This is a genomic window from Cytobacillus sp. FSL W8-0315, from assembly GCF_038002905.1.
In the GTDB taxonomy this organism is placed as follows: Bacteria; Bacillota; Bacilli; order Bacillales; family Cytobacillaceae; genus Cytobacillus; species Cytobacillus pseudoceanisediminis.
Genome location: NZ_JBBOOC010000002.1, coordinates 288,358 through 346,028 on the forward strand (window position 1 = coordinate 288,358; position 57,671 = coordinate 346,028).

General features: G+C 35.4%; 55 protein-coding genes and 10 pseudogenes (2 of these 65 only partly in view). 47 read left to right on the forward strand and 18 right to left on the reverse strand.

Going from position 1 to position 57,671, the window contains the following annotated elements:
* Together MKY20_RS25215 and MKY20_RS25220 are read left to right on the forward strand one after the other, a co-directional pair.
* Window positions 1-98 carry the 3' portion of a hypothetical protein gene (locus MKY20_RS25215; protein ID WP_157380305.1) on the forward strand. It extends 58 nt beyond the left edge of the window, so the window shows 98 of its 156 coding nt (coding positions 59-156); its start codon lies beyond the left edge, outside the window; the stop codon is at window positions 96-98.
* Between the two features lie 21 nt (window positions 99-119).
* Window positions 120-368: a hypothetical protein gene (locus MKY20_RS25220; protein ID WP_341003665.1), complete on the forward strand. Its 249-nt coding sequence runs from the start codon at window positions 120-122 to the stop codon at window positions 366-368.
* 288 nt (window positions 369-656) lie between these two features.
* On the opposite strand, the gene MKY20_RS25225 is transcribed toward MKY20_RS25220, so the two are convergent.
* The 7 genes from MKY20_RS25225 to MKY20_RS25255 form a co-directional block, all read right to left on the reverse strand.
* Complete coding sequence (locus MKY20_RS25225) at window positions 657-1,340, reverse strand: DUF421 domain-containing protein (RefSeq protein ID WP_009336499.1); 684 nt, start codon at window positions 1,338-1,340, stop codon at window positions 657-659.
* A 23-nt stretch (window positions 1,341-1,363) separates the two neighbouring features.
* On the reverse strand, window positions 1,364-1,942 hold the full coding sequence (locus MKY20_RS25230; RefSeq protein WP_341003667.1) for a CBO0543 family protein: 579 nt from the start codon (window positions 1,940-1,942) through the stop codon (window positions 1,364-1,366).
* A 233-nt stretch (window positions 1,943-2,175) separates the two neighbouring features.
* Window positions 2,176-3,693, reverse strand: a complete 1,518-nt coding sequence (locus MKY20_RS25235; RefSeq protein WP_341003670.1) for a phospholipase D-like domain-containing protein — start codon at window positions 3,691-3,693, stop codon at window positions 2,176-2,178.
* Between the two features lie 97 nt (window positions 3,694-3,790).
* Complete coding sequence (locus tag MKY20_RS25240; RefSeq protein WP_197198573.1) at window positions 3,791-5,176, reverse strand: S8 family peptidase; 1,386 nt, start codon at window positions 5,174-5,176, stop codon at window positions 3,791-3,793.
* Between the two features lie 119 nt (window positions 5,177-5,295).
* On the reverse strand, window positions 5,296-5,622 hold the full coding sequence (locus MKY20_RS25245) for a hypothetical protein (RefSeq protein WP_009336493.1): 327 nt from the start codon (window positions 5,620-5,622) through the stop codon (window positions 5,296-5,298).
* A gap of 131 nt (window positions 5,623-5,753) precedes the next feature.
* Complete coding sequence (locus MKY20_RS25250; protein ID WP_341003672.1) at window positions 5,754-6,101, reverse strand: spore coat protein; 348 nt, start codon at window positions 6,099-6,101, stop codon at window positions 5,754-5,756.
* 13 nt (window positions 6,102-6,114) lie between these two features.
* Window positions 6,115-6,396: a hypothetical protein gene (locus MKY20_RS25255; protein WP_445293105.1), complete on the reverse strand. Its 282-nt coding sequence runs from the start codon at window positions 6,394-6,396 to the stop codon at window positions 6,115-6,117.
* A 663-nt stretch (window positions 6,397-7,059) separates the two neighbouring features.
* Here MKY20_RS25255 and MKY20_RS25260 point away from each other — a divergent pair.
* The 3 genes and pseudogenes from MKY20_RS25260 to MKY20_RS25270 all read left to right on the forward strand — a co-directional run.
* The gene (locus tag MKY20_RS25260; RefSeq protein WP_009336490.1) at window positions 7,060-7,380 is read left to right on the forward strand and encodes a DUF1657 domain-containing protein; all 321 of its coding nucleotides are present in this window, start codon (window positions 7,060-7,062) and stop codon (window positions 7,378-7,380) included.
* Window positions 7,381-7,885: 505 nt separating this feature from the next.
* A complete protein-coding gene (locus tag MKY20_RS25265) occupies window positions 7,886-8,092 on the forward strand; it encodes a DUF1657 domain-containing protein (RefSeq protein ID WP_341003676.1) in 207 nt (68 codons plus the stop codon).
* 621 nt (window positions 8,093-8,713) lie between these two features.
* A pseudogene (locus MKY20_RS25270) lies at window positions 8,714-8,875 on the forward strand (tyrosine-type recombinase/integrase); the annotation flags it as partial.
* A 629-nt stretch (window positions 8,876-9,504) separates the two neighbouring features.
* Here MKY20_RS25270 and MKY20_RS25280 read toward each other — a convergent pair.
* Window positions 9,505-9,654, reverse strand: coding sequence for a hypothetical protein (locus MKY20_RS25280; RefSeq protein ID WP_341004182.1), 150 nt, complete (start codon window positions 9,652-9,654; stop codon window positions 9,505-9,507).
* 481 nt (window positions 9,655-10,135) lie between these two features.
* Here MKY20_RS25280 and MKY20_RS25285 point away from each other — a divergent pair, with 481 nt between their 5' ends.
* From MKY20_RS25285 to MKY20_RS25340, 12 genes and pseudogenes are all read left to right on the forward strand, one after another.
* Complete coding sequence (locus tag MKY20_RS25285; protein WP_009336488.1) at window positions 10,136-10,342, forward strand: DUF1657 domain-containing protein; 207 nt, start codon at window positions 10,136-10,138, stop codon at window positions 10,340-10,342.
* Window positions 10,343-10,424: 82 nt separating this feature from the next.
* Complete coding sequence (locus MKY20_RS25290) at window positions 10,425-10,898, forward strand: YhcN/YlaJ family sporulation lipoprotein (protein ID WP_341003680.1); 474 nt, start codon at window positions 10,425-10,427, stop codon at window positions 10,896-10,898.
* Window positions 10,899-10,915: 17 nt separating this feature from the next.
* Entirely contained in the window at window positions 10,916-11,395 is a 480-nt protein-coding gene (gene spoVAC / locus MKY20_RS25295; RefSeq protein ID WP_009336486.1) for a stage V sporulation protein AC, read from the forward strand.
* Complete coding sequence (spoVAD, locus tag MKY20_RS25300) at window positions 11,395-12,414, forward strand: stage V sporulation protein AD (protein WP_009336485.1); 1,020 nt, start codon at window positions 11,395-11,397, stop codon at window positions 12,412-12,414. Before spoVAC ends, spoVAD begins: the two co-directional genes overlap by 1 nt.
* Window positions 12,411-12,761, forward strand: a complete 351-nt coding sequence (gene spoVAE, locus MKY20_RS25305; protein WP_009336484.1) for a stage V sporulation protein AE — start codon at window positions 12,411-12,413, stop codon at window positions 12,759-12,761. Before spoVAD ends, spoVAE begins: the two co-directional genes overlap by 4 nt.
* 11 nt (window positions 12,762-12,772) lie before the next feature.
* Entirely contained in the window at window positions 12,773-12,979 is a 207-nt protein-coding gene (locus MKY20_RS25310) for a DUF1657 domain-containing protein (protein ID WP_009336483.1), read from the forward strand.
* 29 nt (window positions 12,980-13,008) lie between these two features.
* Window positions 13,009-13,869, forward strand: coding sequence for a DUF421 domain-containing protein (locus MKY20_RS25315; protein WP_009336482.1), 861 nt, complete (start codon window positions 13,009-13,011; stop codon window positions 13,867-13,869).
* A 115-nt stretch (window positions 13,870-13,984) separates the two neighbouring features.
* Window positions 13,985-14,492: pseudogene (locus tag MKY20_RS25320) on the forward strand (DUF421 domain-containing protein).
* A 352-nt stretch (window positions 14,493-14,844) separates the two neighbouring features.
* Complete coding sequence (locus MKY20_RS25325; RefSeq protein ID WP_341003686.1) at window positions 14,845-16,338, forward strand: phospholipase D-like domain-containing protein; 1,494 nt, start codon at window positions 14,845-14,847, stop codon at window positions 16,336-16,338.
* 214 nt (window positions 16,339-16,552) lie between these two features.
* The gene (locus MKY20_RS25330) at window positions 16,553-16,780 is read left to right on the forward strand and encodes a hypothetical protein (protein WP_341004157.1); all 228 of its coding nucleotides are present in this window, start codon (window positions 16,553-16,555) and stop codon (window positions 16,778-16,780) included.
* 21 nt (window positions 16,781-16,801) lie between these two features.
* Complete coding sequence (locus tag MKY20_RS25335; protein WP_341003687.1) at window positions 16,802-16,993, forward strand: YetF domain-containing protein; 192 nt, start codon at window positions 16,802-16,804, stop codon at window positions 16,991-16,993.
* A pseudogene (locus MKY20_RS25340) lies at window positions 16,975-17,289 on the forward strand (Tn3 family transposase); the annotation flags it as partial. The gene MKY20_RS25335 and the pseudogene MKY20_RS25340, both read left to right, overlap by 19 nt.
* 909 nt (window positions 17,290-18,198) lie before the next feature.
* Here MKY20_RS25340 and MKY20_RS25345 read toward each other — a convergent pair.
* Window positions 18,199-18,657: a hypothetical protein gene (locus MKY20_RS25345; RefSeq protein WP_341003690.1), complete on the reverse strand. Its 459-nt coding sequence runs from the start codon at window positions 18,655-18,657 to the stop codon at window positions 18,199-18,201.
* A gap of 206 nt (window positions 18,658-18,863) precedes the next feature.
* Between MKY20_RS25345 and MKY20_RS25350 the strand changes: the two are divergent.
* Window positions 18,864-19,032, forward strand: a pseudogene (locus tag MKY20_RS25350) (DUF1657 domain-containing protein).
* A 789-nt stretch (window positions 19,033-19,821) separates the two neighbouring features.
* Here the strand turns inward: MKY20_RS25350 and MKY20_RS25355 are convergent.
* The 4 genes and pseudogenes from MKY20_RS25355 to MKY20_RS25370 all read right to left on the reverse strand — a co-directional run.
* Complete coding sequence (locus MKY20_RS25355; RefSeq protein WP_445293106.1) at window positions 19,822-20,262, reverse strand: hypothetical protein; 441 nt, start codon at window positions 20,260-20,262, stop codon at window positions 19,822-19,824.
* Window positions 20,263-20,368: 106 nt separating this feature from the next.
* Window positions 20,369-20,884 (reverse strand): hypothetical protein, encoded by a 516-nt coding sequence (locus MKY20_RS25360; RefSeq protein ID WP_341003692.1) that lies wholly within the window; start codon window positions 20,882-20,884, stop codon window positions 20,369-20,371.
* Window positions 20,885-21,392: 508 nt separating this feature from the next.
* A complete protein-coding gene (locus MKY20_RS25365; protein ID WP_071158518.1) occupies window positions 21,393-21,632 on the reverse strand; it encodes a Ger(x)C family spore germination C-terminal domain-containing protein in 240 nt (79 codons plus the stop codon).
* Between the two features lie 146 nt (window positions 21,633-21,778).
* A pseudogene (locus MKY20_RS25370) lies at window positions 21,779-22,467 on the reverse strand (Tn3 family transposase); the annotation flags it as partial.
* A gap of 151 nt (window positions 22,468-22,618) precedes the next feature.
* On the opposite strand from MKY20_RS25370, the gene MKY20_RS25375 reads away from it, so the two are divergent.
* The 6 genes from MKY20_RS25375 to MKY20_RS25400 all read left to right on the forward strand — a co-directional run bounded on the left by MKY20_RS25375 (window position 22,619) and on the right by MKY20_RS25400 (window position 27,705).
* A complete protein-coding gene (locus MKY20_RS25375) occupies window positions 22,619-23,707 on the forward strand; it encodes a tyrosine-type recombinase/integrase (protein ID WP_019379926.1) in 1,089 nt (362 codons plus the stop codon).
* Window positions 23,707-25,743 (forward strand): tyrosine-type recombinase/integrase, encoded by a 2,037-nt coding sequence (locus MKY20_RS25380; protein WP_019379927.1) that lies wholly within the window; start codon window positions 23,707-23,709, stop codon window positions 25,741-25,743. The genes MKY20_RS25375 and MKY20_RS25380 overlap by 1 nt, the downstream gene beginning before the upstream one ends.
* A complete protein-coding gene (locus tag MKY20_RS25385) occupies window positions 25,736-26,119 on the forward strand; it encodes a DUF6262 family protein (protein ID WP_019379928.1) in 384 nt (127 codons plus the stop codon). Before MKY20_RS25380 ends, MKY20_RS25385 begins: the two co-directional genes overlap by 8 nt.
* A 207-nt stretch (window positions 26,120-26,326) precedes the next feature.
* On the forward strand, window positions 26,327-26,722 hold the full coding sequence (gene merR1, locus MKY20_RS25390) for a mercury resistance transcriptional regulator MerR1 (RefSeq protein ID WP_019379929.1): 396 nt from the start codon (window positions 26,327-26,329) through the stop codon (window positions 26,720-26,722).
* A 56-nt stretch (window positions 26,723-26,778) separates the two neighbouring features.
* Window positions 26,779-27,237 (forward strand): putative iron-sulfur cluster-binding metallochaperone, encoded by a 459-nt coding sequence (locus MKY20_RS25395; protein ID WP_019379930.1) that lies wholly within the window; start codon window positions 26,779-26,781, stop codon window positions 27,235-27,237.
* Between the two features lie 9 nt (window positions 27,238-27,246).
* On the forward strand, window positions 27,247-27,705 hold the full coding sequence (locus MKY20_RS25400; RefSeq protein ID WP_019379931.1) for an NUDIX domain-containing protein: 459 nt from the start codon (window positions 27,247-27,249) through the stop codon (window positions 27,703-27,705).
* Between the two features lie 275 nt (window positions 27,706-27,980).
* Here the strand turns inward: MKY20_RS25400 and MKY20_RS25405 are convergent.
* Window positions 27,981-29,831, reverse strand: a pseudogene (locus MKY20_RS25405) (Tn3 family transposase); the annotation flags it as partial.
* Between the two features lie 237 nt (window positions 29,832-30,068).
* On the opposite strand from MKY20_RS25405, the gene MKY20_RS25410 reads away from it, so the two are divergent.
* Entirely contained in the window at window positions 30,069-30,857 is a 789-nt protein-coding gene (locus MKY20_RS25410; protein ID WP_159868069.1) for a cupin domain-containing protein, read from the forward strand.
* Between the two features lie 340 nt (window positions 30,858-31,197).
* Window positions 31,198-31,326, forward strand: a pseudogene (locus MKY20_RS25415) (DUF421 domain-containing protein); the annotation flags it as partial.
* An 85-nt stretch (window positions 31,327-31,411) separates the two neighbouring features.
* Here MKY20_RS25415 and MKY20_RS25420 read toward each other — a convergent pair.
* Window positions 31,412-32,328: pseudogene (locus MKY20_RS25420) on the reverse strand (ferritin family protein).
* Window positions 32,329-32,684: 356 nt separating this feature from the next.
* On the opposite strand from MKY20_RS25420, the gene MKY20_RS25425 reads away from it, so the two are divergent.
* The gene (locus tag MKY20_RS25425; protein WP_341003697.1) at window positions 32,685-33,479 is read left to right on the forward strand and encodes a DNA cytosine methyltransferase; all 795 of its coding nucleotides are present in this window, start codon (window positions 32,685-32,687) and stop codon (window positions 33,477-33,479) included.
* A gap of 647 nt (window positions 33,480-34,126) precedes the next feature.
* Here the strand turns inward: MKY20_RS25425 and MKY20_RS25430 are convergent.
* Both MKY20_RS25430 and MKY20_RS25435 read right to left on the reverse strand, forming a co-directional pair.
* Window positions 34,127-34,354: pseudogene (locus MKY20_RS25430) on the reverse strand (LOG family protein); the annotation flags it as partial.
* A gap of 649 nt (window positions 34,355-35,003) precedes the next feature.
* Complete coding sequence (locus MKY20_RS25435; protein ID WP_341003699.1) at window positions 35,004-35,600, reverse strand: TetR/AcrR family transcriptional regulator; 597 nt, start codon at window positions 35,598-35,600, stop codon at window positions 35,004-35,006.
* Between the two features lie 96 nt (window positions 35,601-35,696).
* Between MKY20_RS25435 and MKY20_RS25440 the strand changes: the two genes are divergently transcribed.
* From MKY20_RS25440 to MKY20_RS25480, 9 genes are all read left to right on the forward strand, one after another.
* Window positions 35,697-36,410 carry a GAP family protein gene (locus tag MKY20_RS25440; RefSeq protein ID WP_341003700.1) on the forward strand — a complete coding sequence of 238 codons (714 nt, stop codon included), beginning with the start codon at window positions 35,697-35,699 and terminating at the stop codon, window positions 36,408-36,410.
* A 24-nt stretch (window positions 36,411-36,434) separates the two neighbouring features.
* The gene (locus MKY20_RS25445; protein ID WP_341003702.1) at window positions 36,435-36,656 is read left to right on the forward strand and encodes a hypothetical protein; all 222 of its coding nucleotides are present in this window, start codon (window positions 36,435-36,437) and stop codon (window positions 36,654-36,656) included.
* Between the two features lie 102 nt (window positions 36,657-36,758).
* Window positions 36,759-37,910: an acyltransferase family protein gene (locus MKY20_RS25450; RefSeq protein ID WP_341003705.1), complete on the forward strand. Its 1,152-nt coding sequence runs from the start codon at window positions 36,759-36,761 to the stop codon at window positions 37,908-37,910.
* A gap of 459 nt (window positions 37,911-38,369) precedes the next feature.
* The gene (locus MKY20_RS25455; protein ID WP_341003706.1) at window positions 38,370-38,807 is read left to right on the forward strand and encodes an RNA polymerase sigma factor; all 438 of its coding nucleotides are present in this window, start codon (window positions 38,370-38,372) and stop codon (window positions 38,805-38,807) included.
* Window positions 38,791-39,045: a helix-turn-helix domain-containing protein gene (locus tag MKY20_RS25460; RefSeq protein WP_341003710.1), complete on the forward strand. Its 255-nt coding sequence runs from the start codon at window positions 38,791-38,793 to the stop codon at window positions 39,043-39,045. The genes MKY20_RS25455 and MKY20_RS25460 overlap by 17 nt, the downstream gene beginning before the upstream one ends.
* A gap of 520 nt (window positions 39,046-39,565) precedes the next feature.
* A complete protein-coding gene (locus MKY20_RS25465; protein ID WP_018709270.1) occupies window positions 39,566-39,751 on the forward strand; it encodes a DUF3173 domain-containing protein in 186 nt (61 codons plus the stop codon).
* Between the two features lie 38 nt (window positions 39,752-39,789).
* On the forward strand, window positions 39,790-41,001 hold the full coding sequence (locus tag MKY20_RS25470) for a tyrosine-type recombinase/integrase (protein ID WP_341003732.1): 1,212 nt from the start codon (window positions 39,790-39,792) through the stop codon (window positions 40,999-41,001).
* Window positions 41,002-41,322: 321 nt separating this feature from the next.
* Window positions 41,323-41,574 (forward strand): hypothetical protein, encoded by a 252-nt coding sequence (locus MKY20_RS25475; protein ID WP_009336464.1) that lies wholly within the window; start codon window positions 41,323-41,325, stop codon window positions 41,572-41,574.
* Between the two features lie 495 nt (window positions 41,575-42,069).
* Window positions 42,070-42,636 carry a hypothetical protein gene (locus MKY20_RS25480; protein WP_341003743.1) on the forward strand — a complete coding sequence of 189 codons (567 nt, stop codon included), beginning with the start codon at window positions 42,070-42,072 and terminating at the stop codon, window positions 42,634-42,636.
* A gap of 286 nt (window positions 42,637-42,922) precedes the next feature.
* Here MKY20_RS25480 and MKY20_RS25485 read toward each other — a convergent pair whose 3' ends face one another.
* A complete protein-coding gene (locus MKY20_RS25485; protein ID WP_341003751.1) occupies window positions 42,923-43,354 on the reverse strand; it encodes a hypothetical protein in 432 nt (143 codons plus the stop codon).
* 178 nt (window positions 43,355-43,532) lie between these two features.
* Between MKY20_RS25485 and MKY20_RS25490 the strand changes: the two genes are divergently transcribed.
* The 11 genes and pseudogenes from MKY20_RS25490 to MKY20_RS25535 all read left to right on the forward strand — a co-directional run.
* Window positions 43,533-44,066 (forward strand): RsfA family transcriptional regulator, encoded by a 534-nt coding sequence (locus MKY20_RS25490; RefSeq protein WP_341003760.1) that lies wholly within the window; start codon window positions 43,533-43,535, stop codon window positions 44,064-44,066.
* Window positions 44,067-44,503: 437 nt separating this feature from the next.
* Window positions 44,504-45,520, forward strand: a complete 1,017-nt coding sequence (locus tag MKY20_RS25495) for a DnaA N-terminal domain-containing protein (protein ID WP_341003765.1) — start codon at window positions 44,504-44,506, stop codon at window positions 45,518-45,520.
* Between the two features lie 623 nt (window positions 45,521-46,143).
* Window positions 46,144-47,037 (forward strand): ArdC-like ssDNA-binding domain-containing protein, encoded by an 894-nt coding sequence (locus MKY20_RS25500; protein WP_159866686.1) that lies wholly within the window; start codon window positions 46,144-46,146, stop codon window positions 47,035-47,037.
* Between the two features lie 29 nt (window positions 47,038-47,066).
* On the forward strand, window positions 47,067-47,306 hold the full coding sequence (locus MKY20_RS25505) for a hypothetical protein (protein WP_159866689.1): 240 nt from the start codon (window positions 47,067-47,069) through the stop codon (window positions 47,304-47,306).
* 267 nt (window positions 47,307-47,573) lie between these two features.
* Window positions 47,574-50,144, forward strand: a complete 2,571-nt coding sequence (locus tag MKY20_RS25510) for a helicase (protein ID WP_341003790.1) — start codon at window positions 47,574-47,576, stop codon at window positions 50,142-50,144.
* A 698-nt stretch (window positions 50,145-50,842) separates the two neighbouring features.
* Window positions 50,843-52,642, forward strand: a complete 1,800-nt coding sequence (gene ltrA, locus MKY20_RS25515; protein WP_341003799.1) for a group II intron reverse transcriptase/maturase — start codon at window positions 50,843-50,845, stop codon at window positions 52,640-52,642.
* Between the two features lie 111 nt (window positions 52,643-52,753).
* A pseudogene (locus MKY20_RS28765) lies at window positions 52,754-52,915 on the forward strand (helicase); the annotation flags it as partial.
* Window positions 52,916-53,475: 560 nt separating this feature from the next.
* The gene (gene ltrA / locus MKY20_RS25520; protein WP_341003805.1) at window positions 53,476-55,281 is read left to right on the forward strand and encodes a group II intron reverse transcriptase/maturase; all 1,806 of its coding nucleotides are present in this window, start codon (window positions 53,476-53,478) and stop codon (window positions 55,279-55,281) included.
* 139 nt (window positions 55,282-55,420) lie between these two features.
* Complete coding sequence (locus MKY20_RS25525) at window positions 55,421-56,005, forward strand: hypothetical protein (RefSeq protein WP_341003814.1); 585 nt, start codon at window positions 55,421-55,423, stop codon at window positions 56,003-56,005.
* Window positions 56,006-56,017: 12 nt separating this feature from the next.
* The gene (locus tag MKY20_RS25530; RefSeq protein ID WP_341003822.1) at window positions 56,018-56,782 is read left to right on the forward strand and encodes a hypothetical protein; all 765 of its coding nucleotides are present in this window, start codon (window positions 56,018-56,020) and stop codon (window positions 56,780-56,782) included.
* Window positions 56,783-57,100: 318 nt separating this feature from the next.
* Window positions 57,101-57,671: the 5' portion of a hypothetical protein gene (locus tag MKY20_RS25535; protein WP_341003828.1), read on the forward strand. The gene runs 119 nt beyond the window's last position; the window shows 571 of its 690 coding nt (coding positions 1-571); its start codon is at window positions 57,101-57,103; the stop codon falls past the right edge of the window.

Genomic DNA, 57,671 nt, shown 5'->3' on the forward strand with positions numbered 1-57,671 from the left:
GGAAGCATTCAAGTGATGATGCATTAAAAATCATATTTAATGGCTATGTACTTGATGATCCGATCATGGAGGAAGAATATCGTAAATTCTCCAAGTAGTAATCTTTAGGGGGAAAAAGTATGTTAAAAAATAGTGCTAACCAATTACCTTCTAACACAGAAAAAGTTGTAAAAGAATTAATAGATATTTACTGGTCAGATATCTATAACTCTCAAGTGATTGAGAAAACTATTGAGGCCGCTGCCAACTTACCTATACCGCAAACCATAAAGAAATTTATAAACTCTATGGATTGTATAGTTAAGTCAGAAATTAAGGTATCTCCTATGTACGTTATTGAACCGTATGGAGAGGCATTAAAAAAATAAACCCTGGTTATTATTCTGAAAAACGTAGAGTTTTTTATCAAGAGGATATGGACTTTATCATTTAAATACAGGAAAAAAGGCAAGGTTCTTTTGTTGGAACCTTGCTTTTTTATTACAGGGGTAGCGTCAGGAAAATGCGGATTTACAACGTTAAGGAAACCAAAATATAAAAACCTCGGTGTTATAAGTGAAAAATTAGGCTTTAGTTACTTCATTAAAGCGCCTGATTGTTGAAGACTAAAGTTTATATTCACCAAGAAAATTGATGTGCTCTTATCCTAACAAATTTTATTTAGGACTTACATGTATGCCTTCACTCTCTCGCCAATCTGCGTAAAGTATACGCTTTAAATTATCATATCCATTGGTAGTTAATTGGTTATCTAACCACTGTTGATCAAATCCGAGTTTATGTAAATTATCCCATAAAATTTCCCCATCTATAATTAATGATGTTGGGAGGTCTACTGGACTTTCTGGAAGATTGAGATCTTGCTTGTCTGGTTTTTGATACTTGGATTTTAATAATAAACTTATTTGCCCATTAGCTTCCAATATACCGTATTTGACTTCGCGAACTGAAAAGACATTATTTTGACGGAGTATACTCAATACTTGATTTACATCCAATTTGTTCTTTGTAAGTAACTTTCTGTCCATAACACCATCTCGAATGATGATGTTAGGATTGCCTAATAAGAGAGAACGTGTCGATTTATTTTTTAGAGTCATAAACTCTATTCCCAACATAAGAAACGTCCACAATCCGATGGCATATAAAAAATGAAAAATCCCTACCTTATCTTCATAAATGGTATTTCCTAAAAAATCTCCAAGTACTAACACAAAAACTAAGTGAAACGGGGTTAACTGATAGATGGATGTTCTGCCTGTTATGATAATGATAAAAAATAAAGTTGCAAAACCAACGATGACTTTGATCGTCAGTAAACCAATATTAACTTCTTCCAAAGTTTTTTCCTCCAATTTAAATTTTACTTAGTTGTAAGATCTTGAGGTTTAGATAAAGAGGCTAGTTTTAGTATTAAAGCTCGAGTTACAATTCCAACAATGATGTAATATATGAATGAATATCTATATCTCCACTCTAAATAATTAACAAGTTTGACCCACTCGCAAAAGGGTTCACCTATATAGGCATATGTTAGTGCCATAATGATCTGGGCTAAAATAAAAGATTTCCATGTTCTAAAATATTGATATAACAACATGTAAGCTACAGGTACCATTGAAAAATCAAAAGGAAAGGCCCTGGGAATAAAAGGTAGGAATGCAATGGGGTAATCCCAAAAACTGTATTGTGCACCAACTACATCTAATAAGGTTGGTGTCAAGATAATTATGGTACCAAATAACAAAATTTCTAAAATAATGTCTCTTTTAACAAGTTTAGCCCATATAACCCAAGGCACAACTAAAAAAACGACTAGTATCCACCATTCCCAAGTTAAAAACTCATTTTTTAGCCAACCATTTAATTCTAAATGATAGAGCTTATCTTCTAATAAACGTATTTCCTTAAGATTTTCAAATATATTATCTATTGATATCACCTCTATATTTAAATGAAAAGGTAACAGATATTTTTGAATTCAAACTCTTTGAGCTGCCTTTTTAGTATTACCGTTTTTTAGTAATGAATTTCCATCGTAAATAAGAAAAAACCCATGTTGGAAGTTCTTATAATATACGGGTTTTCGACTTTTTTTCAAATAAGTCAGAAATATATTAAAAACAAAGTTAAATCTAGATTTAAGATAGAACAATAAAAACAGGATACATCAACTTATAATAATGGAGAAAGCAGACGAGCACCTTGTTCAACAATGCGCTCGGTCAGGGATCGTTGCAACAAGTCTTCAATTCTTAATGGTACAGAATCAGTAAGATCCCTCTCGAACTGCTCTGTGAGTTCCCTTTCCACATCAGCACTGTACACGACTTGACACACCTCATAATTCAGGCGAAAACTTCTCATATCATAGTTTGCTGCGCCTACTTCTGCAATTTCCTCATCAATGATCATCAGTTTCGCATGTAACATTCCTTTATTGTACTGGTACATTTGGACCCCAGCTTCTATAAGTTCCCCGTAATAGGTACGACTTGCATAGCGCACGCTTTTTTGATCAATGTGGCGAGGAACCAGCAATCTTACGTGCACACCACGAGCCACAGCTGTCTTTAATGCCATGATAATATCTGTTTCTGGTACAAAGTAGGGTGTTGTTATATCAATAGTTTTGGTCGCCTGTGTTATACATATAAAGTAAGCTTGACGAATAACTGGGGTAGGAATTCCAGGGTTTCCTTCCAACGTATGGATGTACGCTTTTTGCAATTCTCCTGTCTTTGTTTGGGTATTGTCTGTTTTACCTTCTATAGGCCATAACTCAGATCCTAATTCGGCAGACCATCTTGAAAGATCTATGCTGCCGGTTGGATTGATTTCCTTTGATTTATATTTTGGGATTTTAGTGGCCTTTTTCGTTGCCTCAGATTTTGTTTTTGACTTTATCCGTTCTGGTACAGCGATATTCCAATGAACGTCGAAGATAGTCTGCAAGTCGCCTGTTGCTTCCCCTATAATTTGCAAATGAGTGTCCCTCCGTAATCCTACGTCTGGCTTTAATCCTGTATATTCATACCCAACGTTCATACCGCCAGTAAAGGATTCCTTTCTGTCAATCGTCACAATCTTACAATGATCCCGATAATTCCAATTGGACAAAATCAAGGGAAAACTTAAAGGAAATATTGTCCGACATTCTATCCCTGCTTCCACCATCTGAAGAATTTTTTGACGCGGAAATTTTTTACTCCCCCAACCATCTCTAATAAAACGAACCCGCACTCCATATACTGCTTTTTCGACCAGCAGTTCTGTGATGCGATTACCAATTTGGTCGTTCCGAAAGATGAAATATTCCAGATCAATGGTTTTTTGGGCTTTTTGTAGGGATTCGATAAGTTGTTCATATTTTGCTATTCCATTGTTTAGTACTTGGACTTTGCCGACTCGAAGCCCGCCTACAGTAAAATACCTTAAAGCATCGGCGATGATCGATGCTGAATCACTATATGTATCAGGTAACATATCAGACTCATTATGAGAAGAGGTCAATCTTTTACGATGAATAAGCTTGGGATTTGATATGCTAAGATATAGTAAGAAACCAATGACAGGCAAAACAATGACGATTACTATCCAATTCAAAGCTTTGGCTGGCCGACGAACTTCCCAAATTGCTATGAATAACATAAAGAACGTATTTAACAGGTATAGATAAAAAATCCACTCCAACTAAAATTCCCTCCTTAGTTTTTCCATTATCATGTACAAACAATGTACATCATGTAGAAGTTTTATAACAACGAAAAGCAACGGTTTCAAAAAGGGATTATTGCCTTTTGCTTTGGGCATCTTCCAATCCATTCTTTACATTAATTAAGCCACTACCAAATTCGTGATCAGTTCCAGGGATTCCTAAATCATAAGTAGAATTCTTAATAATGTCTATTACTTCTTGGTTCGTTAAATTAGGGTTTACTGAAAGCAAGAGGCCAGCAAGTCCTGCCACATGAGGCGAAGCCATAGAAGTACCTGATAAAGCTGCATACTGCTGGTTAAAATAGGTGCTCGGAATTTGAACTCCGGGAGCTGCAACATCGATATAATCTCCATAATTTGAGAAAGGGGCACGTTGTCCGGTGTAACTTACGGCGGCGACACTTAGAACCTTAGAAAAAGCAGCTGGATAGCTCGGCTGCATAGTATTTTCATTTCCTGCTGCAGCAATCAAGACAACATTTTTACTGTATGCATAATCGATTGCCCCTTTTAAAAGGGAAGAATGCTGATAATTGCCTAAACTCATATTAATGACATCGGCTCCATGATCCACTGCCCAAAAAATCCCTTTTGCTATATCAAAAGTCGTCCCATGCCCTTCGGCACCCATTGCTTTTATAGGCATTATTTTGTTATACCAAGTGATGCCTGCAACACCTTCATGGTTGTTTGTTTCCGATGCAATGATTCCTGCTACATGGGTGCCATGCCCGTTGTCATCATCAGGGAAATTATTATTCAACAGTACATTATAACCATTTGTAATTCGTCTTCTCAAATCAGGATGGTCCAGATCAACGCCAGTGTCTATAACAGCAATAATGATATGTTCATCCCCTTTGGTGATATCCCAGCCTGCTTCTGCTTGAATTGCCGATAAGTTCCATTGGTATTGTTCTCTATATAGCAAATCATTAGGAAGTCCAATTTGATTTTGCAGATAAAGATAATTGGGTTCAGCAAATTCAACCATAGCCTGTCTGTTAAAATATTCAATAAGTTCCTTGGTCGAAAGCGTATTAGAACGAAAAACAATCGTAGAATTTAGCTTTTTAATGATAGTGCCATTTATCTCCTGTGTTATCCTTTTTATTTCCTTTGTTGAGGGAAGAGTCTTGAATGTAACGTTTACTTCTTTCTTAATATAATGACTCTCAGTTTTTTCATTGTGTTTAATTAGAAAAACGGAAGGATCATTTTTTAATTGATTCTTGATGGTTTGACCCATGGAAAGGCTGTTTATTTGAAGAACATTTTTTTCGTTTTCAACATTTTGGACATTGGTTATAGTGGGATTAAATTTGTTTTCGACAGCAACTGTTTTATTTTCGGGATTCTCTTTGTTTCTTGTATTTGGTACTATGAATAATAACCCTATGGATAGAAGAATAAGTACGGAAACAGTAACCAATAAGGACTTTCGTAATTTTGTCATGAGACACCTCTATAAGTTTATTATTAGAAAATGTTGCAATATAAGTATTAAATTTCTTATTAACATCCTTGAATCTTGATACATAAAGAACACCGTTTGAGAACAAACGGTGTATAAGCTTATTCATCAATAGTATCTGGATCTGTTGCGTCTTCAGGATCTTCAATTGATTCTTCTGTATCAGGGGTGACATTATGTTCATCAATAGTATCTGGATCTGTTGCGTCGATTGGATCTTCAATTGGTTCTTCTGTATCAGGGGTGACATTATGTTGATCAATAGTATCTGAATCTGTTGCGTCGATAGGATCTTCAATTGGTTCCTCTGTCCCTGGAGTTACATCCTCCGGTGGTGGATTATTATCGTCATCTCCATTATTACACCCTAATAACAAGAAAATTGAAAGAAAAACCGTTGATAAAAGTTTCATCCACTTAAGATTCATCTTACCGCCGCCCTTTCGATTGTTGTAAATTCTAAATTATTTTCTAGGTTGGTTAACAACTAACCAACCTTTTGTCTCGCATAACTATTGTTGTTTTACCTTGAGTTTATTATTCTTGAACACGTGTTCTTTTATTGTATTACATTACCTCTATATGGATCTTGACTTTGCATGTAGTTAGAAAATTGCTGAACCGATTGTTGAATAGTTTGTGGAGTTTCTTTTTCCAAACCGTACCATCCGTTTTTAAACATTAAGTTATATAGATTGCGGTGACAGTCGTCTGTTTCTTGGGAAACAGACGCTATTGTACTATACAACGATTCATGGCTAGCTTCTTTTAATGCAGTCGAGTATGAGGAAGATATATATTTTTCCGTAGTTAAGGCATCGTTTAGAAAATCTCTATCGTTCATTTGCGGCGTCTTAGGGACTGGTGTTTCAGGATTTTTAATCCTGTTTGGAGTATTATTTTCCACTATAGTTTCCTCCTTATTGATTCATATTTTGTGAAGGTTGAGTTACATACTGTTGCATCTGTTGAAGCAGCTGTTGATAGTGTCGATCATGCATTTGTCCAGCTTGTTCAAGTGCTGCTCTTACTTCGGGATTTTGACATTGTTGAGCGAAAAAATGCATTTTCTTCATCGTAAGTAAATTCCAGCTTAACATATCGTTTACATAGAGATGATCCTTTGTTGACATTATTTCAGGCGGTTGTGTCATTAAAGCTTGTGCTTGTTGATTATTCATACCCGTCTGCATTTGTTGCATGATGTTTCCTCCTTGTTAACAATGTTGTAATCACTTGGGTAGATTGCCACACAGCGGTCAAAAATATGCAGGTATTTTAGATTAGTTTTAAAGACCCCCCCACCTTTAGATAGCATTAAATACTCCCCACCTTTACGCAGGTGGGGAGTATTGTGGCTAAACTAAATATTAATTTATCCTATTCCAGATTCTGTCTAGGTCCAAGGCAACATATATTTTATCACCATTAATTTCCTTATGTATAATAGGATTGGAAAAATACTGATTTATATTTTTATTAAATTGCTTACACCTTGCTCGTGGTTTTGTTCCATATAAATCGTTTCAGGATAGTCCTTATACATACTCCGTCTACCACTTTTTTAATTTTATGAAAAATACAAACTGCATCAATACTCCATTTCTAAATAAGCATACCAGTCTTGCTTCTCGAAAAGGAAAATCCCCCTCGAATTGTAAAACAATTGTACTTTAATCAGCTTTTACAAAAGTACAACCGTCAAATTTACCCTATTCTCTCTTCCTTGATTTTTTTTGCCAAGAGTATTTTTTCCGAAAATAATAAAAATATAATTCGAATTTTAAAAACTTTGTATGAATAAATATTTCTATCTTCAAACATTCTAAGAAAGGTTTCAAAAAAAATAATAGGAGGTGTTATTCATGACAGTCATAAATGACGTTAAAACAGCTTTAGCCGGATTAAAAAGCGCTCAAGCTAGCTTTGAAACATTTGCTCTTAGTACAGATAATGAACAAGCGAAGCAGCTTTACCAAGATGCTGCTAAACAAACCCAATCTGTTTTACAAAGCGTTGAACCACGCGTTCAACAAATCGGACAAGAAGAACCACAATATGCTCATGACGGAAACCAAGCTTCCCAAGGCAGTACGCAAGTGTCACAAGGTCAATACGGTACTGAGTTCGCAAGCCAAAATAATGCACAACAAGTAAGACAAAAAAACCAACATGCCCAGTCTTAAAAAATAAATAACTGAATCACACGTTTGTACAATTCTGAAGCTTTATGTCGCCAAAAATTTTTATGTGTTGATTCATTTGTTACCAATAAAAACATCCTTAGATAGATTAGAGGGGAGTTAAGACTCGCTCCCTTACTAAAATTTTTTTAAAAAATAAAAAGGAGCAATTGTTATGCGATTACCCGAAGACTTCAAAAGAGCTAGGCATAAAAAAGAAGAAGGGTTAAGTTTAGATCAATGCTTTTCACATCCCATTATACATAGGGAGATACGTGGGGATAAAGTATATTAGATTTAAAGAGAATTTGGAATCAAATATAGCAACCGTTTAGATTAAACGGATATTTTATTTATTAAGAGAAAAAGGATATTAATTTAGTTTTCAAACCTTACTTCATAATATTATTTTTAGGTAAAAAATATGGATTACATTTGAACTATAAAGAAAACCATTTTTCATCATTCTAACAAAGGTTATTAAAAACATTAAAGGAGTCGTTATTCAATGACAGTAATAAATGATGTTAAGACAGCTGTAGCGGGATTGAAAAGTGGGCAGGCTAGCTTTGAAACATTTGCTCTTGGTACGGAAAATGAACAAGCTAAGCAGCTTTACCAAGATGCTGCTAAACAAACCCAATCCGTTCTAAAAAGCCTTGAACCTCGCGTTAAACAAATCGAACAAGAAGAACCTCAATACAAACAACAATAATTAAAAGACAAAAAAAGGTTGGTCGAGTAAACCAACCTTTTTACTCTCTCAATAATGGATGAAACACAGAGGTGATTATTCATGATATATAAAATAAAACAATTAAAGATCGGTCTTTTAGTATTAACGGTTATCGGAATAGGATCAGGATGTAACGAAAGCCAGAATCAGTTGGGTGAAAATAATAACGATTTGAGTATTTCACAGGTACATACAAGCTTTCTTTTTCGATTCTTAACACGTTTTTTCATTGACATCAACAAACTTTATAAACACATATAAACACAATGAGACCCCTCACAACATCGTGGGTGGTTTTTTTGCCTTCATTTTTAATTCTCTTGGGTGTATTGTGTCAAAAAGGTGAAGGTTGGATTGGTAGGGGTGAATTAGCAAACAGCGAACCCGATGGATATACGCTTGGTTATATGGTCTCTCCAAATATCTTTACTGGTTAATAAATCCTACTGCCAATAGAAAAGAAAATTTGGACAGTTTTTAATTTAATATCAGTTACCATGAAGATTCCGAACTTATTGTCGTAAAACGGGATGACCCCCGGTTTGACAATATTAAAGAGTTCATTGGATACGCAAAGGAAACGAGTTAGCTGTGTAGATTTATAAGGTAACAACTAACATACGAGATTGACTGCTTATTAAACGGCTATTTAAAAAGGTTTGAGAATTGTAGAAGCACTATCGCTCTTTATAGAGGACTTTATTTTTGATCATAAAAATGGACACCAATTCAGTTGAAATAGATAGAGGGGAGTTAATCAACTAGGTTTTGTTTGATGATAACCTTTATGAATTCTCAGATAAGCCTTTACAAATAGGATTTGTAAGGTACCCCGAATCAAGTGCAGCCGCCTCGACTTTCAGGTTACATCTCTCTATTTGCCGATCAAGTCTAGAAAAGGATTAATATAGGGAGGGGAAATCGTTTTAAGATTAGTCGCTAATATCAAATGTGTTAATGTTTAGTGAATGGTCGGTATCTCTAACAGAAGCGTAAAATATATCTTTAATTTGATGATATCCCTTTGCCTTTTGTGATAAGAGCCATAATTTAATATTTGATTAAAACACGATTTTAAAAACCTATCCAAAAAAGAAACTGGCTTACAGTGAATCTTTGGTGCAAAGTTTGCCAATTCCTTCTTTATCATACCTTCTAATGAGTATTATAAACAATTTTTCCCTGTATTCTTATGTAGAGATATTGATTCTTTTTAGTTTGAAACAATTATGTATCCAATTTTTTTTATCAATTCTATTAGATAGCATACTAATATTTACTTTCTGTTTTTTGTTGTCTTGCCTTCCAGAATATAAAAGAATTTTTCCCTTTCACATCTCCAACTTTTAATTTGACAATGTCACCTACCTGTAATTCTGTATTAATCCCCATCAAATATAGCTATACATCTCTTTCGCCCAATCTCGGATTTTTGGTTTCCTTTTGTCTCCCAGTTTAATCCCAAGTTTTATTTCTTCAATGTCCTTTTTTGGTTTTAACGTTAAACGTAGAAAGGATTTCCTTTTTTGTTTTGTTTTCATTTTTTCACCTTCTAAAATGTATGAAAAATTTGATGTTTAATAACAAAACAGTTCCTTTTTATGTATTAGACAAACCTTAATACGGCGACAAATGCATGCGTTTATCTTTGTTATTACATTTTCAATGTTAAATACCCATAAATAGGATGATTAAGAGGGAGAAACTCTTAAAACTTTGGGATAATATCCGAAAAATGGGAAAAATATTAGTCCTTTCAGGAAATACAATCATCTTATTTTATAAAGGTAGGGGTGTAAAAGAAATTGAAGTTGAGAAAAGAAAAAATGAAAAGTTATAAGAGCTATTGCTGTCAACGAGAAATAGAAGAAATGATGGGGATATGGAAAAGGGGTTATTATCGAAAAAATGGAGCTATACGTCAAAAATAATTTAGATTTAAATTTCCCAAAAATCATTGAATAAAAAATTCTCCATAAAGCAAAATAAAAGAGTAAAAAAAAATTCAAGGAGGAAATTATCATGACAGTAATAAATGACGTTAAAACAGCTCTAGCAGGATTGAAAAGTGCTCAAGCAAGTTTTGAAACATTTGCTCTTGGTACAGATAATCAACAAGCTAAGCAACTTTACCAAGATGCAGCTAAGCAAACCCAATCCGTTGTAGACAGCATTGAACCACGTGTTCAACAAATCGAACAAGAAGAACCTCAATACAAACAACAGTAATTAGTAAGGCGAAAAAAGGTTGGCCTCTTAACCAACCTTTTTTCAGCTGTTCAAATAATGGAAAAACATGGAGGTGATTTTTTTGAAAGATAAAATAACCACATTGAAAAACCTACTTTTTATTATAATGGTCATTGGTTTCGCATCAGGATGTAATGGTAATCAAAATGAATTTATTCAAGGTAATAGTACTTTGGGTATTTCACAAGTACATACAAGTAAGCCAATTGATCAATCCGTTGCCAATCATGCGAAAGAAAAGATAATTGCCAAGGAAGATATTACAGACGTAAAAGCTGTGAATACTGATAAAGAGCTTATGGCAGCGATTAAAGTTGAGAATTTTGATCGATTTCGATTAAAGAGTATCGAGAAGTCAGTAAAATCCGACTTAGAAAAAAAATATCCCGACTATAAAGTTTTTGTTTCGACTGATAAAAAAATATTCTGGGAGCTTGAAAAGGTCGAGCAAAGACTGAAAAAAAACGATATGAATAAGAAGAACTTAAAAAATGATTTGAACAAACTGAAAAGTCTTATGAAGGAACAAACCTAAAGAGGAAGGATCGAGTTATGTCTAACAATCAAAAGAAACAACTTACTCCTGTGCAACAGGAATATCAAAAATTGCAAAAACAACGAGAGATCAAAAGACCGGTTGTTAAAAATTGTATTAAGGCCTTTTTAACCGGTGGACTTATTTGTTTGATTGGTCAGCTTATTTCAGACTTTTACATTTATTATTTCGATTTTACTGAGCAAACGGCCGGAAATCCGACGGTGGGTACGTTAATTTTTATTACAATGCTTCTTACTGGTTTTGGCGTATATGATCGAATGGCCCAATTTGGTGGGGCTGGAACAGCTGTACCTGTAACAGGTTTTGGCAATGCGGTTATATCGCCTGCCATTGAGCATCGAACCGAAGGATTTGTACTGGGCGTAGGTGGCAACATGTTTAAATTAGCGGGGGCGGTTATTTTATTTGGTGTTTTTTCTGCTTTTGTCATTGCCTTAATTAAAACCACTTTAATCCAGTGGGGTGGTTTATAATGCTAGCAGGTCAGCGTACATGGATCTTCGAACAAAAGCCTGTCATTATCTCCACTGGAACCGTTGGTGGACCATTTGAAGCCAATGGTGCTATCCCAGATGATTTCGATACTCTTCATGCTGATTTATGGCTTGGGCAGGATTCCTATGAGAAAGCACATAAAATCCTTTTTGAAGAGGCTTGCCAAAAAGCCATGGAAAAAGGGGGCATACAAAAGGATCAAGTTCAATTTATCCTAGCTGGGGACTTAATCAACCAAATCACCCCAACAAGTTTCGCTAGCAGAACGATTGGAGCGCCTTATTTTGGCTTATTCGGTGCTTGCTCTACCTCGATGGAAGGACTGGCTCTAGGTGCTTATATTGTAAATACAAAAGGAGCGAAATATTTGTTAACAGGAGCTTCCAGTCATGATACAGCTGTTGAAAAACAATTTCGGTATCCAACTGAGTATGGTGGACAAAAGCCACCTACGGCACAATGGACGGTTACTGGTGCAGGTGCAGCCCTATTAAGTGATTCTGGGGAAGGACCTCATGTCACATCTGCCACAATTGGTCGTGTAATCGATATGGGATTGACAGATCCATTTAACATGGGAGGAGCTATGGCGCCAGCTGCGGTTGATACCATTGAAGCCCATTTAAAGGAACGAAATGTTGAGCCATCTTATTACGATTTAATTGTAACCGGTGACCTTGGCCAAATCGGACAGGAAGTGTCCATGGATCTATTTAAAAAGCATGGAACTCCTATTAGTGAAGAACAATACCAAGATTGTGGCCTTATGATTTATCGGGAAGGACAACCCGTTCTTGCAGGGGCAAGCGGTGCAGGCTGTTCAGCAACGGTAGTTTATGGGCATTTATTAAACCGCATGAAAAATGGTGAATTTAAACGAATGTTAGTTGTGGCTACAGGTGCTTTGCTTTCACCGTTGTCCTTTCAGCAAAATGAAACAATTCCTTGTATCGCCCATGCAGTGTCAATTGAATACGGAGGTGAACAATTAACATGATCTATTTTTGGGCTTTTGTCGTAGGCGGTTTAATTTGTATCATTGGGCAAATTATGTTTGATGTATTTAAATTGACACCAGGTCATACCTTAAGTGCTCTTGTAGTGATTGGGGCGCTTTTAGATGGATTTGGACTATACGAGCCTTTGATTGATTTTGCTGGGGCAGGGGCTACCGTTCCGATTACTAGTTTTGGGAATTCGCTTGTTCATGGTGCGATGCAGGAAGCAGAAAAACATGGGTTAGTTGGTGTACTGACAGGAATGTTTGAAGTAACTAGTTCTGGTATTTCAGCTTCCATTGTTTTCGGCATGATAGGAGCTTTAATTTTTAAGCCAAAAGGATAAGGAGAATTAGGATGACAGTAGGATCAGATGTTAAACAGTGTTTTGCCAGTCTAAAAGGGGTAGAAGCAAGTCTCTCAAGTTTAGCATTACGGACTCTTGATGATGAATCGAAGCGAACTTTGCATGAGGCTATGATGGTAGTACACGAAGTAACAAAAGATTTAAAAAAAAGAGTAGGAGAACTAGAAGGAGAGGAACTTCAGTACAAAGGTTTCTAGAAAAACTATATTTACAGGGGGTGTAAGCAGTGCCTGAATGGTTAGATATAGCTGTACGCTCAGCATTATTTGTTGCTGTTTTATTTTTCATTACAAAATGGTTAGGGAAAAAGCAAATTTCCGAACTATCTTTCTTTGAATATGTCACCGGTATTTCTATTGGGAGTATTGGTGCAGAAGTGGCTATGGGACTTGAACGGAACATTTTTCACGGAATTGTTGGAATTATCATTTTTGCGGCTATTCCCTTTTTCGCTGGTTTAATTTCATTAAAAAGTAAACGTTTTCGCAATTTTATAGAAGGAAAAGCAACTGTATTTATCAAAGATGGGAAGATTATGGAAGATAATTTAAAAAAGGAAAGATATACGACAGATGAACTGTTAGATCTCCTTCGCAGGAAGGATGTCTTTCAAGTCTCTGATGTAGAATTTGCTGTTTTAGAGGCAACAGGTGATTTATCTGTGATGCTAAAGAAAGAAAATCAACCTTTAACAGCAAAGGATATAAACTTGAAGGTTGCTTCAATCAAGGAGCCTCAGACCATTATTATGGATGGTACAATAATGGATGAACCACTAGCCACGATTGGACGAAGTCGGGCTTGGCTACAAACTGAATTAGAAAAACTAGGGGTAACGATTGAAAATGTATTTCTGGGACAGGTTAATTCTTACGGAGAGTTAACGATTGATCTGTTTGACGATAAATTACAAGTCGCACCCCCACAAGAAAGACCCTTAATTCTTTCAACCTTGAAAAAATGTCAAGCAGACTTAGAACTATTTGCTCTTGGAACGGAATCAAAAGAGGCCAAACAAATGTATAGGTTAAACAGTGAAAAATTACAAGAAGCCATTGATAAAGTGACTCCTATTTTAAAAGGATAAGGATTTAGCTTAGATTCATACATGACGAAAAAAAGATACCATTTTTAATTGAAATAAGTTTAAAAACCTTAGTCCAATTTCGGACTAAGGTGAATTTTTTTACGAGGTGTTAGAAGTGTCTATTTTTTTAGTTAAAGTTATTTTTATCTATATTGCGTTTATTGTAGCAGTAAATATTTTAGGGAAATCAGCTCTAGCCCAACTTACCCCTCATGATTTTGGAGCGATTCTTTTTTTATCTTAATCGAAATTTAAAGGAAAGTAAATATCCTTTACCTGAGCTGTTGTCTAATTTAAGAACATCAAGATATCCGGATATTCACGATATTGAATATGCGATTTTGGAAGCAACAGGTGAAATTAGCATTTTTCCAAGAAAAGAATTAGTTCCTATTACTCCAAAAGATTTACATATGAAAGTGGAATACCGCGGATTACCCATAGCCGTTGTCATTGAAGGGAAAGTGCAAAAGCGTAAATTAAAATTTATCAACAAAAATGAAAAGTGGTTAAAGGAAGAACTAAAGGCAAAGGGATATCTTCAAACCAAAGATATTTTTTATGCTGCTGTTAGAGATACCGATCATTCATTAACCATTTACAAAAAAGATGTTAACGACTAATTTTAAGACGATTTCCTCCCAATATAAATTAATGTTTTCTCTTATTTACTCCTTATTGCATTTACCACTTTCATTTTCCAAATTTATAAAAAATTATACCTATATTTAGGAATTTACCAGATGGTAATTTTCAAAATCACTAAGTCTCTAGTTAGGACAGTGCCCAGATCATTACGCCTTTCGTGATGTCAGAACTTTCCCAACCTTAATTCTCTTTTTTTCGTTCTTAATATCTTATACAAGTTCTTATAAAGGTAGTCCATAATATATAACAGACAATCCCTTCATATTCCATACGTATACTGGTTACATAGTTTGTACATGTTAAGAGAAACAGAAGGAGGGATTCCAGTTGGAGTGGATTTTTTATCTATACCTGTTAAATATGTTCTTTATCTTATTCATAGCAATTTGGGAAGTTCGTCGGCCTGCCAAGGCTTTGAATTGGATAATAATCGTCCTTATTTTACCTGTCATTGGTTTCTGGCTATATCTTAGCATATCAAACCCTAAGTTTATTCATCGAAAAAGATTGACCTGTTCTAAAAATGAAACTAACAAATTACCTGAGACATTCGGTGCTTCAGCATCGGTAATTGCCAATGCTTTACGGCATTTCACTGTGAATGGGCTTCGAATGGGCCAAGTCCAAGTGTTTAACAATGGAATAGCAAAATATGAACAACTCCTTGTATCCCTGCAAAAAGCCCAAAAAACAATTGATCTGGAATATTTCATATATCGGAATGACCAAATTGGTAATCGAATCACAGAACTGCTAATCGAAAAAGCATTAAATGGAGTGCAGGTTCGTTTTATGAGAGATAGCTTGGGGAGTTATAAATTCCCGCGTCAAAAAATCCGGCAGATGGTTGAAGCAGGGATAGAATGCAGGACAATATTTCCTTTACGATTTCCCTGGATTTTGTCCAATTGGAATTATCGGGATCATTGTAAGATGGCCATAATAGACGGAAAGGTAGCTTTTAATGGTGGCATTAACATAGGATATGAATATACAGGATTGAAGCCTGACGTTGGCTTCTGGCGGGATACTCATTTGCAAGTCGTAGGAGAAGCATCAGCCGATTTGCAGACTGTCTTTGATGTTCATTGGGAAATCGCTGTGCCGGAAAGGATAAAATCAAAAACAAATTTGAAAACAAAATCAGAGGTAACGAAAATCAATTCGATCGGCAGAGTAGATCATTCCAAATGGTCAGCCGAATTGGGATCAGAGTTGAGCACCCTTGATGATAAAGAAATGGACATATCCGCAAAAACTAGGATATTGCATAAAGCGTATATCCAGACGTTGGAAGGAAACCCTGGAATTCCTACCCCAGTCATTCGGCAAGCTTACTTTATATGTATAACACAGGCGACCAAGACTATTGATTTAACAACACCCTATTTTGTACCAGAAACGGATATTATCATGGCATTAAAGACAGCAGTGGCTCGTGGTGTCCGTGTAAGATTGCTGGTTCCTCGCCATAATAATCAAAAAATCGTGGGCCTTGCAAGCCGTACTTATTACGGAGAACTTATAGAAGCTGGAGTCGAAATCTACCAGTACGATAAAGGAATGATACATGCAAAGGTGTTGATTATCGATGAGGAAATTGCAGAAGTAGGCTCAGCAAACTATGATATGAGAAGTTTTCGCCTGCATTATGAGGTGTGTCAAGTTTTATACAGTACTGATGTGGCGAGGGAACTCACAAAGCAGTTCCAACGAGATCTTACTGATTCTGTACCATTAAAAATTGAAGACTTGCTGCAACGATCCCTGACTGAGCGCATAGTTGAACAGGGTGCTCGCGTGCTTTCTCCATTATTATAAGTTGAAAAAACCCGTATTTTTTATCTTTCTGATTTTAATTTAGCTTACATGTTGTAATATAAATATTTTAAAACATGAGGGATTTTTGAAATCGAGTGAAATATAAAATGGAGGAATAAACTTTGGGTGATGTTTTTTTGGGTTTACTGACAATCAAGTCATAGTAGGTTTTGTCACCTTATTTTTTATCATTATCATAACAGGCAGAACATCCATCTATCAGTTAACCCCGTTTCACTTAGTTTTTGTATTAGTGCTTGGAGATTTTTTAGGAAATACCATTTATGAAAATAAGGTAGGGATTTTTCACTTTTTATATGCCATCGGATTGTGGACGCTTCTCATGTTGGGGATAGAGTTCTTGACTCTAAAAAATAAATCGACACGTTCTCTCTTATTGGGCGATCCTAACATCATTATTCGGGATGGTATAATGGATTGAAAGTTACTTAAAAAGAACAAATTGGTTGTAAATCAAGTATTAAGAATACTTCGACAAAATCAGGTTTTTTCTGTTCGCGAAGTCAAATACGGTATATTGGAAGCTAATGGGCAAATCAGTATATTATTACAATCGAAGTATCAAAAACCAGACATGGAAGATCTCAGTCTTCTAGAAAGTCCAGTATACCTCCCAATAAGGGAGAATCCATGAATGCCTTGGCACGAGCTATTTTCTTCGGAAAACAGGGAGAACTTAGAGAAAGAGCATTACAAGATCATTTACAGCGTGCCAGCTCATTAAATCTAATTATTAATGCCATCAGCATTTGGAATACCGTGTATTTATCACAAGCAATTGAACATTTTAAAAATATAGGAAAATATCAAGAGGAATTGCTTCCTCACATATCACCATTGGGATGGGAACACATAAACTTTCTCGGAGAATATTCATTTATACCTGAGATTTTGAACTCGATATATGCCCTGCGTCCACTTAGGATATAAAAAAGCCTGGTTTTTCTGCTTAACGTAGAAAAATCAGGCTTTTACCTTCTAAAAAATTCCTTAGCGTATTATATCTGCGTTTAGTCGGCAGTACCCCTTTATGGTTTCATCCATGGCAATGCTGTTTATTTGAAGAACATTTTTTTCGCTTTCAACATTTTGGACTCTGGTTATAGGGGTATTAAATCTGTTTTTGACAGCTACAGTTTCATTTTCGTGATTCTCTGTGTTTCTTGTATTTTGTACTAAAAATAGTAACCCTATGGATAAAAGAATAAGTATGGAAACGGTAACCAATAAGGCCCTTGGTATTTTTCTAATGAGACACCTCTAAATAGTTTTGTTATTAGCTTGTTTAGTCACAGGGATTTTAACGATGAAATAAATGGAAAATAAAAAAAGGAGTTTCGTTTACGTTGCTATTAAAGAAAGGAAAGATGATTAACTTTTGCTATTACTTATTTCTTTATTTGTTTTTTCAAATTAGGGTATGTAGGCAAATGTCTAGTCCTAGGATAATTAGGAAAATAAGATAAAACTAAATATATTCAATTTAAGAAAGGGGAGTTATAAAAATTATACAATATCATAATTACATGTCTTATTATCATCCTCAATATTCCAGCCAGTTTTCGCAATACCCTGAGCTGAAGGAAGTGCTGCAATAACCTATTTAATTGGCATAGACCGTTTATTTAACGGTTGAATCTTAGGGAATTAATAAAATGTTTTAAAAATAGTTGATATGTTCCATGCTTATAAAGGAAAACTAGTAGAGTTGAAATGTTTAAATGTATTTTTGTACTATTGGTTAAAAAAACAACAATTGAGCTTTATCATAACAGTTAAATTTGGAGCAATAAGGCACACCGTTTGAAAACAAACGGTGTGCCTTATTGCTGTTAATATTTATTCATCTATATTATCTGGATCGTTTACATCTTTAGGATCTTCAATGGGTTCTTCTGCATCAGGGACTAAATCAGCTTCATCATCTTTATTTTCATCTATATTATCTGGGTCATTTACATCTTTAGGATCTTCAATTGGCTCTTCTGTATCTGGGTCCACATCATTTTCATCTATATTATCTGTGTCATTTGCATCTTCAGAATCTTCAATGGGTTCTTCTGTGTCAGGATCTACATCCACTTCAGGTGGTGGTGGATCCTTATCCTCTTCTACATTATTACACCCCAATAACATGATGGCAGATAGAAAAACTGCTGTTAATAGCTTTAACCACTTTAGATTCATTTTTATCGTCCTCTCTATTGGTTGTTTACTTTCAATATTATCTTCTCCTTCCACTTTTTTATACGAACATTTTAACTTAACATCAATAAAATTAAGGTCCTTAATCACCAAACAGTAGCGGCCTAGGTGTCAGGAATTGAAGATAAAAATGTAGTACAGAGGAAAAGAGGCTTCTATCAAAAAAATGGTGCCATTTATCAAATGTAATTACATAACTGTGGGTTTTTGGTCATTTAAAATCAGGATAAAATTGGAAGTTATAAAAAATATTCTTATACATCATTCTAATAAAGTAAAAATTAAAGGCGGCGTTATTTATAACAGTAAAAAATGACGTAAAGACAGCTCTACCAGGATTTGCAGGCTAGCTTCGAAACATTTGCAATCAACAAGCTAAGCAGCTTTACCAAGAGGCTACAAACTCAATCCGTTCTACACAGCGTTGAACCACGCGTTCAACAAATCGAACAAGAAGAACCGCAATAAGCCCAAGATGGAAGCCAAGCTTCCCAAGGCAGTACGCAAGGAGCACAAAATCAATAAGGAAATGAGTTTACAAGCAAAAATAATGAACAACAAGTAAGACAACAAAACAAACAAGCCCAGTCTCATAAAAAAAATAACTGAAGCACACGTTCGTAAAAATTACAATTCTAAGCTTTATGTCGCAACATTCTTGGTATATTACAGAGAGCGAATAAAAACTAAGCTTTCTTACCAAGAGTTGTTTTATAAAAAATATAAAAGGAGCAAGTGTTATGCGATTACCCGAAGACTTTATAAGAGCTAGGCATAAAAAAGAAGGGTTAAGTTTAGATCAATGCTTTTCAAATCCTATCATACATAGGGAGATACATGGGAATAAGGTATTCGTTCCATTGGATTTAAAGAGAATTTGGAATCAATAAAAGTTTTTAGCAATGAAATATAGCAACCGTTTTGATTATAAGGCTATTTTATATAAGGGATCCCACCAACAAAAAGCGCTTAAAACATACGCTAAGCATAATTCGTCATGAATAAAGCCGATTTTTCCTCAACTTACGAGAAATAATCGGCTTTATGGATAAGGGAACAATCGATTGTCAAAATGAATCCATTCCTAAATACTATTTAAAAACCGGTTGATGTGAAACCATTACCATAATCTAAAAAAAGAGTATTATTCGGGGTGACACAAAAATAATTTATTCAAGTGGATTAACGGACTAGTGCGCCTAATATATGTGATATATATAAAGATAGCTTACCATAGTGTAACGGGAGGGTAGTGATTTAGTACAGGATATCTGATGTTAAAAAGACTCCGGCAGGAGGAACGCCGTTCTGATATATAGGAGGTTCAGTGAGTGCTGTATCAGTTGTAGCAATCCAAGTTCCGTACTCACCTGCAAGCAAAGAGGGAGGTTTCATAATAAACTGTCCACTTAAAACGAAATGACGAATTCTAATCGAGGGATCATCAAATATAGTTAAGTTACCAAAAAATGAGGCATATGGTGAATCAAAACTTATTTGTTTGGTGTTTTCTTCCCAATACCCATTAATTTGAATAGGTGTACCACGAAAATTAATTGTACCAGATACTTTATTATTACCTGTAATAGAATTAATGATGAGTACTCCCCAAATAATGGGTCGACCGGCTATAGAAGCCGAAATACCCCATTTTGATGGAAAAGGTATACTAACCATGAGTTTCTGTGCAGTTTGCAAAAGTTGATTCCTCGTTTCGTAATAATCATAAATACAAGAGTTTAAAGTTTAATTTCTATCTATACATCAGAGTGTTAAAAAAAGAAAGAAAGTCTAATAAATTATTTTAATATTTATTCATTTTGAATCTTCCATATTCGGTTTCGAACATTTCATTTACTTCCCAAGATTCAACGGTTTTATAAGCTGTTTGTTGATCAAAGCCTTTTCCCAGAAGGTAGGCCATTGCGGCAATTTCAGTTAGCGCATGTTCATAGGAAGTAAGAGCAACTTCTTTTAGACCATAATCAACAAAAGGCTTTATTGCCATTAATGTTTCACTTTTCAAATCCTGAGCCGAATTTTCTCTCTCATCGGATTCATTACCCTCTAGATTTGGATGTGCTTCTTTGTATAGCACCTCCCACTGTTCATAAAGACTTGTAGCTGTCTCAAAGTCCTCAGAGTCTACTGTTAAATTTTTTTGTAATTTACTCATTAAATTACGCCATGTCTCTTCCCATTCCTCTAAAGTTCTTAAGTCAAAGAGTTTTGAGAACTTCGGTTTCACACTTTCCCAATGAACATAAATGTCGGTACACCATCCCAATAAATATTTATAGTTTTCCGTTTGGGCTTCCATTTTTTTATCACCCTTTTTAAATTTTTTCACTTCTAAAAAAAGAAGCAATATCGCGTGTGAAATGAGGTTAAATACCTTTTAAAACCAATTTACAATTCTATGGTATGTTTCACTTATGTCCCTAGACTAGGCATTTGTCTCATTTAACAAAATAAATTTTGTTTTCTTTCCAAACGGATAAATATGTTGCATTCTGCAAGTATAATTTTCCTTTGCAAACAAGGCCGGTGTTAAAAGTATAAATGCATTTTTAAAACGGTCTTAACAAACAGATAAAGAGCAGGTAAGCTGAGGAACTTGATAAAAACCTGAAGGAAAGCCAACTCAATCGATTATGAAGTATATATAGGGGTCCTGCCGACAAAACGCGAATATTATACGCTAAGCAGATGTATTAGAATAAAAAGTCAATTCCATACATTAAGAATTGACTTATGTGTAATTAATGAAGCTCCTTCTATGTAATTTCGCTACTTAATATAGTTCCAGAATTACTCTTTTATCGTTCTTAATAATGTCCGTCTTGGTATTTCAATTTTCCTGAGTTCACTAAATTAACTTGAATGTTGATTTGCTCGATACTATCCTTATTTAAGAAAAATCGCTTTTCTTTTATCTCTTTATTCCATTTCTGGGGGTTCTCACGATATAATATTTCTCCTAACTTATAAACATCCGAATTTATCTCTACTCCTTTCTCAAAAGTCTTTAAAATCTCATCCCTTATTATTTTTTTCAGTGTTAGCAATTAACTTATTTTCACTAATTTCCTTTAACTTTTCGTTTATTCCAGCTTGTACGACTATGTTAATGTTATATAGGGGTAGCGTCAGGAAAATGCGGATTTACAACGCTAAGCCCATTTTAAAGACGATTACCCCAATTTTAACAACGTTAAGACAGTTTTAGTGGTCTTAGAGAATCTAACGCAACCATTTTTTCAGAATTAAAACGGTACTCTCCTAGTAAATTGATATGCTCCCAGCCTAAAGGAGACATATGATGCAACAAATCTTCATTAAAATTACCTAAACCTTTTTGGTATTCAACTGCTTTTGTCATATATAGAGTATTCCAGACACTAATGGCGTTAATAATTATATTTAAAGCACTGGCTCTTTGCAATTGATGCTGGTTCGTTCCCTAAGCTCTCCTTGTTTTCCGAAGAAAATAGCTCTTGCCAGTCCATTCATCGCTTCTCCTTTATTCAATCCTTTTTGTATTTTTCTTCTTCATGATTCATCCGAAATATAATTCAAAATAAAGATCGTTTTTTCTATTCGGCCCATCTCACGTAAAGCGGTAGCCAAGCTGTTTTGTCTTGAATAAGAACCTAGTTTCCCCATAATAAGGGATGCTGAAACTGTTCCTTCATTTATAGAATGAGCTAATCGCAAAACATCCTCATAATTTTCTTTAATGACCTTTGTATTTATTTGTCCACGTAAAATGGCTTCTAATTTTGGATATTCACTTGCTTTATCTATTGTAAATAATTTCGAGTCTGATAAATCCCTTATTCTTGGAGCAAATTTAAATCCTAATAAATGAGTCAATCCGAATATTTGGTCTGTGTAACCAGCATTAATTGAACTAGTATTAGAAGTAGTTATTAACGTATCTTATGTTATCAACTACTTCTTTTTCATTTCTTTATAGATTCATTATGTATACTATGAATTTTATGGATACATAGTATCTAACGAAATGATTTTAGACCATGGGGGGATAATTTTGAAAGTACAAGAAGTTCTCATTCATGAGAAGAAAAGATTTCTGTTAATTGACAATGGGGGGTATCCAGTTACTTCAGTTGCAAAGTATATAAAGTATTTAGATAACATTGGAAAAGCTGAAAGCACACTAAAGTCATACTGTTATCATCTAAAGCTTTACTTTCAATTCCTAGAGGAGTGTGGATTAGAATATCAAGAAGTAAACCTTGATATTTTGGCTCAATTCATCGGTTGGCTGAGAATTCCTGATCAATCAACAAAAGTCACTTATTTTGAAGAAACCTTGGCGAAACGATCAGAAAAAACGGTTAATACCATCATAACGTGTGTAATAGGGTTCTATGACTATTTGTCTCGTAGCGAGGATTATGGGGGAAATGTAAATGATCAATTAAAAAAGCAAGTCCCCGGTCGTTTTAAGCCTTTTAAACCTTTCCTTCATCACATTACAAAAGGGAATTCTTATGATAAAAACATTTTAAAGATTAAGGAACCAAAGCGTTTAATCAAAACATTGAGTAAAAATCAAATCCAAGTGATCCATGATGCGTGCAGTAATATACGAGATGAATTATTATTCCGTATTTTATATGAAGGGGGATTACGGATTGGAGAGGCCCTTTCTCTGTGGGTAGAGGATTTTGATATAGGTAAAAATGCTATTACGGTTAGGAAATCCAAAACATCCGATGGAGAAAAACGAAAAGTTTATGTATCTATTGAGACTATGAATCTCTTTCAAGATTATCTAATAGACTTTCATTCTTACGAAATTGATAGCAATTATGTTTTTATCTCCTTAACTGGACCTAATCGTGGTAAACCAATGACTGATGGTTCTGTTCGTTCCTTAATTAAAAGGATGAAGAAAAAAACAGAAATAGATTTTACCCCTCATATGCTCCGGCATACATATGCCACAGAGTTACATGCAGCAGGAGTAGATATTGCCATCATACAGAGGTTATTAGGGCATGCACACGTTCAAACAACCATACAGACTTATATCCATTCATCCGATGAAACCATACGTGAAAGCTGGAAACAAGCTCAATCAAATAAAAAAATGGGAAGAAGAGATAAATAATGATACATGGCACATTCAAAGTAAAACCCCTTCCCCACCATCTGGAACAGATAAATGAACCATTACTTGGATATTGGGCAAATGATGTGTGGAATGTACAAGAATGCCCCTTCTTGGATAAACATTATGATTGGAATAGAAAATTGATTTTTGATAAGGTACACAATCTTAGATTAAAAAATGAACTAAAATATTATTTTTATAAGGGGTTACAGGAGACAAGGATTTCGATTATCTATGCTTTTATGCATTATTCTCCATGTCTTAAAGTTTTTACAGAATTCATCTCTCGATATTATGCTAATTTAGATTCTATTATTGATATTCCGAAAGAAAAGTTTCTAATAGAATATCGAACATTTCTTGTAGAGAAAGGAAAATCAGTTGAGATTGTACACCGGAAAAAGTCATCACCATGGATGTCACCAACAGTTCAACCATCATTGTATATTAGACTATTTCTTCAAGTTTATGATTTTTATTATCACTTTTATGATGAACGAGAAGAAACAGATAAAGATTGTTGGGATGTACGAAAATTGAAGATTAATTATAACAATACAATCAGTAGGTATTCAATAGACTTTTCGAAGGTTCCGCAACCTTATAGACAATTATTTAAAAAATATATAAAGACTCGCCTAGTTGTGCAGCAATCCATCAGCTTTTCTACAGCAATATGTTATTTAAATAGACTTTCGTTTTTCTTCACCTTTTTGAAGGATAAACATCCTGAATGGAAAGAATTAAACGACCTATCTAGAATGGATATTGAAGAGTATATTGAATACTTACGACATTCCACTATTAAAAAGGGAAAATATTTAATTAATCCAGATCACAATTATGTAAATCGTTTTTTAATAGATCTTAAAACGTTTATCTCATATATACAGAAATTCGAATGGGAAGAAGCCCCGACAAAGTCAGTTATTTCACTATTGTCAATTGAGGATATCCCTAAAAAGAAAAGAGCAAAAGCTGATGAAATTAAATATATTCCGGATGAAGTATGGGAACAGTTAGTTTTCCATATTAACGAACTTTCCTCAGAACATATACCTATAATTCTTCTAATGGAAGCTACAGGTTTTCGTATTAGTGACGTTTTATCACTTAAAATTGACTGCTTAGTAAATCAAGAAGATGGCTGGTGGATTATCGGAGATCAAAGGAAAGTAAGTTATAAAAATCATAAAGTTCCTATTTCAGAAGAAATTGCTAATGTTGTCTTAGCGCAGCAAGAACTTACAAAAAAGAGATACTCTTTGGACACGAACCCTAAGAAATATTTGTTTCCAGTACTAAAAGGGAAAAGGATGGGTAATCCCATATCGCAGGATTCCATTAAGCTGAACCTTAATAAACTAGCAAACAGATGTAATATTAAGGACAAGGATGGAGAAATTTATTGGTTTAAAAATCATGCATTTCGACACCGTTACGGTGTTAATTTGATTAATAACGGAATGAATATCCTTCATGTTCAAAAACTGATGGCACATGCCAGTCCTGAAATGACATTAGTCTATGCCCAAATTCATGACCAGACACTCCGTGATGAATGGGAAAAGGCTCGAGATAATGGCGCAGTAAGACTAGATACTCATGGAGAAGTTATTGTCGCTGATTTAGCTCAACAGGCTGAAGAAAATGGAGTTGAACTGGAGTGGATACGTCACAATATGGACTCTATTCGTTTAGATCATGGGTTTTGTGTAAAAAGCCCAAAACTTCATTGTGATTTTCTTGAACAGACCTTGGAACCACCGTGTATTAAAAACAATTGCCGAAGTTTTCACGTTGACAAGACTTTTCTCGACTATTATCAAGAACAGATATTTAAAATGGAAGCTGATATTGAAGTATACAAAAAATCCGGAAGGTTACGTTCCATTGAGTTAATTGAACCCAAATTAAAAAGATATAAAGAATTAGCAAGTGGTTTACTACATACTGGTGGTATCTTTGGTTTAGAAAAACCTAGACGTGAGTATGTTGGAGATGAACGTGAGAAGGTGATGCAAAATGTCTAATGAAAACCCAAATACCGAAGGTATTATAAAACACGCAAAGTTGAAAACGGAAAAGACCATTCAAAAAGTTGAAGAAGCGATCAAAAGGATGATAAAAAAACAACTGAAAATCAATTTTAACTCTGTATCTGCAGAATCAGGGGTTTCAAAGGCATTTCTATACAGAAATACAGAACTCCGAGATCGAATCGAAACACTTCGTAAACAACAAGAAGGTCTCCCCTCAATAAAACAAGTTAAAAGGAATATGAGTGACACATCAAAAGATGTAATTATCGCTTCCTTACGAAAGCGAGTCAAGCATTTAGAAAAGGAAAATAAAGAAATTAAAGAACAACTAAAAATTCAATTTGGGAAGATTTATGAGGGAATTTAAGTTCCAAAAATTTTCCCTTCCCAGTTTGATATTTTTGTGTAAAATGCCATTAAAAGATAAGTTGTATTCCGCAATCACGCCAAATTGCCGAATAAGGATTATTGAAAAATGGCAGTTTTTTTAAGATAGTAAGATCGATTAGTAAATAATACTTTTCTTGACCCTGTACTATGGTACAGGGTTTATACTATATATGAGGTGAGATAGATGCAATATCGTATTGGGGAACTGGCTGAGAGGTGTGGTGTTAACAAGGAGACCATTCGGTATTATGAGCGTTTAGGTTTAATTCCAGAACCTAATCGTACCAAAAAAGGATACCGAATGTTTTCCCTACAAACGGTTGATCGATTGAATTTCATAAAACGGATGCAGGAATTGGGATTTACCTTAAATGAAATTGATAAATTGCTAGGGGTTGTCGATCACAACGAAGCAAAGTGCCGTGACATATATGATTTCACTGTTCTTAAATTAGAGGACATCGAGCGTAAAATTGAAGATCTTAAAAAAATTGAACAAATGTTGATAGACCTTAAAGAAAGATGTCCTGAAAACAAAAATATTTATGAATGTCCTATTATCGAAACTTTAATGGATTAAGAAAAGAAAGCAAAAGAATTTTTATAGAAATAATAAATTGTAAAGGTGGAAGAATGATGGAAGATTGTTGTAGTAACGTTAATGAAATAAAAATTGATAGTAATGGTAATTGTCCATCATGTAAAAATAAAGCTAAAAATGTAAAATTGATTACACTAAAATCATTACTTAAACCATCTGCATTAGAAACATTAAACGCTAAAGAAAATCACTATTTTTGTTCAACTGAAGACTGTGATGTAGTCTATTTTGATACGAATAATAAAAAGTACCTTGTATCTGACATAAAGGTAGCCGTTCATCAAAAAGATGGCTCAGTAACTACACCAATTTGTTATTGTTTTGATTGGACAAAAAAAAAAATTAAACAATATTCTGAAGAAGGAATTCCCCCTAATCCAGTAGAACATATTCGTGAAAATATAAAAGAAAATCGGTGTGGGTGCGAGATAAATAATCCTCAAGGTAGTTGTTGTTTAGGAAATGTTACAAAGTTCATTAATCAATTTTCGTAGGAGGATTTTATGGATTATTGTGAAAATATGAGGGAAATGATTGGAAATTCGCCTTTGATAATAGTACGACCAAGTGTAGCTATCATGAATAATCAAGGAGAAATTTTACTGAATAGATACAAAGGTGGAACATGGAGTGTTCCCGGTGGAATATTGCAGTTAAATGAGTCAGTTGAGGAATGTATTAAAAGAAATGTACAAGATGATTTAGGGCTAACGATAAATTCATTACAATTATTTGGTGTTTATTCTGGTCTGGATCTCTATACGAAGCTAGAGGGTGGTGAAGATGAGTACCACATCGTCGCAATAGGATATTTATGTACGGACTATGAAGGTGAAGTAACGCCTGATGCAAATCAAGCAATTGAAGCTGAATTTTTTAAATTAGAACAGTTACCTGAAGAAACAGACCCTTTTATTAAGAATAAGTTGGTTGAATTAAAAGGAAAACTTGAAAAAATATAATGTAAAGGTTAATTCTTATGTTGTTCCGACATATCTCTTTTCTCTTAGGATAAAATGTTATTGCTACCCCTAATTGTGCAAAAGTGTGTATTAGTAAAATAACTTAGGGGCCTTTCGCAATACCTTCTCAATTTTCTGATATTAAGCAATCAGGCGCGATTATTGAATAGATGGCTAACGACTTTGAATCGTTAGTCATTTTTAAATCATTCTTTAAATACATGTCTATAATGAAAGAACACACTTAAATTCTAACTTTTTTATAAAAGGTATTGATAACCGGCCGTGTCTGTATAATGCTCTTCTATGTTTAGATCCGTCTCATGGTGCAACAAACCATCCAAAACATGAATCGCATCCCTTGAATTTGTATGAATAATCTTTGTGTAGTAAGAAGAGAATTGATCACTAGTAAAACGGTAGATGGTGGCTCCTTTTCCGGTTCCATAATGTGGATTTGCATCTGCATGTAGTGATGAAACACCTAGCTGCATTCTCATACCGTCTGACGAGGATGTTGTACCGTCTCCCCAATAGGAAGATAATTGTAATTTGTGATGAAAATTTACTAATACGGCTTGGGCTTTATTCATTGCATCTTCATACATGCACCATTGAGATGCATTGGCTAAATGCTTATATGTAAGTCCGGGTGTTGATTCAGCCATCTTGCTTAAACCTATATTCATTCCCATTCCTAAAAGGGCAGCCAGAATAATAATCGTTTCTTCTTTATCCGGTTTTCGATTATTGGAAGCATGAGTAAATTGCTCATGAAATCCTGTTATATAAGCAATATCCATCAGTAAATCGGTTAATTTTATTCTTGGTAGCATTTGATAAAGGCTTGAACTAAACTTTTTTGCTTCTTCTGGAACATCTTTTTCTAAGCGTGCAAGTGACAGCTTTCCTTTTTCAAGAGAAACTCCGTCTAACTTGTTGAAATTGGAAGCTAACCACCTTAACCTTTCGTTAAGGTTGCTGGCTCTCTCCTTCATATAATCTTCGAATGATAAACTAACTGATAATCTCATATTTTCCTTCGTTTGGTTCCATGTATCTTCTGAAAACAAATATTCCTCAAAATCTCTATACTGTCTGCTGCCAACAATGGAAACATCTCCTGCCCGTACATGCTCCCGAAGTTCTGTTAAAACAGCCATTTCATAGTAATGACGATTGATTGTTGTACCATCATCCTCGTATAAATGCTTTTTCCAGCGTTTTGAAATAAAATCCACAGGCGATTCATCAGGCACTTTTCGCTTTCCGGATTCGTTCATTCCTCGGATAATCTTAACAGCTTGTAAAAGAGGCTCATTTGCCTTTGTAGAATGAAATTCCAATACCCTTAATAGCGTATGCGTATATTTTCTAAGTGAATAAAATCGTTTTTGCAATAAGTCTAAATAATCATAGTCAGCAGGACGTGCAAGCTCTTGAGCTTCTTACACCGAAGAGACAAAAGAATTCCATTCAATAACGGATTCTAAAACCTCAAAAACGTCTAAATTTTCCTGTTTTGCTTTGATTAAAGCTTGTCCAATGTTCGTAAAGTGTATAACTTTCTCATTTAGCTTTTTACCGTTTTGTTTTTGATTTTCCTCTTGAGCCTTACGGCCTTTTGATAACAGACTAAGTATTTGTCTGTCATGTATTTCAAAAGCTTTGTCCGTTAGCTCCTGAGTAAGATGTAATAAAAAGACGGTTAATATCGAATATCGTTTATTTTCTTGAAAGTCTCGAAATGCATAAGGCTCATATCTTGAACCTAAACGAGATAGCTGTAACAGGCGATTGCGATGCAAATGACTAATTTTTACCGTCTCTAATTCTATTCCCCGTATGTATTCGAGTCGTTCTATTACTTTGAGAAATGTTTCGGGTGAAGGATGACCCGGTGGTTCCTTTAACCAACCCAATATCGTTTTATTGGACTCGGATGGATGCTGCGAAGTAATGATCTCTTCAAGTTTTACTTTTTGCTCATTTGCTAGAGACTGACTAACTGTATTAAATAGCTTTTTTTCAGCCATTGTTCTTGCCTCCCACACCATTCTCTCAAGTGTAGTGATAGCAGGCAGTATGATTTTGTTTTTTCTTAGAAAGTCGATACATTCATGTAGTCAAATGGACCTGCAATGGGATGCTTGAGCCGATGTGTCTTGAAAGGGACTAGCACGGTTCTCAGGGGAGGAAGGGGCAGTGATGCCCCTAACTTACCCGACTTAACTAGAATTGTATAGAGTATTCATTATTTCTTTTAGCCTTGTTATTTGCCCATTATTATCCATTTTGTATACCTATAATTAGGCAACTGCATAAGATGAAAAGGGAAATAAAAACATAAGAGGAGAATGAGTATGTACCATAAATCATCCTATCACCATCAATGGCATAATCCAATGTATTACAACTGGAATCCACATTATTATAATTGGAATAATAATTATTCGAATAACAGCGGAAATTCTTATTTTAGAAACAGCCAATTGAAGGATTATGGGCCAAAGCCATTTGTCGTTAATATCAATGAAGCAACGAAGCAAAACAATACGTATCGTACTGCTTTATGGACAGGACCACATTTACAAGTTACTTTAATGAGTCTCAATGTTGGCGAAGATATCGGTTTGGAAATACATCCTGACGTTGATCAATTCTTACGTATTGAACATGGCCAGGGAATTGTTCAAATGGGCAAGAGGAAAGATAATTTAAACTTTGAAAGAAATGTCTATGATGATTCTGCAGTAATGATACCTGCTGGAACATGGCATAATCTAACTAATACCGGCAATATTCCACTAAAACTTTACTCGATATATGCTCCTCCTAATCATCCATTTGGTACTGTTCATGTTACCAAAGCAGATGCATTGACTGCAGAAGAAGGATCCGATCATGGCAATGGAAATACATTTGTTTTTGGCAGGACTCCAGATGAATGGGTACAGTACACAGAATTTCTAGTAAAAGAAGGGTTAGAGGATGTTAAAAGAGGAATAAATGCTACACACATTCTTCAAGAATTTATTCTAATGGGAGTTCTTGTTGGGAAAGGGTATTCTCCTAAAAAAGCATATGAAACAGTAGAAGAATGGGAACGTACAGGAAAATCTAAACTTCTTCAGCAAAGCAAAATTATGTAAAAAGGATTTTCTAAACCGGGCTGTTGACAAACTAAAGAATCCCATTACCGGACACAACATATTGTAAAATGAAAAAGAAGATGAACACTACATTTAGTAGATATTCATCTTCTTTTTTGCTTAAAGGGGTATTTGTAACAGCCCTTAAACGAAGATCCTTTTTTATTACCAATAACATCGAAAATGTAAATTAAATTGTATAGAGTATTCATGTGTTCCTTAGAGTTAAATACTACAAAACCTGAATATTAATTTAATATTGACCACAAGTTAAAGATAATTGCAATTTAAAAATGGAGTGAGGATATGTCAGAACATTTTGATCCTAACTAATTCATGGTTACAATCAGAGTTAAAAAAACGTAATTTGACACAAAATGATGTTGTTTATGCAGTTTTGGCAGCTAATGGTAATGTATATATTGATACATATAGTGATCATATTCATTCTCCGATTGATAAAGAATAATCTGTTCAGATATGGAGATTAAAAAGAATACTAGGGGACGAAGTTCATATCCCCTAAAATATCTAAAATGATGTTATAGAAAATTTTAATTCCGAACAAGCCCTCTTTCAAATGCTGCAAGATGATTCAAAGAGGCATTGCGAAGTTGAGAAAAAACGGTTCGAGCATCATTAGGAATATTAAGTGATAGAAACCTTTCGTACATAGAAATATTGTCTTTTTCCCCTTGAACTCCAGCAGTATATGCTGCCTTAATACTTTCTGGAGTTGTAACAAATGACTGAGATTTATCTTCAGGTAACGGTACCTGATAACGTTCAAAAAGTGGTAATAAAGCATTTATATGCCTCAATTCAGCCTCTTTTATTTGTGCAAATGTACGAATATATCCAAAGTTTCCTAGAATATTATCATATCTTGCTTGAGCTAAGTATTCGTCTTGAAGGGCATAAGTCAACATTTGAGGTAAAGTTAATGAGTAAGCACTTAACGCACCCTTAGCACCGTAATTTTCAGTTTGCCTATTGGTGTGAGTTACCTTTAGATTTTTTGAAAAAAAAACAAAAACCATACAGCGTGATTATGTTCGTCTGCGGCTGCTCGTCGAAATCTATCTTTAATAAATGGATCATTCGCTTTATCTGCTATATCTAAATAAAAATCAACGGCTTCTTGTTCATCTTTAAAAGCAAATTCGATTCCTGCTCTATACTTGTTTGGGCATTCCTCGATAATTTGATAAGATGGCTTTTTTCCTGTTAAATTTGTATAAATTTTGCTGAATTCCTCGAGATGGCGTTTTTCATCTTTTTGTATCTCAAGTATTTTGTTCGTTTCATCCTTTGTAGGTGCCATCTTGGCTAACCTCTCATAACATGCAACAGCACTATACTCCGCATTAATTGCTTTCTGAATATCATTTATAAGTTGAATGTCATTTGGCATACGATAATAATCATTATACTGTGGACTATAATGATAAAAATATTGATTTGAATACATGATTGTCCTCCCTCTGTTTAACTATCAACTTATCTTATGCTTTGTGTATAGGTTGGTGTGTAATTTCATATCTTGTTCTTGTGCTAACAGGTAGCTTTAGTTGAATAAATCCACAAAAAAGTCGGTCCTTTACGTAGAGGAAATCAACTTTTTTAGATTGAAATTTGCTTAACGTTGTAAATCCGCATTTTCCTGATGCTACCCCTTACAGGGAAAATTTGAACTGGAGGGATAACAAATGAATCTAAAGTTAAAGTAAGTATTATACTGTATCAAAAAAAGGGAAGCCAGAGAAACCTCGACTTTTCCTTCAACATCTTGTATGTGAAGCTGCCGGTTTTAAGGTGAAAGGTGAAGTGTATATTAAAATAAATGAGTTAACCGAAGAGGTAGTATTGCAAAATTTTCCGTTTGAAGATGGAGAAGATGTTCATACTGTTCATGTGGCTTGTAGAAAGAGCAAGATAAGCGGAAAAGAACGGCCTCTAGTTGATACTGCCGGAGATAAATATTGTTCTTTTCTTGATATTAATCAAAAAATAGAAGTTAATGTTTATAAACAAGGCAATAAAGGACAGGTAATTATACGTCCCCTTGAATATAAGTTATTTGAAAACAGCACAATACCAACTCCGAGAAACGAGCGGATCAAATTATTATCTATTTGTGCAGGAGCTGGTGTGGGAACTAGTGTTTTGGAGGATACAGGATATTTTTCCGCTGTTCAAGAGATAGAATTAGAGGATGATTCCGCTGAAGTATTACTTCATAATTTCCCTAATTCGACGGTTTTTTGTGGGGATCTAAGGGATTGTCAAGATGTAGCTGAAGTTGATATGGCATTCATTACCGCTCCATGCAGCGAAAATAGTAGTTTAGGCTTCCAAGAGGGTAATGTAATGAATGATTTAGTCCTTGCAACTGCAAAAATCATTCAATCCTCAAAAGCTGAAGTTTTATTCTTTGAAAATGTTCCTCAATACTATAAAAGTAATGCCTGGGAATCGCTAAAAAATCTATTAAAGGATGATTATCCATTCTGGGGTCAACTGATCAAGGAGAAAAGGTACATGGCTTCTCAACTCCAGAAAAATATGAAGCATATCATCAAAAAGTTACAGAGCGATTATCTAGTCAGTCAACAGGTATAATGGCAAGACCAACTTATTTATATGAACATACTTCGGGTCATGGATATGGAAGATCATTAATTGCGTATCCTGGAACTCAGGTCACTTCTCTGAGTACTGCATGGGATAACAGAATATCTGCTGTATCTGTAGCTCCTGGTTCTTGGATTAGGCTCTATCAAAATCGTTATTATGGTGGTCGTTATTTAACTCTTGTAGGTTATCCAAACAAATACTTTACCACCAATTTAACTTCTTGGGGAATGTCTGGTACTACTTCTTGGAACGACCAAGTCTCATCTTATCGAGTTAGATGAGAAAAACGGTAATGTCCACGAAAAAAAGGGAATCTTAAAACAACCATTCAACATTTCTGTGTTTGGATGGTATCATAAACTCACAGTCCTAATTATTGATCTTAGTTCAACAAACAGGCTACTTTGTGAATAATCAGTCACCTAAAACTTCTAGAGTAAATTATTATTTGTTTATTTAACCAGAGGAAAGAGGAATATGAAGTTTAGAAAAACCTGGGACATTATGCATCATGATCGAAAGGTTTTAATGTCCTTCTATGAGCCTAATTTCTCAATTTTAATGTTGAGAAATTAGGCTTTTATATTTACTTAATGCAAAATAGCGTTTAAATGGTATGCAATATATCTCCTAAAGTGACATTCTAATGTTCCTGGTCCACCTGGCAAAGCGACAAAGCCATCTACAAGCTCTTCCATTTTAGCCTTTCTCTCAAGCATAGATTCGACAACTATCAGCTTGGATAATCTTTTATGCGATATTTCTCTCTGCTCTAAAAAACTAGGCATAATTCCAATAACTTGTCTACCTTCATCTAAGACAGAATCCGCAATTGCTCCCATAACACCAACACTTGCTCCACAGTGTTCGCATGATGTGGCTAGTGCAGGGTTACGGACTAAGCTATCGCATGATTAATCGCTTTCGTTCCGATCCCCTCATTGAGATATTCTACAGGAAGTTTTGTAAGAATGATGAGAAAATTGACATTTACGCGATATTAAAGAGAGTTTTATTTATACCGGAAAAACTTATCATAATCATCAATTTGATCCGGACTTATTCCAGTTTTATTAATCGCTTCTTGTTGAAATGAATTATTGCAACTTTTACATATATAATATTTATTTTCTCCTTTTTTGATTTTATAATATTGTGAATCAGAATGATTAATCGTAAATTTATTTTTGCAGAAAAAACATATAGTATCCAACATATTTTCACACTTCCTATCAGATTTTTATTGAAAAGTAACTATTTTTTAAACCTATGATTAAAAATGTGAATTTTTCATCTAATTTACTGCCATTCTAAAATTATTTATTTTTAACTTAGTTACAAGCTTATCCGTGAACTGTATTTTTACTAAAAATATGACGGCTATGCCTGTAATGGAAGGAAAAGCTGTAATATACTAAAGCCTACTTCATGCAACTGTTCAACAAAATGCCCCTTTGAAGTGCATCTCGTTATAACACAAATGGACTATAACTTCAGATACATGATCAATTAACTTTCATCGCAGAGTGTTTCTAAATGATAACGGATTACTTCCTTCACCTTTTCTGGAGTGTAGACATCAGGTCTTAACAGAGCATGAATGGACAATCCATCAATTAATGCCGCTAGCCTACTTTTTTCTAATTTTACATTAGTTGAATCAGATAAAATCCCTTGTAGGACTAATATCTCAATCATTGAATTTGCTAATTCATACATACCGTTAGTCATTTCATCTTTTTTTTCTTTTAATGTATCACTTGTAAGTGACTGAAATGCAAGGATCAACCAAACGCTCGTTTCGATTTTCTTTTCTTCATCAATTGGTACAAGCTCCAATAAAACTTCTGCGACTGCCTGCAATGGATTGTCTGACCAACTTTTACTTTGAGAACGTTTTTTCCCTTCTTCCAGGTAATAATCCATGATAAATAATAACATTTCATCCTTAGTTGAAAAATAATGTCTTAACGCTCCAGCAGACATGCCTGCTTCAATAGCAACTCTTCTTATAGATGCCTTTTCGATTCCCTCTTTCTTAATAATATTCCAAGCGGCCTCAGCAATTGACTTCCTCTTTTTTTCATGATCAACAATCCTTGGCATAAAAAATCACTTCCTTTTCTTAACACAGTGTGTTATTATAATTTTAACACACTGTGTTATTTAAATTATAACATATAAAAAGGAGGGACTCTATATTTGATCGAAAGTATTGAAGCATTAATGCCTTCTTCAACAATAGACACATCGATAGCTTTGCTAATTATTTCTATTTGCGCATTAATTGATATATTAAGTCCTGGTGTACTTGCTGTAACAGCCTATTTATTATTGACACAGCCTAATCAATTATCTTCTCGTTTGCTTGTTTTTTTGTTTATTACGCAGTTTGGCTACTTCATCATGGGCTTATTACTATACTTTGGTGGAGATTCACTATTGAAAGGAATCGGAAAATTATCTGAATTTGACTTTATCAATTGGTTTTATCTCCTTTTTGGAGCAGTTATGGCTCTAATTAGCTTCTGTAAACCAAATGATAATACAAAAAAACGTTTAATTTCATTTATACCCCAAAAAACAACGATGAAAGGGATGATCATGTTAGGTATCATTGTTTTTCTAATTGAATTTGTAACTGCTTTGCCTTACTTTTATACGATTTTGTTAATGAATCACCTAACAATTGAGCCTTCCTCTTCTATCTTTATTATAATTGGCTACAATGTTGTAATGGTGCTTCCTTCTCTTCTTTTGTTAGGGGTTAATATTATGTTTAAAGAGAGACAGCAACAATTTCTAAATAAAATTAGATCAAAATTAAATGAAGCTCCGATTTCCTCACTCTTGGTAGCGATAGGAGTAGTAGGTGCGGTTTTTTTTAATATCGGTCTTAGAGGCATATTAAATTAAAAAATTATTAATGAGGTGTTCATCATGAAAGAAATTATCAGTGGACTTGGTCTACTTTTCGTTATACAGGGAGTAGGCGGATTAATCAATCATTTGACTAATGGTGGAAAAAGTTGGTTTTTGGTAAATTATATTGATGCGTTTCAGGGATTTGAAATTGTTATGGACATTATATTTATTATAGTTGGCGGGATCATAAGTTTAGCCTCTTGGAAAATAGGCGGATCAACTAAAAGTGAAAATTAAAATATAGAGCAAATAGGACGGATTATACATAGCCGTCCAGCTTGGCGGATGCTCCGTTGAGATATATTTTTAAATATTAATAGGGGGAACATAAGAATTATTATGAATTCAAGACATATAGGGAGCTCGTCTCTCCAAAAGGAAGGTCGGTTATACTTTATTGATAACCTAAGGGCAGCTCTTACAATGTTAGTAGTGCTACATCATTTAGTGTATTTTTCCATCTATAACGAAGTATTATCACAAGGGTCTATTGGGGTTGTTATGGGCCTTCTATTCCTTGCTTTTAATCAGACTTTTTTCATGGGGACGTTTTTTCTTATTTCCGGATATTTTGTTCCTTCATCTTTTGAACGTAATGGAGCGACCCGATTTATCAAAGATAGATTCATCCGGTTCCTAGTCCCGTTTATCTTCTACGTTCTCATTCTTAGCCAAGTTCAATCAATTGAAGTCTATATGCTTAACCAGGAGCCATTTACATGGCAAACCTATTTTTCAAATTTAACCTATGGCCCGATGTGGTACGTCGAGCTACTTTTCGTATTCGTTTGTTTATACGCAGTCTGGGCGAAGTTTATGAGTAAAAATAAGCTATCAGTAGTTCGTCAGAGTACGCCACCCACCTACAGGATGTTTACAGTCTTTGTCATGATATTAGCAGTAGGATACTTCATCATAAGACTGTGGGTCCCTGCTCTTGATTTACCCGGTGGATCTCCCGGGGTTCAATCATTTGTTGGACTTTTTACAGCAAGCGGCTATGATCTCCCACAATATGTCGGGCTATTCATTTTGGGCATCATCGCTTACCAACGCAATTGGTTTCGAAATACTCCTGATTCTATGGGTAGAGCGGGTTTTGGAATTGCAATTGGAGCATCGATTCTTCTCCTTCCCTTAGTCTTGATATTTGGGGTAGACGGATTACAGTTTTCTGGCGGCTGGAACTGGACATCTTTGGTTTATTCTCTTTGGGAAGCTCTATTTTGTGTTGGCATCATTCTCGGATTAATCATATTCTTTCGCAAAAGAGTTTTTCATCAAGGAAAAGGTTGGAGCTTCTTGTCAACCCATTCCTTCGTGATTTACATCATTCATATACCGATTATCGCTATTGTTATTGCTGGATTGAAGGTCATCCACTTTCCACCATCCTTCATGTTTCTAGCTATGATTCTGATCACGATACCACTTTGCTTCTTGTTAGGTTATATAATTAGGCAGATTCCCTTTGTGTCAAAGATTCTTTAGGGATGGTGAGTTTTAAAGAAATAAGAGGATACGACGATAACCATATCTGCCCTTATGCTTCTCAAAAATAGAACTAATGAGCCTTTTCTACTTTGGATTTTTATCTGAGTGCTTAAAAGTATTAATTTTATAATAATAAGTGTTACGTGGAATACCGGCAATTTTGAGTAATGCCTTCACAGGATAATCGTGCCTTAGCTCATATACTACTTTTACTTTTTGTTTTGTCGTATTTTGTTTTCTTCTTGAACTAAGGCTTTCAACTTTTTCAAATAGAATTTTCCATTTAATAATATGTATAAATTTTTACTCCCATCTGGCTTATGTTCAGTTGGGCTTTTTTGTATTTAATGAATAAAATATTGCTTTTATTTTTGGCATTTCATAAAAAATCTTGTTGAAGGTTATGAAAGGGGAAATCATCACCCACCTTTGCAGTTGCGAAGGGAGAGGAAATGCATGATAGAACCAGATTGTACCGAGTGGCAAGTTCGCTGTGCATTTAATGCTTTTTGTAAACGTGTATTGAAGAATGAAGCAATTAATATTTTCAACGAAAGACAACAACGACAAGCAAAGGAGATGACATTTTCTGATCTCACACCACAAGAAGAAAATCAACTCTATACCTTAGATAAGCAATATGAAGGAGAAGAAGGACAAAGTTTTCAAGTGGCTGGAAAGAAAATAACTCCGAAATTGCTCGCTGAAGCGTTGCGTACTTTGCCAAAAGAAAAGCGTAAGACTGTCCTTTTATACTACTTTTTTGACAAATCAGATGTAGAAATAGCTGAACTACTCGATATTCCACGTAGTACCGTTCAGTATAGGAGGACAAGCTCTTTCAAAAGGTTAAGACGATTTTTGGAGGAACATGCAGATGAATGGAGTGATTAATTCTAATGTTGGAAACAACGAGCGTGGTTTATTGCCGTACCCAATTATTTTAGCTGCAAATAAGGGTGAGCCAGAAGCAATGAAAGTAGTTGTTCTACATTATGGAAGCTATATGACAAGCCTATCCATGCGTAAGCTCCGTGATGAACAAGGGAACACTTATTGGGGCATCGATGAAGATACACGCGAACGCTTACGAGCGAAGCTTATGCAATTTGTTTTAGCTTTCAAAATTTGAATACAGAATGGTTAGGTTTTCCCTTTCATTAATCATATATTTGTTCTTTGACAAAGAAAGCACGGAAGATAACGCTGTGCAGTATAAACTAAAAAATCAGATACATTTTACTGATGACGAGCCACTTGATTCTTACGCCATGACTTTCGTTAGAAACGAGCGATAATCTATGAATCTAATGCAATCGTGGTGGATTGCTGGCGACAACCTATCAGTTAGGATAATGATACTCCCCTATCGTCATGGTTCGAGCGTTCAAAGCGTCGCAAGCTATGAGTAGGGCTGGAAGAAATACTTGCAGGGGTGAAATTCCCGTGGAGCTGCACCGGCAGCCGTCTGATTTTTGATATTCAATTTAGCAAGATAGGTTAAAGTAACTACCAAGTTATGACATTGAATCCTTTTTATTTTAGTGCAAGAGCCAAATTCACGCAACGTATTAGAATTAGTTTTATAGACGCGATATAATAATAGACAGATATCAAAATTAGCATATCCTAGTCTATGGAAAGGAGTTCATATGGTCACAGTCACTAAAAAAGACTTGATAGCACTAGGTTATGGTCCCTCTTTTTCAGCTGATATCATTAGAGAGTGTAAAAAACTAATGATTTCAAAAGGGCATACGTATTATCAATCTAAAAAGTTAGATCGTGTTCCTAAAGAAGCTGTAGAGGAAGTATTAGGGATAACTTTAGATGTGTGATTTGTACTTCTTGCACTAATTGCGTAAGGAGTGAAATCATGACTAAAGATATCGTCAAAAAGGCAAAGAACGGAACTTATTATTTTAGGGCAAATTTAGGATATCACCCCATCACTGGCAAGCAAATTCAGAAGTATCGCAGTGGTTTTAAGACTAAAAAAGAAGCAAGGGAAGAATATTCGAGGTTACTTCTTACAAAGTCAGACCCATTAGAAGAAAAGCAAGATGACGTTTTATTCCAACATTTTATTGAGAATATTTTCTTACCTTGGTATAAAACACAAGTAAAAGGAAGAACGTACGATAATCGATTACCAACTGTAAGAAAACATTTCACTTTTTTTAATAACTTAATCACAACAGAAATTACCCCAATTCATGTTCAAAAATGGCAATTAGCGTTATCTAAAAAGAAGTATCGTTCTTCTTATATTAGAAATGTTCAAGGGTTGTTTTCTATGGCAATGGATCGAGCTGTTGTTTTAGGATTAGCTGAAAATAATCCATCAAAAATTGTAGGTAATGTGAAGAAAACAAAGACAAAAATAGACTTTTGGACAAAAGAGGAATTTGAAAAAGTCATCTCTCTTTTTTATAAGGAAGACTACTATCAACATTTTTTATTTATCTCGTTATGGTTTTTATTTATGACAGGTATGCGGATTGGAGAAGCCACTGCGATTCAATGGGAAGATATTGACTTTAACAAAGGTCTGTTATATATCGATAAAACACTTTACTATAAGAATTTGGATAATTATTCTTTTGTAGAACCAAAAACAAAGGCTAGTGTTCGTCATATTGCATTAGATGGAGATACATTAACGTTACTCCGCGAATGGAAGGGCGTGCAGCAATCTGTCGTTCAAACCAATTTTGTAATGAGCTATAATGGTATCCCCACACAAAAGCATACGTTAGCGAATGCCATTACACGTTTTTCAAAAAAAGCTGGGGTTCATCGAATTAGATTACATGCTTTAAGACATTCTCACGCTTCTTTGCTTATTAGTATGGGCGAAAACCCATTAATCATTAAAGACCGCCTAGGGCATGAAGATATTGAAACGACACTTGGCACCTACGGACATTTGTATCCTAACAGTAACTTTGAAGTAGCCCATAAATTAGAAGGTATTATGTCTTACCAAACAGCAACAGAAAATGAAGATACTTCACCCAAGAATCAATTCACTGCTCGTTACCTGCGTAAAGGATTAAAAACAAATAATGCAATAACAATGCAATGAAAATAGAGTAAAGAGCCGAACCCCTTGTAAACAAAGGTTTCAGCTCTCCTACAACTACTCCCACTCAATAACAAAAAAGCCACTAGTAATTAGGAAAGTATAAGAGGAGTCTATTATTTATGTTCAAATGACAGTACAGCTACAATCAAAGTTGGAGTATTTAAAAATAAATTAATTTGTTAAATGCTACCAATGGTTAAATGTGATGTAAGATGCATTGTAATTTATTACCTTAGGAAGTAAAATTAAAAGTGAATTTGGAAAAAAGGTTAAAGTAACTCAATGCGCAAGGAAATAATAATAAAAAGTAGGTGTTTTAGTATGAAAGTGATAAGCAAGTTATTGGTAGTTTTTTTCTTAACATTTATATTCGTAGGAAACAGTACTATAGCCAAAGAAAATAATTTTGAGGAAATACAAAAAAAATACCCTAACGCTACTGAAGTATTAACTGATGAAAATCTAACTAAAGCAGAAGTTGAAGAACTGGAAGAACTCTCAAGAAAAATAGAAAAAGATATGGCAGATAACCCTGATAAGGTTATGTATGCAACTCCAGTGGATGATAACTAAATTCATCCCGCGATCTGCATCATCGATGCCTTAATTATTGCTGGTTTGACCAATTCCTCAGAGGAAATGTTAGGTCCTGAAATTAAAGATGAAATCTGAAGACCTTTGTTTTTAATAATCTCCGAAAAACACGTTCTTACGAGAGGTAGGGGCGTTTTTTCTTGTTCAATTAACAATTGGTTATGTTCAAGATCAGCTGCCGAATCAGGCAGCTTTTCTCATTGAGCTAAAGTCGCAGGATTTCTGCAATACAGGAACCCGTACATGATAAAATGCAAAAGCTTATAATTTTTATAATTCAAATTACCAAAAATCACAGGACACTATGTGAATTTTGGTAAAATTTGAATAATTCGGGTATAATTGAGTGATTTATATAACGTTGATTTTATCTATTGTAAATTATTACCACTGAGAGTATGATATTAATTGAATCGCGATTCGAAGTTAATTTCTCATTTTGAAAGAAACTATTTATAAGTAGGTGTTTTAGTTATGAAAACTATAAGTAAAGTACTGTTAGTTCTCTCCTTTGCTTTTTTATTCGTAGGAAGTAGTGCTGCAGCCGAAGAAAATAATTTTGAGAAAATACAAAAAATATATCCTAATGCTACTGAAGTATTGACTGACGAGAATCTAGCAGAATCAGAAACTAAAGAGCTAGAAGAACTTTCAAAGAAAGTAGAGAAAGATATGGCAGAGAATCCAGATAAGGTTATGTATGCTACTCCAGTGGATGATAACTTAATACAGCCCATGGTAGCATTGCCATATAGTTATACGTTTCGATTTCAATCAGCAAGTCTTCAGGGAAGTTCTTTTACACCTATGAAATATACATTTATTAAAAATAGTATATCTAATAGTTCTCAAGTTCCAGTTACATTTAGTCTCTACACTAGTGATGGAACTTTTGTAGGTAGTAGGATTTATCCTGCTGGCACTACAAGTACTTCTTCTATTAATATCACACGAGGAAAGACCTATAAATTTGTTTTATCAGGAACCTCAGGATGGTGGAAAGAAGGAAGAGGAACCATTACTGAATCATTATATCAATAATTAAAAAATTCTTGGAACCTAGATAAATTATAAACTCCTCCGAATACACATAACAAATTAATTCGGAGGAGTTTATGCTCTTGGGAAATAGTAGGCTGTTAGATAAATGAACTAATTTTAGATCTGAGCACCATATTAAAGCAAATTCGCTTTAGAGCGAGTTTTATTATTAACCGTTACAACTTCAACAAAATAATTAAGTAACCACACTGAAAAATGTTATAGCCACTTCAATTACGGTCTGAGTTCAGTTCATAAGGGCTAAATTAATGAAAAATTTATAAATTTACTTTAACAGCCTTAATTCGTAAGCTTTATCAATGAAAGGAATTATATCCTCCAAATTATCAACCCATTCTAATCTTATATAAGCCTCCCCAGGAGTGGACTTTGTACCATCGGTATCCTGGTAGTCCCTCTGCAATAATTCATCAATTTCTTGCTGGATAGAGATTGCAGCCTGGGTATGAAGCTTTTTCCCAAGATGAAGAACTAGACATACATGTCTTGCAGCGGTTAAAGACAAAAATTTAAAGGAGCCTTTTTTACTAATATAACCTATGCAATCCGTTCGTTCGCATTGCTTATAGCGAGCGTGATAATCCTCAACTTCCTCCCTATATGTACTTTTATTATATAGATACCCATCAACTTCTCTTGCTAGCTCTCTTGCTTTAGTAGTCTTAAAGAGATCGAAAAAATAATCTTTTGTTTTCAAAACATCATCCCCCATTACCTCATAACATATAGTCTTAATTATACATATGAAACAAGCCTATCGTTTGAATTTTGAACCTAATGATGTTTTTAGCTTTACATCACGCTTTATTGCCTTCTACATTTGTAAATCCATTCATACTTATATTTATATAAGAAATTATTGGGAGGTAAGGGCCGTGACTAAAACAAGACAAGATGCTTGGACCGGGGAAGAGGATGAGCTACTAGCAAATGTAGTACTTTCAAATATTCGAACCGGGGGAACACAATTAAAGGCATTTGAGGAGGTAGGTAAGCAATTATCAAGAACCGCTTCTGCCTGTGGCTTTAGGTGGAATGCTTGTGTTAGAAGGCAGTATAAAGAGGAGATTATAAAAGCAAAAACACAACGAAAAGAGTTAACTCCAACTCAGCCAGATAATACTACAAAGAAAATAGGACAGATATTTAGTAGGAGGCCCTCACCCTCTGGAGATATTATTGAACTTCAAGTACTTATCAATAATATTGAATTATTGTATAAGAAAGCTTTAGAAGGAGAGGACCAACATAACCAAATCGATACGCTAAAAAAACAAGTTCTATTTTTAAAAGAGGAAAACCAAAAATTATCAGCAGAGAAAGATAAACTCGAAAAAGAATATAACAAGCTAAAAGAAATAATAGAATCTTCTACTAGGTTACTTACCTCGGGAGCCCGCCTTAAATAGAAACTTAACAATCTCTTCCACAGATGTTGAATATTTCCACTAGTCATGTTTTAATTTAGGTACAACAATTGGATATCCAAAAGGGAAGCCCCCTATCAAACAAGCCGAAATACCTTCGGTTTCTTTGTAGGGGGCTTTTTGTCGTCTATTCGACATTTATCTGGTTAAAAGGCCAAAGTATATTAGAATTACCTGTCTAGTTTTGTTATGATAGAAAATATAGCATCTATAGACATAATAGTGTTAATTCACTATAAAATGGCAAAAAAAAAACCACCAGAGGCTTTCATTTAATCTCTTCCAGTTTGGCCGCTGAAAGATTAAATGAAATTCAATTGGCGGGATTTCTCATACTTGATAATTTAATTCATATTTTAACAGTTTGAATTACTTATTTCAAGAAGGAATCTCCGTTCAGAGCCTTACGGGTAAATGATTTGGAGGTTTTAATTTTGAAAGATGCTCGTCCTAATCTAAAGGGGGAAAATTATCCCCTTATCTATTATCGTCCTGTTAAAGAAGATCTAAAAATTGAAAAATCCAGGTGGTTAATAGACAAAACAGGTCAATTTAAAGAATTTTTTTATCATGATCCTGTAGTTAATAAAATCCTTTTTAATGAAGAGAAGGTTAAAGAATTTAGCTTAGATGGTTATGGTCAAAACATTGAATTCGAAGATCGGAATTTTACAATCATACATAACTACCTTATTCATTTTTGGCAGCACTTTCTTAAAGCAGATGGTTTGGCACTGTTTATCACACTTAAAAGCTATTGTATTGAGAAAGACTATTGCTGGCCAGCATTAAAGACTCTGCAGCTTCAGTGTTCTTTTGGTTCTGTAAACACTGTTAAAAGCAGGTTAAGTCTTTTAGAAAGATATGGATTTGTTTTCAGATTTAACTGCATGTCTGCAGATGAGAAGAAAAAAAATATGGATGAAACTCCAATTTATAAAGTGAGAAGACGGGTGCCATTTCTTCCGAAGGAATTGTATGAAGAGCTTCCGGAGGAACTAAAGAGAAGGCATGATGACTTTATGGAAAAGTATATGTCTGTTTATAGCCCAGACAACCTTGGAAATGTCGTTAATTATGAAGGGATTTATGAGGACTTTATTGAACAGGGAGAAACGTTCCATAAGCCGGTAAAAAAGAGAAATGCCGCGGCACAAAAACATAAACTAGATATCAAAGAATCAATGACAACTGATGACTTGAATCTTACAAAGCAGGTATTGGAATACATACAAGCTAAAATTTCGAAACCATCTTTCGATACCTGGTTTAAAGATTCTTTATTTAAAAACCGTGATTCCGTGATTACACTTTATGCACAAAATAAATTTGCGGCTAGCTGGATTAATGATAGACATATGGATTTAATTACACAGGCGTTGAATGATTTAAATATTAATTTCTTAGATATCAAAATTATTTCTATTGAAGAGTAGAGGGATCATTTCCTCTACTCTTTTTCTATATAAATATATATATTAAAGTCTTTTTAAAGATTTATATTATTCGGCATCATCTTATGATGGGGGGGTGGGTCAGGAAATGACGCCCGGAAAATCCGCCTATCATTTCCTGACGGGCTAGGGTGTCATCTCCTGACAGGCGGATTTATTAACAAAATAGAGATTTCTTGTGGATAAGTCCGCCCGTCATTTCCTGATAGGCGTAGCTCGTCATTTCCTGACGGGTGGGTGTCATTTTATGATGGGTCTCCCTGTCATCTTATGATGGGTAGGTGTCATTCCTTGATGGGTAGTATTGTGGAATAATTTAAGATTAGTCATTTATCATTCTTGTCTAAATAGAAAACAAAGGATATAATACCAATATATTCATTTCATTTTTTCATTTTATGGCAATCCTATGAGGATTAGCGGGTATTTTTAATCATTAGCAGCCTTTGAGGTTGATGGATAAATAGCTTTTTATTGCTATTTTTTCAGAAACTTCAAGGGCTTTTTTGTGTTTTCAAAGCAATTGAAGATGGTCGTATTCAAAGAGAATGGGTTTCCTATTCTCTTTTTTATATATACACACTAAAAGATAGGGGCTGTTGTACATGGCAAATCGTCAAGGTAAGAGCAAGAGATGGAGCAAAGGAGGTCCAAGCGTTGAAGAAAGAGTAAAAGAACTTGTTTCTGTCCTGGATGAAGGTGTAAGAAACTTTGAATATTCTCCAGAAGAATTCAAAGCTCTTTTAGAAATGAAAGCACTGATGCCGAATTACTCTTTTAAAAACATTATGGTTGCTAAAACTCAATTTCCAAATGCCAGCTATATAGCGAGCTTCAAACGTTGGAATGAGTTAGGCCGCAATATCAAACTAGGTTCTAAAGCCATTAGAATCTTCAAGCCGAAATTCATAAAGGTGAAAGATGAACATGGCAATGAAACCGGTGAAACACAGCTAGGTGGTTTCATAACTGTTCCAGTTTTCGCGCTTGAACAGACGGAAGGCGATCCGCTTCCTATTGATAAGGTGATTATAAAACTTGAAGGCGATTCTGAGGCAGCTAGAGAGATTATTGAATATGCTGAACAGATTGCTGAAGAAGATAATTGTCCAATCACATATGGAGATGCGCAAGGAGCCAATGGTTACTATAGCCGAGCAAACCATGAAATCGTCGTTAGTGACACTTTAAGTGTTAATCATAAATGCAAGACATTAGTACATGAATTGGTGCATTCAAAGGTGCATCGATATGATACTAAGTCTTCTACATCGGAGAAGGAAGTTGTTGCAGAAGGAACAGCCTTTATTGTTTGTTCGTTCTTCGGCTTAGACACATCAGATTATTCCTTCCGATATGTTAACTCATGGAGCAAACATGACCCCGATTCTCTTTTAAATTACGGATCTATGATTTGTGATATTTCAGGACGAATCATAAATGAGTTTAGAACTTTAATGGAAGCGAATAAAGAGGAAAAAAATCTTCAAACAGCTTAGTTTTTTCTGAGAAAGGAAGTGCAGAACCAATGCACCAGGTTTCTTCTTTTCAATTAGAGGAGTACGCCGGCCAGAAGTTTTTCGTGGAGTATGTTGATTCCCTGCCTCTCGGAAGCTTGTTCAGAATCCATATGAGTAATGGTGTAATTCATAATCTGACTACCGGCTGTTATGACTCAATTGAAAAGGCAAGGCAAGAAGTTATTACGGCATTTAAAGAATTTTTAGATGGGAGCATTAATACGGATGATATTCATATTGGAGACTGAGTATGAAGATTTTTCGATAAAAGCTACTATATCAACGAAGGTGACCACAATGGAAAGTTTAAAGCTCTTGTGAGCCCTCTATCTATCCAAACGACTTTTCAGGACACAGTAGGAGGAGCTATTGATCGTGCACTCTTAAAGATCCACAAACAGCTTAAAGAGTATGTTCATTAAGAAAACTATATAGGGAGGTGTATCCCTGCCTCATTTGAGATAGGGATCGCCAGCTGGCATACCTTATTCAATTTGATGCAGGGAGTCAGCAGCATGGAATTAAATAAAGTGATTGAGACAGATGAAAACCCAAAGATGATTGAAATTTACCTGGAGCAGGCATGGCAAAGTGCTTTTTGTTACGCATTAGCGGTAGAGGAACCAAAGCATGAATGGCAAGGAGCTAAATTACTCATGACCATTATTGCTGGTAATGATTCTACTTTACAGGCTATGAAAGCTGCAGTTGATACCGGGAGTGGTGGTTTGTCCTTTGGGCAAGGGAAGAAAGATTTAACTGACTATAAATTTTCCCAAGAATTCCGTATGTACTCTGATAAAGGGAAGTACTCAAAGTTCCCAATCACCATTAATCAAAACCGAAAAGCGGTCGCAATTGTTCATGATGACCTGCTTGGAAACGGGGATTATATTCTTTCGTTCGATGCAGATCCTGGAGAAGGGCTACGACAAATTTTAGGTGGCGGAAAGTATGGGCTTAACATTCTACCTGAATGGAAAGATATTATTCTAAATGAGTTCTTAAGAAGAGGTTGTATTGAGGAATTCAAATTTTATTATGATTCCGCCCTTTTTCCTGACGGATTTTCCATCTATAAACTGAATTTTAGTGAGGAAACTGGAGAGCAGGAAGCGGATGATATTATTTCTGGAATGATTTCAAGTGGGATGCTGAAGTTTCCTAAGACAGGAACTGGTCAGGCAGTGGAATCCATAGAAGATTTGACACAGTATATGACAACCTTCATGGATGATATGGTCACAAAGGTAAGCAATAAAGTTACTCCAGGCCATGACCCAATGACAGACGCTATACACCCGCAAATCTCAACTTATAAGCGGGAACTTTTTCCTGTCCAGTCTCATGTTACTACCGCGATCGCTAAAGTTTTGAAAAAGCAGAAGGTAGCTTTAATACAAGGTGAAATGAGCACGGGAAAATCAACCATGATGACAGCAATTCCTGATGTAGTTGCTGCTATGTCAAATAAAAAAGGGTATTTTGCTTGTCTAATGTGTCCCCCAAGCCTAACAAAAAAATGGCCGGAGGAAATAAAAGAAATTTTACCTCATGCTGATGTAAGAGTTATTGAACGGACAGAGCAACTCATTGAGTTTCATCGTAAATGGACCAGTCAAGGAAGGCCTAAGCCATTGAAACCAACATTCTTTGTCATTTCCTTTACAACAATGAGGGGCGATTGTGCGATGGTTCCTGCAGTTCGTTTTGATTATAAGAAAACAGTACTTCAAAGTGAGTCAAACTCCTTACCATATCGTTTTGGATACTATTGTCCAAGCTGCGGTAATGCACACCAGGTTATTGAATCTACTGCAGTGGAAACCAATGAGGATGGAGAGGAAGAAGAGGTTCAGAATAAACGGACGATGGATGAAGATGAATTTGGAACAAGCAGGCGACTTCATAATTCAAAAAATCCAGCCAATGCTTTTTGTTCTGAATGCGGTGAAAGTTTATGGACCAAGAAGGTACCTACTAGATACCAATCAATAAAAGACTGGTTTAAGTACGAAAGGCAGATTGAACATGCTTTAAAGCAGAATCAGCCTTTGGTCCAACAAATTCAGCTCTCTCAACCTGAGATTCCTAAGAAAGTCGGGAATCCAAGGAGAATCGCTTCTATTGAATACATCCGAAGGAAAATGAGATGGTTTTTTGATATTACTATCTGTGATGAAATCCATATGCTGAAATCTGGCATGTCAGCCCAGGGAAATTCACTAGGGAGCCTTGCAGCTGCTTCAAAGAAGCTTATAGGTGGTACAGGAACCCTTTTTGGAGGCAAGGCCGAGGATATCTACTATACACTTTGGCGCTTATTCCCACACCTTATGGTTGAGAACGGATACGCTTTCAATGAAGTTCGGAAGTGGAATGAAGAGTATGGAAACATTGAAACGACTATTTACAATCAGGACGATAAAGGCGAGTACAGCAACAAGCAATCGCGAGGAGGCACCAGGAGAACAGAAAAGGTTCTTCCTGGTATATCACCATTTGTGTTCTCAAAGTTTCTTGTCCAAAACAGTGTGCTTGTCCGCTTAACAGATGTATGGCCAGACCCTGTGGAGTTGATCAATGTTCCTACAATTCTTGTAGATTTAGACGAGGATTTAAAGAAGCATTATAACAACATGGTATCTACATTTGAATCAGCTATCGATGGACGAGATGACGGGCATAAGCTTTATCTTCCATTGACTCAAACAGGCATCGCATATCCAGATAACCCTTTCACCTATCCCCCATTCTCTATCAAAACAGAAGATGGGGACCGAGATTTAATTTGGAGCCCAGATGAATTTCCTAAAGAGCGAATACTTAACAAGGAAAAGAAGCTCCAGGAAATCATTAAGGGTGAGATAGAGGAAGGCAGGAAAAGTATTGTCTATGTTCGAGATACAGGTTCCAGTGTAGAAGCCAGAGATGTAAGGCCGCGTTTACAACACATTCTTGAGCAGGTTGGAGCAAAGGTTTGTATCTTAGACACTTCTACCACGGCCACAAATAAGCGTAGTGAATGGCTAAAAAAGAAGATAGAAAAAGAGGGATACGATGTTTGTATTGGTGCGACTTGTTGAGCAGCTAAGTCCTAGATGAAACTGCTCAGATTTACTCATTTGTAAATCTAACTCTTAAATCGAAGTGCGGAATGATGAATCCATGTTTTCTGAAACGCACTCACTAATACTCCTACGTGCAGTTCATAATGTTAGGTCTGGACTGTACGAAGCTAGGTGAAGTCGGTCGAATGTTACCGTTAATCAAACTGATGCTTGAACGAAAATCCACATTTGGACGTAACAGATAGACCGGGTGTCTATAAAATATCTATGGTAAGAATGATGAAGATTCATCTGACAAAGTTTCCGAATGTACGAGTCTAGAAGACGACAACATCGAATGGGTGTTGGGTAACTATAGTTACGTGAGTTAGCGAAAAGTAAGAATCGATGCTATGAAATTCGTACATCAAACTATGGTGATGTAAACTCACAGGCTCAAAGGAACTACCTAAGGATATATGTACAGATAGATTTAAGGGAACAAGGGAAGCGGAAAACGTCAAAAAGAGCTAGCACTCGACGGTTACTATAAGGTGTCAATTTCACCGAAATGTATTTATTTCCGTGAAAGTAGGGGCACGACCTTTGAAATCTTTGTAATGAAGAATGAGGAACAGCCCTAAGTCTACAAATAGCCAAAACAATATTCTAAGTTATATTGCAAAGGTCGAGTAAGAAAATGGGGATTCATTCCAAAGAAAGGAGTGAACCATTTGCAAACACAATTGAGGTATTGGGAATACTACGGTATGACCACAACATTTGAAGGTTTATATGAGGACTCTAAATCGGGAAAGACTTTTGATAGATTATACGAATTAATCATTTCAAGAGAGAACATTCTTCTTGCTTACCGAACTATAAAATCCAACAAAGGTTCACAAACTGCTGGATGTGATGGTAAGACTATCAATGACTTTAAGAGATTATCGGATGACGAACTGGTAAAACTGATTCAAATAAGGTTAAGCAATTATAGACCTAAAAAAGTCAGAAGAGTTTACATTCCGAAACCCAACGGAAAATTAAGACCTCTAGGAATACCTAGCATGAGCGACAGGATTATCCAACAAGCGTTTAAACAAGTGCTTGAACCTGTTTGGGAAGCCAAGTTCTACAACCATTCATATGGTTTTAGACCTTTACGTTCTACTAAACACGCCATTGCTAGAATAAATTCCTTAATAAATATGAACAAATTACATTTCGCCGTTGACGTTGATATTGAAGGATTTTTCGATAATGTGAATCACTCTTTACTATTGAAGCAACTCTGGAACATCGGTATTAAGGATAGAAAAGTATTGGCCATTATCAGCAAAATGTTAAAAGCAGAAATTGAAGGCGAAGGTATTCCAACCAAAGGGACTCCACAAGGCGGCATCTTATCCCCACTATTATCCAATGTGGTGTTAAATGACCTTGATCAGTGGATTGCATCGCAGTGGGAATTCTTTAATACTGAACACACATACCGATTAACTCACAAGTACCGAGCATTAAAGAAAACCAATCTTAAAGAAGGTTACATTGTGAGATATGCAGATGACTTCAAAATATTTTGTAGAGATAGAAACACAGCAACGAAATGGTTTCATGCTGTCAGACTTTATTTAAAAGACAGACTGAAATTAGACATCTCTCCCGAAAAATCAAAAATCGTAAATTTGCGAAAGAAAAAATCAGAATTTCTAGGTATCGTACTGTATGTAGTCAAGAAAAAAGACAAAATGGTTGCTCAGTCAAAAGTATCCAAAAAGAACAAAGAGAAAATTGTTAAAGAAGGGCGCAAGATAATCATTGAGATTCAAAAACATCCAACATCAGATGTAGCGCAACTTTACAACTCATGGGTACTCGGGATACAGAATTACTACAGAACAGCAACCCTGGTCAACCTTGACTTTAACCTAATGGCTTTCAGGCTGAGTCAAACCTTAAAGCTTAAACTCAGTAAATGCAGCAAATATGGTAGGCCACAAGAACCGTCCGAAACATATAAACGCTTATATAATACCAATTACAAAACTTACAAAATTGGTAATGTTCATCTTTTTCCTATGTTTGATGTGAAGCACTCTAGTAGTATGAACTACTCGCAGAATGTTACACCATTTACTAAGGAAGGGCGAACTATTATATATAGTAAACTCAAAGACAATATCTTGAATGAGATTAGCAGAATGCTAACCTCGTACCTACCAAATCAAAGTGTCGAATACTTTGATAATCGCATAAGCAGATACAGCATGAAAAATGGTCTATGTGAAATCACAGGCACCTTCCTAAAAGCGGAAGATGTGCACTGTCATCACTACAAGCCTAAGTCACTAAATGGAGATGATTCCTTCAATAATCTTCGAATCATTCATAAATTTGTACACGTGATTATTCATGCTTCGAATCTTGAAACCATTAATAAATACCGAGAAATTCTCAAATTAAAAGATATAGAGCTTAAACGAATTAACAAATACCGAAAAGAGTGTAACTTAGAACCTATTGAGGTTTAAACAATAAACTACTGGTTATCGTAGATGGAACGCCGTATGAGGGGAAACTCTCACGTACGGTGTGGAGCGGGGGAAAAGGTGGAGATTATATCAAAGCCTTACCTATCGCTATTGTCACAGGAGCTTGTACAGGTAGGTCTTGACCTATTATGTACACCTACCCTCATTTTCTACCAATTTAGTTGGAGCTTATTCACGATTAATCAAGCTGCTAGAAGAGCATGGCGGATCGGACAAACGGAAGAGTGTCGTCTTTATTACTTAGCCGTGCGCCCATAAGGTGCATTAATGAATCGGGAATGACACCCCGTAGGAATGAATCCAACTTTCCTATCACCGGTCACTTACTTTAATTGGGAAACTAATGAGGGGATTGTAGCATGTGATTAAAGAGCAAGTCATCTAGTTGTCAAGATGCGACTGAGCTTTGGTGAAATGTTGTAAATGAGGATGAAAGCTAGACTGCTTGAAGAATAGCCTGAGCAGCCCTTATAGAAGGCATAGGCGCAAGACAATTACAAGGAGCGTCTATGGAATGTGACACATGAGGTTAGGCTAGACTCATGCGATGTAGGATTCCACATTCCGGCAAACTCAATCAGAGAGTGAAAGGCGAAAGTTCCATCCGACATTACAACCTGTCATGTCATTAATGTAACTAAATGGGGATTACCTAAACGGGAAAGCCCTTAAAACGGCTAATGGTTATAGACCTGAATATCCCGCATGGTAACGGAGCCTTCGTAGTAGTCCGAAATAGGGAAAGCCTATTACATGGCGAAGGAAGGCAGTTTACCAGTCCAATAAGAATATGGGGAGGTTCGAGAGGAACCATGAGAAATCCAGAAGTACTATTGGGCAACCTGAAGAGGCATTCGAGTGATGAGAATTATAAGTATCAGCAGTTATACAGGAACCTTTACAATAGGGAACTCTTACTCTTGGCTTATCGGAATATAAGTGGGAATGCAGGAGCTATGACCCCAGGTGTTGACGATAAAACTGTCAGTGTAATGAGCCTGGAGAGATTAGATCAGCTAATAGCTAGACTCAAAAACTCTTCCTATCAGCCTAATCCTGTCAGACGTACACATATTCCGAAGAAAAATGGTGGAAAAAGACCATTAGGATTGCCGTCAGCAGATGACAAGTTAGTTCAAGAAGCAGTAAGAATGATGCTTGAAGCAATCTATGAAGGAAGCTTTACTGATACATCACATGGATTTAGACCTAACCGTAGCTGTCACACCGCACTATCTCAACTAAAAGCAAACTTCACTGGTACAAAGTGGTTTGTTGAAGGAGATATAAAGGGGTTCTTTGATAATATTGATCATCACATCTTAGTTAATCTTCTGAGGAAAAGGGTTAGGGACGAGCGTTTCATTGACCTAATCTGGAAGTTCCTTAGAGCAGGGTATGTGGAGGATTGGAAATGGAATAAGACATATAGTGGTGCACCTCAAGGGGGTATCATAAGTCCGATTCTTTCTAACGTCTACCTCAATGAATTAGACAAATTTATGAATAGATTTGCTAACTCATTCAACAAAGGTTCCGAAAGGAAAAAGTTCCGTCCATACTTGAATGCTCAGCAGAATGTCCTTAGAAATAAAAAGAAGTTAAGAGAGAAAGCTCACTTGATGAGTGATGATGAAAAGATACAAATCAAAGAGAAAATCAGAAACTACGAAAATGAATGGCGCTCAATGCCTGCTATGGATCCAATGGATTCTAACTACAGAAGAATTCAGTATGTTCGATATGCTGATGATTTTATAGTCGGAGTTATTGGTAGTAAATCGGATGCGGAATCGGTAAAGCAGGAAATAACAGACTTCCTTTATAGCGAGCTAAAACTTGAACTTTCACAAGATAAGACACTTATCACATATAACACCAAAGAAGCAACATTCTTAGGATATGTGATAACAATCTATCAACTTTCAGCTGATAGTAAGAAATACAGCGGACTTATAAAACTAGAAATGCCTAGAGAAAGCTGGGTTAAAAAACTTCAACAATATCAGGCTATCGATATGACGCAAAAGAGATGGAAGTCAACTCACAGGACATATCTTGTACCCCTTGAAGATATCGAAATAGTAAGCACGTATAATGCTGAAATTCGTGGTCTCTACAATTACTACAAACTTGCAGTAAATGTGGGGTACGAAATGCACAAATTCTACTTCTTCATGAAGTGGAGCTTCCTAAAAACTATGGCTAATAAATATCGTTCAAAGGTCTCTGAGCAACATAGAAAATATCAGAGAAATGGTAGACTTATCATTCGTTATGAAACTAAAAAGGGACCAAAAGAGCGAGCTTTCTATGATGAAGGGTTCAAGCGGAGCAAGTCTCTTGTATCTGCTGGAAACTCGAACATCGATAGATTAGCCGATACGTTTAACTTTAACAGTATAAATAGCCTTGGTAGCAGGCTTAAAGCGAAAGTTTGTGAAGCATGTGGAGCGATTAATAAGCCTCTACAAATGCATCACACTAAGCGCCTTAAGGATTTGAAGGGGAAAAATCTCACTCGAATTGAATTTCTGATGATTGCCAGAAACAGAAAAACAGTTGCAATTTGTGAAGATTGCCATCTTAAATTTCATCACGGCAACCACAAACACTAACAAATTCAGGGGTAAATGGAGAGCCGTATACATTGAGAGGTGTACGTACGGTTCGGAGGGGAGTACAGGGAAACCTACTTGCGTAAGCAAATAAGGCGCTCCGTTCTTACCCTACTATAAAGAAACTTTCCAAGAACAAATGGCTACCTTAATAGCTCAGAAGAATAAAGCTGCCGGTGCCATAAACGGAGAAGTAAGTTCAGATGGGCTTAATGCAATGTTGGGAGATGAAGGAGACCTGCAGTCCATGCTGATTGAGTCCATTAAAAAAGGAAAAGTGCTTAAGGGCTCTACCGAGGAATGGACGGCAGAAGCTTCTGCTCGTGCAAGAGAAATCTTAGCAAATATCGGAAAGAAAAAGAAAATGGGCAAATCACCAAAAGAACAATTTATTGCCTGGGTTAATCAGCAAGTTTCCGCGGATTCCTCTAAAAACGTCCTTATCCGGAAAGCGGCAACCATTTTAAAGCATATTACAGATGGAAAAATCAATGGCTTTAAGTTTACCAATCAAGTCCTAGAAGTAGACTTAGTAGAAGCTTTTGGAATTGACTGTATTCAAGATGGGGAAATCGTGGCTTACTTAACGGAATATGAAAGAACAAAATTTGCAGAAACAGCTGAGCAAATATCGATATTCGAAGTTGAAGTTGATACGACTACAAAAACAAAGAAGAAGCGAACAGCAGCGGTAAGCGGGCAACTCGCGTTTGAACTTTTTTAGGAGGAGACAGTTATGACAATTTTAATAACTTGGGATTGGGCTGTTTATTTTTATTGGTTTCTTGAAAGTTATTTTTATGTACGGGTAGAGGAAATTAAAGTTTTACATTACTCCGTGGATGATGACTATTCATATTCTGGCGAGGATTGTACAAACTTTCCAGAAGTTATTCCTATAAGTGCTGCGAAGCCTACAGTGCATGCGGAAGAGGAACCATTAATTTTAAAATCAGCACTAAATGAGGAATCAGAAGAATTATTTATGCAGATTGAAAAAGAGATAACAGCTGTTGAAGAAGGTGATATTTATCACCACAGTTATGAAACTGGTGAATTACTATTAGATGGTCTCCGCCAAGAATCGGACCAAGAAGAAATTTTCGTTTCTGAATGGATAGAGGATGATGACCAGGATGAAGATTGTATTCATATGAATGACTTAATGATTGAACAGGCAACACCCTCTCAAAATGGTTTTGAATCATTTGCCTCTGCAAAAATTATGGACTGCTTAGAAGGTGCTCAACAATGGGTAGTTTCTGTAGTTGGTATAGAAGAAAACTATATCCATATATCAGATGGAAAAAGGCTATGGGTAAATGTGGGGGAAAAAGCAAAAAAAATAGGCAATGGGGATATTCTCATTCTGGATGTAGTAAGGACTGGTAAGGAAATCAGTGTACAAAACCTAGTAAGAGTTGAAGCATCTGTGTCAGAGGAATACATGATTCCAGATGAAGAGCATCTTATTCAAGACGATAGAGTACTAGCAATGTAAAGAATTTCAAAAGAGCGACTTTAGTCGCCTTTTGGTCCAAGCCCGGGTGCAAAACCTTGGTTTGGACCAAAAGAATAATTCTTTTGGTAATAAAGACCCTCATATTTTACATTTTTAGATAAGATAATCAAATTTTCGACACTTTTCGACAGGGAGGATGAGTCTATTGTAATATAATAATGGCAGTTTTAGTTTTACTTGGAAATGTTTCCATTAACAGCTTTTTTTATCCAAAATATAGAGATTGAGAATATATGGAGATTTATAAAGGATTATAAATTAAGGCTTAGCTACAATAAATGAGAGGAGATTTATCCAATGATAATTCAAAGGTTAGGCGAAAAGCAAATTTTAGAAATAAAGCAAGAAATTAAGAAAAAACAAATTGGACTAAATAAACTGCATATCAATTTCAGGTTTGTCAAAGGGGAGTTATACATCAATGCGATGGGGGTAGAAGGAATACCTCAAACAGAAGAATATTATGAATCAATTGAAGATAACCTAACCTATGTAGATTTGGCCTGGTTGACCCCACTAAGTAACCATTTAAATGTAAACCTGGATGCTTCTATAGCAGTTAACCCAGATGGATCCTTTGAACATAATAGTATTGATTTAGAATTACATACAGCTCTTCCAAGTGATGTTCAAGATAATCATAGAATACTAAGTTATGTTACACCACTGTTTAAGAAACTAATTCCATTTAGAGCGTTTCTTACCCAGATTGAATTTGGATGGCATAATTACCGATTAAGCAATATTCGATTTAAGTTGAACTTGGATGGTAAAAAGATTAATACCATTTTAAGCAATGAGCAAACTGTTAACACACAGGTTCTTGGTCAATGGCTATCTTCTCTTTCTCAAGTGCTGGATTACAATC

Coding starts and splice junctions, on each gene's coding strand:
- MKY20_RS25530 (WP_341003822.1), top strand. CDS start 56,018: ATGACAATTTTAATAACTTGGGATTGGGCTGTTTATTTTTATTGGTTT.
- MKY20_RS25500 (WP_159866686.1), top strand. CDS start 46,144: ATGGCAAATCGTCAAGGTAAGAGCAAGAGATGGAGCAAAGGAGGTCCA.
- merR1 (WP_019379929.1), top strand. CDS start 26,327: ATGCAATATCGTATTGGGGAACTGGCTGAGAGGTGTGGTGTTAACAAG.
- MKY20_RS25310 (WP_009336483.1), top strand. CDS start 12,773: ATGACAGTAGGATCAGATGTTAAACAGTGTTTTGCCAGTCTAAAAGGG.
- MKY20_RS25260 (WP_009336490.1), top strand. CDS start 7,060: ATGACAGTCATAAATGACGTTAAAACAGCTTTAGCCGGATTAAAAAGC.
- MKY20_RS25400 (WP_019379931.1), top strand. CDS start 27,247: ATGGATTATTGTGAAAATATGAGGGAAATGATTGGAAATTCGCCTTTG.
- MKY20_RS25280 (WP_341004182.1), bottom strand. CDS start 9,654: ATGAAAACAAAACAAAAAAGGAAATCCTTTCTACGTTTAACGTTAAAA.
- MKY20_RS25380 (WP_019379927.1), top strand. CDS start 23,707: ATGATACATGGCACATTCAAAGTAAAACCCCTTCCCCACCATCTGGAA.
- MKY20_RS25240 (WP_197198573.1), bottom strand. CDS start 5,176: ATGACAAAATTACGAAAGTCCTTATTGGTTACTGTTTCCGTACTTATT.
- MKY20_RS25360 (WP_341003692.1), bottom strand. CDS start 20,884: ATGGAAGCCCAAACGGAAAACTATAAATATTTATTGGGATGGTGTACC.
- MKY20_RS25455 (WP_341003706.1), top strand. CDS start 38,370: ATGATAGAACCAGATTGTACCGAGTGGCAAGTTCGCTGTGCATTTAAT.
- MKY20_RS25410 (WP_159868069.1), top strand. CDS start 30,069: ATGTACCATAAATCATCCTATCACCATCAATGGCATAATCCAATGTAT.
- MKY20_RS25475 (WP_009336464.1), top strand. CDS start 41,323: ATGAAAGTGATAAGCAAGTTATTGGTAGTTTTTTTCTTAACATTTATA.
- MKY20_RS25255 (WP_445293105.1), bottom strand. CDS start 6,396: ATGCAACAAATGCAGACGGGTATGAATAATCAACAAGCACAAGCTTTA.
- spoVAE (WP_009336484.1), top strand. CDS start 12,411: ATGATCTATTTTTGGGCTTTTGTCGTAGGCGGTTTAATTTGTATCATT.
- MKY20_RS25265 (WP_341003676.1), top strand. CDS start 7,886: ATGACAGTAATAAATGATGTTAAGACAGCTGTAGCGGGATTGAAAAGT.
- spoVAD (WP_009336485.1), top strand. CDS start 11,395: ATGCTAGCAGGTCAGCGTACATGGATCTTCGAACAAAAGCCTGTCATT.
- ltrA (WP_341003805.1), top strand. CDS start 53,476: ATGAGAAATCCAGAAGTACTATTGGGCAACCTGAAGAGGCATTCGAGT.
- MKY20_RS25285 (WP_009336488.1), top strand. CDS start 10,136: ATGACAGTAATAAATGACGTTAAAACAGCTCTAGCAGGATTGAAAAGT.
- MKY20_RS25395 (WP_019379930.1), top strand. CDS start 26,779: ATGGAAGATTGTTGTAGTAACGTTAATGAAATAAAAATTGATAGTAAT.
- MKY20_RS25445 (WP_341003702.1), top strand. CDS start 36,435: ATGAAAGAAATTATCAGTGGACTTGGTCTACTTTTCGTTATACAGGGA.
- MKY20_RS25465 (WP_018709270.1), top strand. CDS start 39,566: ATGGTCACAGTCACTAAAAAAGACTTGATAGCACTAGGTTATGGTCCC.
- MKY20_RS25525 (WP_341003814.1), top strand. CDS start 55,421: ATGGCTACCTTAATAGCTCAGAAGAATAAAGCTGCCGGTGCCATAAAC.
- MKY20_RS25435 (WP_341003699.1), bottom strand. CDS start 35,600: ATGCCAAGGATTGTTGATCATGAAAAAAAGAGGAAGTCAATTGCTGAG.
- MKY20_RS25245 (WP_009336493.1), bottom strand. CDS start 5,622: ATGAATCTTAAGTGGATGAAACTTTTATCAACGGTTTTTCTTTCAATT.
- MKY20_RS25470 (WP_341003732.1), top strand. CDS start 39,790: ATGACTAAAGATATCGTCAAAAAGGCAAAGAACGGAACTTATTATTTT.
- MKY20_RS25385 (WP_019379928.1), top strand. CDS start 25,736: ATGTCTAATGAAAACCCAAATACCGAAGGTATTATAAAACACGCAAAG.
- MKY20_RS25220 (WP_341003665.1), top strand. CDS start 120: ATGTTAAAAAATAGTGCTAACCAATTACCTTCTAACACAGAAAAAGTT.
- MKY20_RS25480 (WP_341003743.1), top strand. CDS start 42,070: ATGAAAACTATAAGTAAAGTACTGTTAGTTCTCTCCTTTGCTTTTTTA.
- MKY20_RS25510 (WP_341003790.1), top strand. CDS start 47,574: ATGGAATTAAATAAAGTGATTGAGACAGATGAAAACCCAAAGATGATT.
- MKY20_RS25505 (WP_159866689.1), top strand. CDS start 47,067: ATGCACCAGGTTTCTTCTTTTCAATTAGAGGAGTACGCCGGCCAGAAG.
- spoVAC (WP_009336486.1), top strand. CDS start 10,916: ATGTCTAACAATCAAAAGAAACAACTTACTCCTGTGCAACAGGAATAT.
- MKY20_RS25450 (WP_341003705.1), top strand. CDS start 36,759: ATGAATTCAAGACATATAGGGAGCTCGTCTCTCCAAAAGGAAGGTCGG.
- MKY20_RS25460 (WP_341003710.1), top strand. CDS start 38,791: ATGAATGGAGTGATTAATTCTAATGTTGGAAACAACGAGCGTGGTTTA.